This window comes from Legionella longbeachae, assembly GCF_004283175.1.
GTDB classification, from domain to species: domain Bacteria; phylum Pseudomonadota; class Gammaproteobacteria; order Legionellales; family Legionellaceae; genus Legionella; species Legionella longbeachae.
On record NZ_RXNW01000015.1, the window covers coordinates 1 to 57,671 of the forward strand.

Here is a 57,671-nt window from a genome sequence, read left to right on the forward strand (position 1 = left end):
GTGAAACACCTGTTTGCGTAAACTCTCGCTCGCTCTTTGGTATTTACCTATCCCCGGGAAACGCTGATTAAAATAACGGTTACATAAGGAACAATAATACTTATGGGCTTTAATACATAAATAACTATGACGTAAACCAATAGATTCATGACGAATACGCCTTATAAAACTGTCCTTTTTACGAAGCTTCTTATTACCACAATGAATGCATCGTACAACTCTACGATAACTAACTTCTATTAAAACAGGGTTCGCTCCACTCACCTTTTTAATAGAATATCCCGGTAAATTTAGGATACAATCTTTCTTAGGCATTTTAATCTTCCTTTTGACCGTCAAATCAAAGGGTTAGTCTAGACTAACTTGATTAAAATGCCCCTTTATTTGGGGTAGAGCCAAGTATGGACTTATCATAATCCTGGAGATTTTATCTATAAAGTATACTTTACAAATAAAAAAGTTTCTTCGGTTATAACTAAGGTTCCTGATTAAATAGACTTAAAGGAGTCCACTCTTGCCCTTTTCGGACAAAATAAATATGTATAGGGCCTGCACATCTAATACATTGATAGAATAAAAGGCTTCTTTTTCACCATTTAAATAGATTTGTTTAATATACTCCTCTATTCCATCGTTATGCCAGGTGGGTGTTGTGTCATTTATTTTTCAGGGGGCATTGCCCTTTAAGAGCCCATTATAATCACACGCAGAGGCCCTAACACGAACTTTATAATTTTTAATATATTCATTTCATTATATTAGTTTCATCTTATGATGGAATCCTTCTATTCTTCCTCTGAATTTACTAACCCCATGCCTTTTGCGGTATAACTAAAATAATTAGAAAGCCTGACAGCAAAAATTTGTAAAACACAAAGTGATCTTTTAATAATCACTTAATCTACTGATGATACAATTTAGAAATTAAAAATTAAAAAAAAGGTCATCATGAGAAATTTAACTTATTCTGAACGTGTTAAATTAACTAAACTCATTCAAGAAATAGTGTCAAAAAAATATGAGGGAGAGGCACTAGACAAATTACATGTTGAAGCGATAAAACTTGCTCATGGTAATCCCGATGAGATTAACCTTTGGTATAAAGAAAAAACTTTTGAAAATACCAAAAAACTTAATAAAGTTGTGGGCGATCTAAATATATTTGTTAATAATCAACTTGAAACAGAGAAAATGGTTATCTCTGCGGCAAGCAAATTACTTTCCGACTTTGAAGGCGCCGAACTGGATGCAAAGCAAGCAATTCGTCTTGCAAGTGGCGATCCTAAAAAATACGACACATATGAAAGAGAAGTGAAAGAGTACTTTGATTCTGAGTTAAGTAAAGAGATTAATCTGCGCAAAAAATCCGGTGAAAAAGTTGATCATCCTAAGGAAATTTTAGATAAACAACAATTTATCAAAGACGCAAAAAATATTGTAAATACAATTGCTAATACATTAATGGTGACATCACCTGAATTTAGAAAAAATCGTGTTGCTTACATTAAACATAGTCTAGAAAACTCAAAATATAATGCCAAATTCATTGACCGTGATGGTCAAATGCAATTTAGAACCATTCGCCCAGAAGGTGATTATGGGAAGCCAGAAGTGGCATTTAAAGAAGGTTTAGCACCACAATTCGTTAGCATGTGGGCTTTCCAATCAGGTGTCATTAGCAAACCCTATGTCAATGACGTATTTGAAACAGAAGGCGAAAAAATTGGCTGGTCTGGTGGTATTACATCAACTTCTGCTAACTTAAAATTTTGCGCAGCATTTGATTTTGCTGCCAGTTATGGTATGCAAGATGGTTATATCTACGTATATGCATGTGATGAAGCAGCATCCGTTGCCCGTCATATTAGCTTTGGTGTAGGCTATGATGGCAAAGTTGATAAAGGCATGGGAATAGAACGTAGTAATGCTGAGGCTGCAATGGAATACATGTTACCTTTTTTATCCCCTGAGCGAATTATAGGTGCTAGAGAAATCAAAAAAGATGGTTCTCTGGGTGAGTTTTTTTCAAATCCAAATGTGAAACACAGTGCCTATGGTGATACTGAGTTTCTAAAATTGGTCCTTTGTGAAAATGTTAACGAAATTAAGCTCATCGAATACCTAGAACGACGAAGTGTAGAAATTCTACATAAAGACAATGATGTCGAATATACCAATAAAATGATAAAACTCTTTAGTGAACTTTCTCCTGAACGGCAAGCTGTTGTATTAAAAATAGCCCATGCTTCTCATATAGCATTAACTCATCAACTTACAGACAATTTAGACCCAACACTCAAAGAAACAGATCCAGTTAAATGGGATATGTTACATGGATTAAAATTAAGTAAAGATCCTGAGCACCCGCTTGAGGTATTACCCGAAGTGATGAAACTGGAATTATCTTACGAACAACAATTAAGATTAGATTCACATTTGGAAAAACATTCCGAATTACACGTTAAATCACATTTTAGATTTGAGTTTGAAAGGGACAAACGTACAACAAAAGACAAATCACCTACAGATAAAATTCATTTCCCTAAACCACGGTTCTTTAGACAAGAACAAGAAAAGCCTTCAACTAAAGATGCTTTGGAAGATATAAGTAAAATTACCCCTGAAAAGCCCTACGGTTCTAAGTAATATTTCCAGTGCGATATAAAAAGCATGATGCTTTTTATATCGTCAAAATTAAAAGAAGATTATCATTTTATTGGTATTTAAGATTATATTAATTTACAATTGCTTCAAGTTTCATCAATTTTTGGTATCTTTATGCAACGAAAAGTAGAATTAACATATAATTTTCTCTCAAAATTACCCGCCGACCAGGATTATGACCACAAAATATTTTCTCCTGCTTTTAAATCGATTCTCCTCAATCTCCAAAATATTTACAACATCTACGGGGGTATTCCAAAAACATGTATTCGATTGTTAAATCAGCTTAAATTACCTTTTGATGATCGTGAATATCTGCAAAAAGTCTCAAATCCTATTCGATTTTTTGCTGTAAGAGATCAAAATGAATCTTTTTTCACTTTGGCTCAAAGTCTGGAAAATTTAAGAACACTACTCAGTCAAGATGAACATAAACTCAAGGATATGTTCGCAAAAGATATCGAGCTAATGCCTGGCGATGATAAAAGTAAAACCTTCGCAAGGATCGTAAGTGAAGCCTGTACAAAGGCAATTGATATGACTATTTCCGAACTACAAGCCCAAATGGACTGTCGATTCGAAGAAAAGCCCCCTTCTTCACCAATGATGTGGGTACATTGATAAGCATGCAATTTCAAGGGACAAATAAGAACAAAAATGTAAATATCATGCTCCCTCCTTAGGGAGTATTTTTATTAAATCACTCCAAGAACACCAATCTATATTGATAAATATTACTTACGATATCTGTATAGTTCAGGGGGATAATCAGCTTGTAATATCGTTTCTTGAATATTTCGTTAAAAAAACATAGAACTATGTATCTGGATTGATGTTTACCATTAGTATCCACAATTTCTTTATCTCTAATCTATAATTATTAAATAAGATATTGATTGAAGGATAATAAAACGCATTTTGGAGAAAATCACGGGATACATCATTGCATGGTTGTTAGGCTTTCCTGTTAGTTTATTAGTATTGATCTGGCTAATTTCTCACCTTTATTTAAATGAAGCTGGTATTAAATTTACACCAGCTTCATTTAATAAAATTACTCTTGTACTTCACAAGTAATTTTAGTGCAATCACGACAATTTTTGGCAGCAAAAGCGAAAGAATCGGCCGCTGAACCTTGCGTATTTGCCATCTTATCATCAGCAGCTTTATCTTCTGCAACATCACTACTACTTGCATTCGTAGTGCAAATCCATTTAGCATTTAAATCAGTTTTTGTTGCAGAAAAGGCCACAGAAGAAGCTATAACAAAAAAAACTATAATTAACTTTTTCATAACATCTCCTTGTTCAAATATCCATTAAATGTTTTATTTCCTCTATGAGGTCCTTTGACGACTTTTCAGTCTCATCTGAGTAATCGGAATATGTAGTGATAACTCCCAATGACTCTAAAGTCATCATTAGTTAATTTACCCAAATTTTTGTGCATTTTTCTTTTATGGGTTAACTATTAAACTATAGAGTATTGTTCAAAATATATCCAATTCAAATAATCCCCTGAGAAAATGATTTAAGCAAATTATTTTTATATTTATTGGAAATAGCGACGATTCTTAGCAAAATTATCTGGCAGGATTAAAATTACTTTCTTTATCTATAGAAATTGTTTCTTGTCTAATTTCCTTTGTTTGTTCTTTGATTTTGATTAAGAATGGGATAAAAAGCAAAGCAAATACAACAGAAAGTTGGTACAAAGCAACCCACCCAAGATTCATTTGAATCGTTGCCGCCACTGGACCTGAGATAATGCGAGGTAATGTAGATAATGCAACAAGTAATGAAAATTGAGTCCCAGTATACTGTTTATCTACCAAACGCATAAATAAAGCGACTAATGCTGTAGAACCCATCCCCGCTGCAAAATTATCAAAAAATACCGCTATTGATAATAAAATAACATTTTTGCCTATCATTGCTAACGCAACAAATAAAATATTCGTTAATGCCTGTAACAAACCAAAAACAAGTAATGAACGGTACAGTGAATAATGCATCAATAAAAACCCGGCAGATATTCCGCCTAGCAATATAGAGCCAACTCCTAGTATTTTATTTATATATCCAATAGTATCTAAAGAAAAACCAAGTCCTTGAATGAGAAATGGCATGACGATACCACTAGTAGTCGTTGTAAAAGCCTCTCCTAATTTATAACAAAAAACAAAACATAAAAGAGGAACGACTCCTTGCCGTGACAAAAATTCTTTCACAGGTGCTATAAATGATAATGTAAAATTATTCTTTTCTTTAAAGACAGCACTGGGTTCTTCACTACCAAAGACAGCAAACATCCCTACTATCATGAGACAACCCATAAAGCGATAAGTAAAAGCCCAACCTAATTTCTGTGCCATCACTAAAGCAAAACCACCAGACAACAACAGGGCAATTCGATAACCTAAAACCGCTAAAGAAGCGCCTAGAGCATGCCCCGTCACTGGTAAATATTCAGCTCGATGTGCATCAATTGCAATATCTTGTGTTGCAGAAAAACAGGCCAAGGCTAATGCGAGTAATGCCATTACATTAGGATGTTGCTCCGGGGTAAACCAGGCCATCAAGTTAAATCCTACAAGCAACAAACATTGCATTGCCAAGATCCAACTTCTCCTTTTACCCAGGTTAAATAACGAGTAACGATCGAGAATAGGCCCCCAGAAAATACGATAAGCGTAAGGCAAACTAATTAAACTTAATGTCCCAGTAACAAATACAGACATCCCGCTATAGGCAAACCATGCTTGCAAGGTACTACTGATTAACGCCATAGGCAAACCAGAAGAAAAACCCAAAATGAAAACAATAAAGAGACGCTTGTTCATCATTAAGATCACTCAAAGCGGTGAGGATTTGCAACTTAAGAAGAGCTCACTCCCAAAAATAGGAGTGAGTATGATGAGAAAGAAGATCTTCTCACGAGATTAGGCTGCTTTTTTTACAGAAATCAAATGAATTTTGAAAATCAAAGTTTCATTTGGACCTATTGGACCACCTACGCTACGTGGGCCATAAGCTAAATCTGCAGGAACAAAAACTTCCCATGTAGAACCAGCAGGCATTAATTGTAATGCTTCTGTCCAACCAGGGATTACTTGCGAAACTTGGAATGTAGCTGGTTTGCCTGCTTTTTCAGTACTATCAAATACAGTACCATCAATCAAGGTACCAGTATATTCAACAGTTACAGTATCTGATTTACCTGGTTTTGCGCCAGTGCCGGCATCAATAATCTTATACTGCAAACCACTTGGTAAAACTACTATCCCAGGTTTTGACTTATTAGCAGATAAGAAAGCGTCACCTTTTGCTTTGTTTTCTTCTGCTTTTTTATTAAACTCAGCACTACGCTTAGCCATCAGATCTTTCTGAAATTTACTAAGAACGTCTTTCATTTGTTCTTCAGTCAAAATCAATTGAGCACCAGACATCCCATCTTGCATTCCTTTAGCTAATACGTCTGGGTTAATGTCAATGCCTTGATTTTTAAAGTTTTTTCCTAAATCAGCACCAATACTATAAGATAATTTATCTTTGTCCGTAGTAAGCGATGTAGCATCAGTTGCAGCCATTGCTGTAGACATTGCCAAACCCATAATGGCCGCAGTGACCAATTTCATCTTCATAAAGAATCCCCTTGTAGTCTTTCTATTGTGCCTATCATCCTATTTTTTGAATAGTAAATAGGAAATTATAAAAATATCCATATAATTTTGCCTAAATTCACATGAAATTACTAGACCTTAAATCAGATTAATTGTAATTATATTATAAAGAGTATTACATTAAGCCTAGAATCTGTTTTTTATCTCTTTTTTGGCGAAAAGTACGGCATGATACCCACACACTTCACTATAATTAAAATAGACAAATAAAGAAGATCGCTCTACACTTTGCACTAATTATAACTAGAGATTTAAACCCCATGAACATCAGTGTATTTGATTTATTTTCGATTGGAATTGGTCCTTCAAGCTCGCATACAGTGGGTCCCATGCTCGCTGCCAATGCCTTCCTGAGATTGCTTGAAGACAAACAACTTATAGATCAATCCCAACGAATTAAAATTGAACTATATGGTTCCCTTGCCTTAACCGGAAAAGGTCATGGTACTGACAAAGCCATTTTAAATGGATTAGAAAATAAAGCCCCTGAAACGGTGGATCCGGCATCCATGGTACCGCGCATGCATGAAATCCTTAATTCACATACCCTTCATCTAGCAGGTAAAAAAAATATTCCCTTTAATGAACAAACTGACTTTCTATTCTTACAAAAAGAGCTGTTACCAAAGCACACTAATGGAATGCGCTTTTCCGCTTTTGATGAACTAAGTAACTTGTTAGTAGCACAAGTATACTATTCGATTGGTGGTGGCTTTATTACTACAGAAGAGGACTTTTCAAAATCTACTGAAGATACAAATCCTCCCCCCTATCCATTTTCAACCGCATCCCAGCTCCTGGAGCTTTGTCGTGAACATAATTTGACTATAGCTGAATTAATGATGGTGAATGAAAAAACTTGGCGTAGTACTGAGGAAATTCATCAAGGCATTTTGGACATTGCCAAAGTAATGGATGATTGCATCATCAATGGATGCAAACACGATGGTATCTTACCCGGTGGTTTAAATTTAAAAAGACGTGCCCCAGATTTATATAATAAGTTGATGCATCAAAAAGGAGTAAAAAGCATCTTCGAACAATCCGATATTATGAACTGGTTAAATCTTTACGCTATGGCAGTTAATGAAGAAAATGCTGCAGGAGGACGTATTGTTACTGCCCCAACGAATGGAGCTGCAGGAATTATTCCGGCTGTACTTAAATATTGTCAACAAGCACATGATAAAATGAGCAGTAAAGATATTTATACCTATTTCCTCACCGCAGCTGCTATCGGCATCCTCTATAAAAAGGGCGCTTCTATTTCTGGTGCTGAAGTTGGCTGCCAAGGTGAAGTTGGTGTAGCCTCTTCTATGGCTGCAGCAGGCCTTACTGCAGTCCTTGGAGGAACTGTTGCCCAAGTTGAAAATGCAGCAGAAATCGCAATGGAGCATCATTTAGGAATGACTTGTGATCCTGTTTTAGGCTTAGTACAAATACCATGTATCGAACGAAATGCAATGGGAGCTGTAAAAGCAGTAAATGCAACTCGAATGGCACTCATAGGGGATGGCCAACACCAAATTTCCCTGGATAAAGTAATTAAAACCATGAAGCAGACAGGGATGGACATGCAGAGTATTTATAAGGAAACCTCGATGGGAGGTTTAGCTGTTAATTTACCCGAGTGTTGAAGAAATACAATCTTCGCACTTAGAGTGAAAATGTTTCTCCACTAATACAGCAAGCCCTAACAGTCGATGCTTGTCTACCTTTTCGTTAAATAGGTGAATATCCTCTTCAGAGCTGAAAGAAGAGGATATCGTGTTTATTTTTTCGCCTAACTTTTCCATTTTTTTATTCACTCTCATATTCCTATGCTGTAGTAGTCCTGTGCGATCATCAACAAAGAACAAGTATTTTTCAATTGACTTCCATGCTCGATCCCCTTTATTGTTTACAACCTCAACACTAAGTTCCGTTGACTCAAGCACTTCCTTTTCCAAAGAAGAGACAGATTGTTTCGTGCGTAAAAGCCTAACGGGCAATGGACCAACTATTAGATTAAAGTTATACATGTCTTCAAGATCTTCCTTGGTATAACACATAGCGATAGCATCGCGATAGGTTTCTAAAGTATATTTAGCCACATGTTCTTTTTCTTTTTGCTGATGAGAGCGCATATAATCATAAATTGGGTTATATTTATTTTGATTAGATAACATCGCGATGCTATCTGTCGTAAAATAAGCACACCCACGGCCAGCATTTTGTAAGACATCTGTAGGTACATAAACGTGGAGATTGCAAAGTTTACTTAAACGACCAAGCGTCATCCGATTGGCTATTAAATTGGTTAAGACTAGTGATGGTACAAAACCCAGGGGATCACAGATTAAAATATCCAATGCAGGAAATTCTTTTGCTTTGAAATCAAACTCTAAAAAGGACCAATGATTTAAATGGGCACTCCCATCCCATTTTGAAATAGCAATTTGAAATCTTAAATCTTCATCACAATTTTCTATCATTTGCTCAATGACATAAGCTAATTCATCAAGTTCATCGCAACTCATTGCAAACGCATTAAAGCTATCTGCCTTTTTATGAACTCGCGAGTTTTCCTTTAAATGTAAGAAAAATGCCATAAGGTCTTCTGAAATTGTGCCTGGTTTATCCACTTGGGCTAAAAGTTCTTTAATCTCTGTAATGCTTTTCATAATAGAATTTAATTAGTTATAAGTTGGATTAATTATATAAAAATAAATAAATTTTATCAAAAATAGTACGATTGGATCTATATAAACCAACTTCTATTAATTTTTTATTTAACAGTGAGATAAATTTTATGCAGTCACTTGTTTAAAAATCCAAGCATTTGATGAATCTTGAGTAAAGAATAAATCGCTCATCGCATAACCCACAACCGCAGCCAGAGTATTATCAAAATAAACAAGAGGAGTTCTCTCTCTTAGCCAAGGAGGTATCCCCCACTCCTGGAAGAGTTTTTTTAAGCGTTTAGTCTGGCCATGCCAACAAAAATCTTCTCCTCCTTCCCTAAACCGAATAGATATTGACGCATTTTGAGGAATAATTAATCCTTGATTACTCTTTTGGGCCATTAACCTGATTTCCGAATTACCTATATTTAATGGCACAGGAAACTCGGTCCATTCGACATCAGAAGGTAAATTACACCTACTTATTTTATCCAGATAAAGATGATTATGATAACGACGAACCGAATTATTACCCCAACTTACAAGAGGAACAGCATCCTGACTGGAAAAAATGACTTCATGAATCAAGCGATGAAATGTAATCGTTGAAGGCAATTGAACTTGATTGCTTTTCAACCAAAACCTCAAGATATTTACTATTCGATCGAAATTTAAGCTCTTAAGTGACTCAATAGCTAGTGTGTTAGTTGTTAAAATATTTTCACCCAACTCTCTCTCATTTATATCCATTCCTAACCCTATAGAGAGAGTAGATTTAAGAACAGATTTATTTTTTACTCCTTTTACAGAAAGATCGCTTATTGCCAACGCATCCAAATTTCTTTTAGCTTGCTGGCAATGACTTGCCGTACGTGCGATATTTCCCACTAATCCAGGCCATTTATTTTTCAACAACGGTATAATTTCTTGACGCAAATAATTACGAGAATAAGTGATGTCACAATTACTCTCATCTTCTACCCAATCCAATTGATGCAAAAATGCATAATGCTCCAATTGTTCACGATAATAGTGCAAAAAAGGTCTAAAAAGGCGCCCGAATCCAAATTGGGCAAACTCAGGGATAGCCGCCAAACCATCAACTCCAGCACCCCGAAATAATTGCAAAAGAACCGTCTCAGCTTGGTCATCCAAATGATGACCTAAAATTAAGCAATCTTGCTCTTTAACTAAAGCAGAAAAAACAGAGTAACGTGCAATCCGAGCCCCCTCTTCAATATTGGCTGAGCGATCAAATTGTACGGATTGTGCCCTAAAAGAAACACCCAATTTCTGACAAAACTGCTTGCAATGTTCTTGCCAAAAATCGGCATTTGCATTGATACCATGATTTACATGTACTGCAACTATCTTATCCAATAAGATTGGGTGGGCAGCAAGGGCATGCAAAAGCACAGTCGAATCAAGCCCTCCGCTAAAGCCCACAATTAATTGATTAAACTGACTGAAACGCAAAATCCATTCTGGGCTTAATAATGCTTTAATCACATGCTCCCATAGCCATAAATTTTTGATATCTGCTTTCAACTAATTGATCTAAAGGCATTTTTCTTAAGCTTTGTAACTCATTAACCAATATATTTTTCAAGCGGATAGCCATTTCATCGACATTACGATGGGCACCACCTAATGGTTCAGGCACCACTATATCAATTAACTTATTTTCTAAAATTTTATCTGCAGTAATTCTCATTGCACGCGCAGCTTCACTTGCCTTAGATGCATCTTTCCAGAGAATCGAAGCACAACCTTCGGGCGAAATTACTGAATAAATTCCAAATTGAAGCATCAATATCCGATCTCCTACACCAATTGCCAATGCCCCTCCAGAACCAGCCTCCCCAGTTACCACACAGATTATGGGTGTTTCAAGGCGTGACATTACAAAAAGATTGCGGGCTATTGCTTCAGACTGATTTCGTTCTTCAGCCCCGATTCCAGGATAGGCTCCTGCTGTATCAATAAAAGTAAAAATAGGTAATTTGAATTTCTCGGCCATATTCATTAAGCGCAAAGCTTTTCGATATTCTTCTGGACGGGCCATTCCAAAATTTCGGTACACCTTTTCTTTGGTACGTTTTCCTTTTTGATGTCCAAGCACCATTACTGGCTCACCATTCAAACGCGCTAAGCCCCCAATAATTGCAGGAGCCGAAGAACAGCTTCTATCACCATGTAATTCTTGAAAATCAGTAAAAATACGTTCGATATAATCAGTAGTTTGTGGTCTAAGAGGATGTCTTGCCATTTGAGCAACTTGCCAAGGTTCTAAATTAGAGAAAACCTGGGCAGTCAGCTCAGAGCATTTGGTTTGAAGTCGAACTATTTCATCGCCCAAATTGACTTCGTTATCATTTCCAACCATTCGAAGTGCTTCAATTTTCTGATTTAACTCTTCGATAGGTTGCTCAAAATCCAAAAATTGTCGGCTCATTCAATACCTTTTGGTGAATTAAATATGATGGTATATGATAACCTTAACCGTTAATTGATGCCAGATTTTAACAAAATATGATCATCACAGAATTTGACCCTTTAAACACACAAAATTGTATTTTAAACGAAGCTCGTATTGATCTTTGGCAATTTTCATTAGCAAATGAGTTACAAAATACATATCAACTACTAAACTCAGAAGAGCAAGCTCGTGCTGATCGATATTATTTCAGCAGACACAAACGACGCTTCTCTATTGCTAGAACAGTGATGAGAGTTATTTTAGCGCGATATCTAAATGTCTATCCTGAATACATTAAGTTTACATATAATGCACATGGGAAACCAGAGGTTATCAATTCAGCGAGGCTGCAATTTAATCTTAGCCATAGTGGAGATTTGGCGCTTTTGGCCGTGGGAAAGGGCTTTCCCATGGGAGTTGACATAGAAAAATACTCTGCTCGACCTTATAAGGGAATAGCAAAAAGTTTATTTTCTGAACAAGAGTATGAGGAGTTTATTAAAGTACCTCAGGCGTTAAAACCCGCGGTTTTTTTTCATGTTTGGTCACAAAAAGAAGCGTTCATAAAAGCATGTGGATTAGGACTTTCTTATCCCACAAAGGAGTTTAGTGTCCCTACTTCAATGCCCACGAAGCAACTAGTTGATGATCCATTACATCATGTAACTTGGCAATTACGCTCATTTATGCCTGAAATAGCATGCAGTGGTGCCTTGTGCCATCATCCTACAGTACGAGAAATCAGGCATGGATTTATTGAATTGCAACATAATAATTTCATGATTTTTTAGGTATCAAATCTTATGCATTTTACTTCATCGCAACTTACTTTATTACAGTTACTTGGAGATGGTTGCTGCCATAGTGGTTCAGAGTTAGGGGCTGTTTTGGGTATTACAAGATCCGCTATATGGAAACAAATAAACCAGTTGATTGCATCAGGAATTCCCATAAAACGACTTCCCAATCAAGGATATCAATTGCCTAATCAATTAATTCTTTTAGACAAAAAACAAATTAACGAATATTTTTTATTGGAAAAATTAGCAACTCCATTTAATTTACATCTTTTTACATCTATTGATTCAACAAATCGTTATTTGAAAGAGTTACCTACTTCAAATGCTGTTGATATTTGTTGTGCCGAAATTCAAACACATGGTAGAGGTCGATTTGGTAGACAATGGCATTCTCCATTTGGAGAAAATATTTACTGTTCCAGTCGTTGGAACCTAAACTACGATCTCACAAAACTTTCGGGATTAAGCCTTGTAACGAGCCTGGCTGTTTTAGCTACTTTGGATGAACTTCAATTATCAACTAATATCAAGATTAAATGGCCAAATGATATTTTATGGAATGATAAAAAATTATGTGGTAGTTTGATTGAAATCATTACCGAATCCAATAGCACTATTCAAGTTATTATCGGTATTGGTTTGAACGTTAATTCGGATACGCAAAAACATCCTCTTCCTGATAAACCCTGGTGTTCTTTATATGAAATCACCCAGCAATATTTTGATAGGAATTTCTTAATTGCAAAGCTTATCGCCCATTTAGAACGCTATTTAATTCATTTCTTTCACAATGATTTGAGTTGCTTTATGCACGAATGGGATAAATCAGATTATTTGTTTGGGAAAACTATCAAAGTGACACAGTCCTTAAATACATTAACCGGCATCGCTTGTGGAATTAATCAACTAGGCCAATTAATATTGCAAGATGAGTCCGGTCAAAAACTGTACCTTTCCTCGGGAGACACATCGCTGCATAATCAACATTCCCTATAACTATATTAGTAATGAAATGTGCTTGAGAGAGTTTATTAATTTCAATGAACTCTATTTGTCCAAAAGCATTTTACTGCTTAATCTGAAACGAAAATCTTTTACGAAAATAATAACTTTAAAGCATGAATAAGCTCAGAAACTGGTGCATGATACTAGAATTAAGGTTTGTCCCAAGTCTATTTATGAACCCGGGACCGGATGAGCTGCGAGGAAATCGATTTATACTGTTTCTTCAGATTCATCTGATTGCTTTTCTTGTTGAATACGCAAATAAATTTCTTCACGGTGAACAGATACATCTTTTGGTGCATTGATACCTAAGCGAACTTGATTACCTTTTACGCCGAGTACGGTAATATTTACATCATCCCCGATGATTAAGGTTTCACCTATACGCCGAGTCAAAATTAACATAGAAAATCTCCCTAACAAAGCAGCTACCTATCCCTCCACAGAACTTCCATGGTATTCTTGATAGCTACGAAACTACTAAGAAACAAAGCAATACTTGTCGTACGAATTTAATTTTACACTGTGATTCTTAACAGAGTATTAAGAAACCTTTTAAAATCTTATTTTTTTGTCCTAATTTGAAATTTATTCAAATACATTCATGAAGAAGCAGAAGAATACATAGGTGATTTTTTTTCAATTAAAAAATAAATAAACAGCATAAAACCCAATTGTAATACTATTAAACTAAAATGAGCAATGTGCATTTGTATGCAGAAAACTATAATAAAAAAAGAAATATTCAGTATCAATTGCCCTAATAAAATTGTTGAAACCTTGACTCCTGATTGTCTTAATCTTTGATAGGCATGCTTTCGATGAGGAACAGACCAATTTTCTTTATGAAGTACTCTTCGTATCAAAGTAACACTCGCATCAAAAAGAAACAATCCATTTAGCATAAACCAATACAAGATGGGTACATTGAACTTTTGTTGTGCAATTAATGCGATGCAAAAAGTAATCAATCCCAGCGTAGCACTTCCAACGTCCCCCATAAACAAACGTGCTGGTGGAAAATTGAAAAATAAAAAGCCTATAAGGCTAAAGATAAGAATAAAACAGAAATCCTGGTAAAATGAAGCATCATTGATGCCAAAAAAAACAGCATAGGCACTTAATAAAAAAATGGCTTGAGCTGCGCAAAAACCATCAATTCCATCCATAAAATTAAAATGATTAATGGCCCAAATCACTGCAAAAAAGATAAATGGAATAATCAAAAAAGAGGATTGAATCATAATCCCCAAATCTAATTGTGCTGGCCTCATAAAAATAGCAATTAATAAAGCAATGCCACTTTGAGTAAAGAATCTAATTTTTACTGATAAATGATAGAGATCATCCAAAAAGCTTACTGCAGCAAGAAAAAAGGTGCAAGGCAGAAAAATGTATTGCTCTTCAAAAGAGCTCTCAGTTAGGTTATTGAGAATAGGCAACGAAATTAATGCCAGGCCAATAAAAATGAGCCCTCCTCCTCTAACTGTTGGCACTGAATGCATGGAACGGTGATTGGGTTTGTCCATAAGAAGTGTATCTTGTGCAACAATACAATATAACTTAGTTAGAGCTATTGAAAATACTAAAAAAAAGAAACTAAGAGTTAAATTCACTTTGATACCATGCAACAGTTTTTTTTAATCCTTCTACAGAATTCACAGGAGGGGTCCAACCCAATTGTGATTTTATCTTATTACTGTTAATTTCTAAAGATGAAAATAAGCGTGTATTAAGATTTCCCATACCAAGAAATTGAAAAATATACCTCATAAGCGAAACGGGAAAAGGGATTAACCAAACTCGAGTGTTCATCTCTTTCGCAATAAGGCGCATCAAATTTGGTACAGAAAAGGAATCCTCATCTGCTACTAAATAGGTTTGATTAACAGCTGCTGGATGAGTTACTACAACACACAAAGCAGAAACCAAGTTCTCTATATAGATAAAGTGACGCTTATTTTGGATACTCGCAAAAGGTAAGGGTATTCTTTTTTTGACAAGCTGCAACATTTTCAAAAAATTAGCTTTAACCCCTGGACCATAAATTAAAGGTGGCCTAACTATAACTACTTGCATGGGTGTATTTTGACTAATTTCGTTTAAATATTGTTCGGCATATAACTTACTTTGTCCATAAGGATCCTCAGGAGCAGCCTTAGTTTCTTCGGAAAAAGATTCTCCGTCCACTGTTAGCTCTCCATTGACTTTAATAGAACTTAAGAATATGAAACGTTTCACCCGATGTTTAGCTGCTTGCTCAGCAAGAGTTTTTGTAGCAATAGTATTGATTTTGTAATACTCATCAAGTGCTGATTTTGTCTTTTCTTTCATGATGTGTACTCTTGCTGCCAAATGGATGACGACGTCAATTCCTGCAAGAGCCTCACTCCAGTCAGTTTCGAATTCTAATCGCTGCATGATGACTTGCTCTGCCTCAAGCCAATCTACTTTTTTAGATAAGGCACAACGCACTTCATGGCCTAATTGAATAAGTGCAGGAACTAATTTTTTTCCTACAAATCCAGTAGCCCCAGTAATTAATATTTTTGACATAACCCATCCTGAAAACCAATTTATCGTTATGATAACAAAGATTTACAACAAATTAAGATAAATTTCCTAAATCATGTGTCGCCAATTTCCCTAATTTAGAGATATACTAACCAAACCCTTTTTTAAATTGGAATTTTGCATGTCCTTAAAGGCCATGTATAACGACATCGCTGAAAATTATTTAATAGCCAATCGCTTTGGAGCGATTAGCCAGAGCCATCAAACAGCAATAGAGCAAATGAAGCACTTTTGTTTGGGGATAAAACCTCATTATAAAGTCCTTGATTTAGGTGTTGGAGATGGTACATTTCTTAAAAAACTTCAGCTAATTATGCCGCAAGCAGAATTTACAGGAATTGATGTTTCTTCTGAAATGTTAAAGCGTGCTCGCGAGGCATTGTCTTTGATCACAATTGAAGGGAGCGCTGCACAAGCAAATAAGTTTTTACCACCCCACAGCCAGGACTTGATTTTAGCACACTTTATTAATGCCTATATTCCAATTAAAGTATTATTTAACGAAGCCAGGTTATTAACTCGAGCTAACGGGCATTTTTCAATGATCACAACAACTTATGATTCATTCCCCGTCGCTCAACAATGTTTAGCGGATTTCATTAGTAAAGGCTCCATTTTAAGCAGTGTTGTTGGGCACTACTACAAATCTATTGTAAAAAATACGACAGTTGCAGCCAATAATGACGAATTAATGCTTGCATTCAAGCAGAATCAATTTGAAGTGATTTCCCATCAGCGCCTGGAAATACCTATAACTCTAAATACAATTGATGAATTAGCGCATTTTGGTATCGAAGGAACATGGTTTCTCAATACATTATCTATTCGTATGCTGCCCAAAACATTTTTAATTCAACGGCTCAAACGATTATTTAGTAAAATTTTTACTTTTCCCTATCATGATACGCACATTATTGATGTTGTTCTTGCCAGAAAATGATAATCTGATAAATATCTTTTATAAGATGAGGTTCGAGCAATGATTTCTCAAGAAGTGAAAAATTACTTGCCTGAATTGGCCTTGCGCCAAAAACAAGCCAATAACATCATATTTATTACCTTTTGGAGCCAATTTTCTGTATATGCGCTTAATACCATATTAGTCTTATTTTTAACACGGCCTGTATGGTCCCAGGGTTTAGGTTACAGTCAAGCCAAAGCTTATGCTTTCATTGGTGTAGCTCATGCAATGGGATATTTGATGCCCATGCTGGGTGGATATATGGCAGATACTGTAGTAGGAATTAGACGCTCCATTCTACTTGGTAGCATCATGTTAGCTACCGCCTATCTACTTGTTATGCTCAGTGGTTATACTGTGAGTTCTCTTGGTGATACCTTGTTTATTGCCGCATATGCCTTTGTGCCTGCTACCAATTCACTTTTGATGGGAACATCTTCCAGTATGGTTTCTCATATTTATTCAGATGATGCGATTAAAGCAAAATCAGCGATGACTTATTATTACATTGCGATTAATGTGGGGGCATTATTGGCCACTTTAATTGCCCCACTACTTCTTGAAAGTCGTTATGGCCCCCTCTCAATCCTTACTATTGCTTTTATAGGTAAATCAATTGCAGCCCTAAACTTTGCCAAACGTTACTCCATTTATGAAAATGTCATTTGGGGTAAAGATCAATCTAAATTCACTAGAAAGGGTATATTGCATTTAACAGCTTATATAATCACTATCTATTTGCTGACTTTGTATGCCTACTCTCATGTTTATATAGCAAGTACCATTATTGGATTTGGTTGCATTATCGGAATTACATGGTTTATAACAAAAACATTATCGCTTAAAGGACTTGTACGCCATAAGCAATTAATTGCCATTCTACTAATTGTTGAAGCAGTAGTATTTTTTGTCATTTATAACCAAATGAATAGTACTCTAATTTTATTTGCTAAAAATAATTCCGATCATAATATGTTTGGTTTAACTGTTTCCCCTGCTCATTATCAAATACTTAACCCTTTACTTATTTTGGTAATTGGTAGCCAGCTTCCTCGCTTTTATAAATTATTTCCTCGGTTCACGATTTCTTACCAATTTGCCTCAGGGACATTGCTTGCAGGTATTGCTCTTTTGGTAATGGCTTTTGCTGCCTATGGATCACCTACCGGGATCATCAATGGTAATTATATTGCACTCACTTATATCCTTATCTCCATCGCAGAGCTTTGGGTCAGCGCTATTGGATTAAGCATGGTAGGATTATATTGTGATCAAAACTCCATCGCTTTTGCCATGGGAGTTTGGTATCTTGCAAGCTCTTTGGCTCATGCCATATCAGGTAGAATTGCTGCCTGGGTTGCGATACCCGATACCGTACATTCTGCTGTACAAAGCTTATCCTATTATAAAAGCTATTATCTGGTTTTAGGCCTCAGCGCAATGGGATTAGGACTAATAATGTATTTTTGCGCCTATTTCTTACAAAAGAAAATGAGAAACAAAGGAATTATTTTAAGTTGATCATAAATAGCATTACATAATCATCCAATTAAGAAAAAAAGAGATGGATGACGGCAACTGGAACTGGCCGTACCACTCAAACCCTTGCCAGGTTTCTTGAAAGTATCTAGAACTTCATCAGCACGAGCATTCTCAGAAGAGTTTGAAAGAAATTTTCAAACATATTATGAAGACATACAAGGGAATCAATAAACCCTAATTATCCAAACCTAAATTATCTTGTTTAAATATTCTATCAGCACGATAACTTGAACGAACCAGAGGGCCAGAAGCTACTTCAAAAAAGCCTTTTTTTAAGCCAATTTTTCTTAATTCTGCAAAAGTTTCAGGTGTAACATAACGAGCGATTGGTAAATGATTTTTTGTAGGTTGTAAATATTGTCCAAGTGTAAGAATATCTACATGATGCGCACGTAAATCATCCATCGTTTGTACTATTTCCTCATCACTTTCCCCCAGACCTAACATTAAACTTGTTTTAGTTAATACATCAGGTCGATACCGTTTAGCAAATGCAAGTACATTTAATGTTTGCATATAACCCGCTCTATTATCACGCACAGGGTGAGTTAATCGTTCTACTGTTTCTACATTTTGTGCAAATACATCGACACCACTATCCAATAATAAAGCAATATCTTGCTCTACTCCTTGAAAATCCGGAGTCAAGGCCTCTACCTTGGTTTTTGGGGAACGTTTTTTTATAGCGCGTATCGTTTGCGCGTAATGATTAGCACCACCATCAGGTAAGTCATCTCGGTTTACTGAGGTTAAAACTACATAGTCAAGATTCATTAAAGCAACGGTATTTGCCGTATTTTCAGGCTCATGTGGATCTAGCCAGCCATGCGGATTTCCGGTGTCTACAGAGCAAAAACGACATGCACGAGTACATATTGCCCCCATTAACATAATTGTTGCAGTTCCATGCGACCAACACTCAGCTATATTGGGGCACTTGGCTTCCTCACAAACAGTAGCCAAACGGTGTTTTTGAACCTGTTCTTTTACTTGGTTATAAGCAGGAGTAATTTGATTAACTACCCGTAACCATTTGGGCTTAGGGAGACGCTCATAAGATTGCCCGGTTGATTTAACACCATCTTTAATTGCTGTTACTCCATGAGATGTTTTATATTTTTGTCCACTTTCAACAACAACGGGAATATTAATGGGCTTACTCATGTTTCCACCTAAAGATAAGAGTGCAATTTAACACAATTTAACCAAGCTATATCGGATGCATTACTCCTGCATGCGAATATAACTTTCATAAAATTTTAAATTGTGGCAAATACGTACAAAACCAAGAATGTTGATAATCCCAAATCATCAAAACAAGATCAAGTCAAATTTATAAAGAAACCACAAACTACCAAGATAAACAAGGTCAATAAAGAGATGATAAAATCAGATAATATGAAAGGATATATAATCAAACACATGGCGATAATAATCAGAAAGAATAAACCCATGTTTGCAAATTTAGTCTTTAATACAGCAAAACGTTTTAACTTTAATAAAGCTAAATAAATAAATAAAATTAATATTAAAGGAAATATATATGTGCCTTGATAAAGCAACTGATATAAATTAATTTGCCAATTAGAAAAATGTTGATTGTTTAACCATTGCTCAAAAATTGTAGCCCAATTCATGATACAAGTTTGTTGATAAATCGTAATTATTAACCCTAAAAAAAACGCCAGTAAAAAATATAAGGGATCATTTGATTGTTTTTTATAATGTTGTATCACTAAATAAATCCCCAATAACCCTAATAATGCGGCAGGAATACGTAGCCAGGGAAGTAACGCAAAATACTCACTGGTGTATACTTGTTGAAAATAATGAACAAGAGCTACTGAAGTGATAAATAACAAACTGGCAATAATTTTTTTCTTTCGCTGTTCAGCGATTAAAAGAAAAGCGAGAAATCCCGAAAAACAAAAATAGGCGCACGGATTAAAAGAATCCATAAAAGCTATTGTGAGCGTATAACGTAATGCTGATGGCTTTTCTATCATTCCACTATTAAACTGGTTGGCATTAGACCAATGTCTCAAAGTATTCACTGTTGTTTTTGTTAAATTTCCTTTATTTTCAATTTGGTGTTTGCAATATTCAATCGCCTTAAGCAAATCTTTTCCGGTAGTAGTTGCGGAGTCAAACCCTACCCAACGCGAATCGCAAAAAAAGATTGCCGGAACTGCAAAATTATCTATTTGTTGCGAATTTAATAATTGACTAAAGCGAATTAGTGCATTTTTATCCTTATCAATAAAGTTATGCTGAATATGAAGATCGGGAGAGTTTTTTTCTAATTCACGGAAAAATTCATCTGCTTTTTGACAATGGGGGCAAGTAGATGAAAGAAACATTTCTACATTTATGACAACCTTGTTATCAGCGCCTTTAGAATACCATGAAGATGATAAATCAGCTGCCGAAGCATGAGCACAAATTATAAAGAAAGCGAACAACAATCTGAATAATGTTTTCATAAAGGTTGCATGCACTAAAATGAAATTACTATAACACTATTAAATAAGCTCTGTTAATAGGTATGAATATAATTTTCGAGTTGCTCTATAACCCTAGCCTTGTCTTCCAGCAAATGATAAAGCAAATCTCCAATTGACAAAATTGCAATAAATTCATTATTTTCATCGCGAATTAACACATGCCTTCTTTTTGTTGCAGTTATAACTTGCATCGCTTTTTCTATATGATCATTAGGACTTAGAATCATTACTTCTTTATATACTACGTCTGAAACTTTTGCTGTTTCCAAATTAACACATTTATGCAAGCAAGATCGGACTATATCTCTCTCACTCACGATGCCAATGAGTTGATTATCATTATCTACCACAACCAAAGCCCCTATATCCATTTCTGACATTAGATTAATACATTTTATTACTGAGTCTTCGGGATGAATATAAATGATCTTGCGTCTTGGCACAGGTAAGGCATTATGAATTAGGTCAGCCATTTTATTCTCCATTTGAACATACTTAACCTTTTTTAAATATAGTACAAATGGAGAAGATGAAACCTTATGGGCGAATAATAATATTATTTTCTACAGCACGGACACCAGGAACCTGACGAGCAATTTGCTCTGCTACATCACTTTGGCGAATTTTTTTAACATAACCGGATAAAACAACCACATCCTGTCGTGTTTGAACATGTACGCGAGCAATTGTCGGATCATCACTTCGCATTAAAGCCTCTTGTACTGTTTGATCCAGATTAGCGCTTGGGGTGACTAATGGTGCCAAGGGACTAAAGAAGGTATCAGTAGTCCGATTTGACTGACAACCAGCTAATGAAAATAGAAAAAAAACTACGAGTACATTTAGTAAATGTTTATGCATTATCTCTCCAACTCTCTTTATGAATTCAAGCAGTAAAGGAACTACTTATCTCTAACCAAGTATTCTAAACGAATAGTATGTACTTTAACTGATTAATATACAAATAAAAACCATATCACTGCTATACTATTTTTAAAAATAATATGGTAAGTCGAAAAGCCATGAAAAAAACAGATAAGCCAATTTCCTCAAAAAATAAATCAAAACCCAAAATAAACAATCATCAAAAAAACATACCGATACATCTGTATGATGAAGAGCCTCAAAGGAATGATATTTTTGATTTCATCAACAAATATTATCAGGCGAATTTAGGAAAGTTTACTGCAAGTATTAGCCCTGCTTCTACAGCAACTTCATATTTTTCATGGGGAGCACAATTGGCACAAGCTCCAGGTACATTTTTAAAACATAGTCTCTATCCTTTATTACATTTTTCTGATTTAATCCATAATCTTTGTAATTATGATACTCCTGGAAATAGTACAGATGTTCGATTTCATACAGAGAATTGGAGTATCTATCCTTGGCGGTTATGGGCTGAGCTTTTCCTGCAACTTGAAGATTGGAGTTTAAAAGCATCCAGTGAAATTCCTGGATTAAATGATCCTAATAGACGGATTGTTTCATTTAGAACCAAACAGTTCCTCGATGCATTATCACCCTCAAATTTCATTTTGACTAATCCTGACCTGTTCCAGGAAACACTGAATTCAAATGGAAAAAACTTAATCCGCGGAACACAGTTAGCAGTTCAAGACATCCTGGAAAAATTAACGGGAACTGCTCCGGATGGAATTGAAAACTTTACCCCAGGAAAACAAGTTGCCATCACCAAAGGTAAAGTAATCTATAAAAATCATTTAATCGAGCTGATTCAATACGAACCACAAACAAAAAAAGTGTATAAAGAACCTCTGCTGATACTGCCAGCATGGATCATGAAATATTACATTCTTGACCTTCTTCCAGAAAATTCATTAGTGAATTGGTTAACGCAACAAGGACATACTGTGTTTATCATTTCCTGGTTAAATCCAAAATCGGAAGATAGGGAGCTTGGAATTGATGAGTACTACCGACTTGGAGCTATGGCTGCAATCAATAAAATATCTACCCTATTTCCTAAAACAAAAATCCATTTAATGGGGTATTGCCTAGGTGGTACTTTAGCGATGATCACCGCGGCTGCGATGGCAAGAGATCATGATGATCGCCTTAAAAGTCTTTCCCTCCTTGCAGCACAAGGAGATTTCGTTGATGCAGGTGAGCTATTACTTTTCATTAACAATAGTCAAGTGTCATTTCTGGAAAATGTAATGTGGGAAAAAGGATACTTAGATACAAAACAAATGGCTGGTAGCTTTCAAATGCTTCGCTCTTACGATCTTATTTGGTCTAAGATGGTACAAGATTATATGCATGGTACACAAAGAGGGATGATTCCATTACTCGCCTGGAATGCTGACGCAACACGTATGCCCTATAAGATGCATAGCGAATATCTGGAAAAACTATTCCTTAATAATGACTTTGCCGAAGGACGATTTACTGTTGAAGGAAAAAATATAGCTGCAGAAAATATTAAACTCCCGACTTTTGCAGTCAGCACCGAAAAGGATCATGTGAGTCCTTGGGAGTCCGTCTACAAAATCCATTTAATGATCAAAGGAGACATCACATTTGTGCTCACTAATGGAGGGCACAATGCGGGGATTATTAGTGAACCTGGTCATAAAGGACGCAGCTATTTTATTCGGGAACAGAAAAAGGAAGAACCCTATATGTCTTCTAAAAATTGGCTGCACGCAGCAGAAAACAAAACAGGCTCATGGTGGTTAGCATGGCACGATTGGTTGATAAACCAATCCCACTTAGCTCAAGTTAAGCCCCCTAAACTTGATAAAAAACTACCAGATGCTCCAGGAACGTATGTATTACAAAAGTAAGATTCTTGCATGACGATTTAATGCTCTATCTGCTAGAATGAACATTGGTAAGTTTCACAATTTCGGCATGTTGAGTTCCCCAACAATGCCCATATGAGAAGATAAAACATGGACAAGGATTATTATAAAATAATGGGTGTTAACGAAGATGCCTCAGAAAAGGACATCAAAATGGCTTATAGGAAACTTGCCCGTAAATACCATCCAGATATAAGTAAAGAGCCCGATGCTGAAGAGCGTTTTAAAGAAATGGGGGAAGCGTACGAAGTACTAAAAGATCCTGCAAAAAGAGCACAATACGATAAATTCCGAAAAAATAAAGACTTTAATCAGCAAGCACAATATACTTATTGGCGCCCCGAAGAAACGGAGCAGTATTACACTAGTCATATAAACGAAGATTTATTCGAAACATTATTTGGCCATTCTCGCTATCGCCAACAACCTATGACAGGACAAGACTACCACGGAAAAATTAACCTTACCCTGGAAGAGGCATTTACAGGTACAGTAAAAAGCATACAGATTCCTGTGCTACACGATTCACAAACTAATATGCACTCTTTAAAAGTAAAAATTCCTGCTGGGGTAAAATCAGGCCAACAAATCCGATTAGCAGGACAAGGAGCGCCAGGGGCACATGGAGGATCTCGCGGCGACATATACCTCACTGTGTACGTTGAAAAGCACTCTTTTTTTGATGTGATAGATAGTGACATCTACCTCACACTTCCAATTACCCCTTGGGAAGCCGCTTTAGGAACAACTATTGTCGTTCCAACTCTAGGAGGAAAAATTGACTTAAAAATTCCACCAGGTTCGCAAGGAGGACAAAAGCTAAGACTCAAAAATCGTGGTTTGCCTGGCCCAACACCAGGGCATCAATACGTACTTTTAAAAATCATTACTCCGCCAGCAATCACCGAAGCTGCAACTGAATTTTACAAAAAAATGGCCGAGGTGATGCCTTTTAATCCACGAACTAAGATGGGAGTATAAGCATGAAGCAAAATAATACTATAGTAGGTGTACTTATTGAAGAAACAACTACTATTTCATTTAACGAAGTCTGTCTAAAGTACCAAATCCCTAAAGAACTATTACTTGAAATGGTTGAATATGGTATATTTTCGAGCCAAACCTGCGCATCAGAGCAACCCCAATTAAATCAAAAAGATTTACGAAAAATTGAATCTGCATTTCGTCTCCATAATGATTTAGGGGTTAATCTTCCCGGAGTAGCTCTTGTATTGGAGTTATTAGAAAAAATAGATCAATTAACTGATGAACTCAGTGTTTTACGCAAACACATTTGATTTTTTTCAATCAAAGCAAGCCTCAATTCTTACAAATCCCAAAGATAAATATCAATGGATGATTAAGGCGTGTTGACCATTCATGCCACGTATCATAAGAAATCGCTCTCGCGACAGTTTTAAGTCGCAGCACGTGGGTAGTGGGGATGAATGGTCAACTCGCCTTAGTTTATTTAAGTAAGTCCATCATCTTATAAATTCCTATTCCTTGCTAAACAGATATGTATTGAATTAACAAAAGATTAACTTTATCAAAAGGAACTTAATAAATTCTTTCAAGCAGATATTGCTCCACATTGCCATATAGTAATACAATGCGTAAAGGATACTATTAATTAATCGAAACTTATGCGCCCATTGTTTATTATTTTGATTGTTTCGTTGGTTATTTTACAGCATAAATTATGGCTGGGCGATGGTAATTTGATTCAATGGCGTGAACTTCAAAAAAAGCTTGCTGCTCATGAACAAGAAAACAATAAGTTAGCAACACGTAATCGTTCACTTGAAGCAGATATAAAAGAACTTAAAAATGGAGATCAAGCCCTGGAAGAGCAAGCACGATATGAACTAGGAATGATCAAAGAAAATGAGGTATATTATCATTTTATTGATTAAGGGCAGCCTCTCTTACTAACAAGAAAAAAAGGAAAATGTATCTCTTTTTTTGATTTTAAATAAGAAGTACTGGTGTATATTAAGCGCTGAGCAATTCCAGAAAATCAGGTGGTTGTTGATCCCAAAGACTCAATACATACCCCCCTCCTCCTGAACCCGTGGGTTTGACAGCTAATGCACCCTCGGCCATTAGTCGGTTCATATGTTGCTGAAGGCTCTCACTTACCAGCCCCCATTGAAAAAAACAATCTCCTGCTTTTTTAATCGCTTTAGCTAATGAAACTATTGCCTCTACATTACTATCTTCTAAAGCATTTCTAGCTTCCTCTACAGCTTCAACCATTTGATGATCAATTTGTTCAGCTAATTTAGCATTTTTATCCCATAAACTTTGTACCTGATTAATGCAATGAGAAGTAATTCCAATTTGCTTACATGAAGATAAAAAAAACTTTGGATAAATTTTTTGTTGAACAGGTACTGTATTACCTGATTTAAAATAGATCCCCCCTTCCGCAGCAACTCCTGCAATATCTAATCCACTACTTTTTCCATGAAATAAATGTTCTAATTCTTTGGCAAAAACATTGCATTGGCTTAAATCTATCATGTTTTGGGCACAAAACCAGCGACTCATCGCCACACAAAGAGCAGCAGAGGCCCCCATTCCTGCACCAACAGGTATATTGCTCCCTAAATGAAAATATCCACCTAGTTGATTTATGGAGCGACCCAATATTTGCAATCCATGTTCCAAAACACTCCAAAATAAAAGATGCATATCTGCACCACTACTCCCCTCATAATCGGCACCTAGAGATAAGGCTGAAGCAGAATATCTTAAAGTTAATTTTTTCTCCTTAATTGGAAATACCAGTGCAGGATGGCCTCTTACCACTGCATGTTCGCCCGCCAAAATCCATTTACCATATGTTGTAGTCTCAAAATCAAAGAACATCATAATTACCCACTAGATAATCTCGTTTGAATTCACGTGCTAAATCTTGTTGATCTGACCGATACAATAGGTGAATATTGGGTCCCGCATCCATTGTAACTATAGGACCATCACCTTTTTTATCCCAAAAGTCTTCTAAATGATGCAATAAATCGGTGCTATTTTCCGTCATATAAGAAAAAGGCTGCTCACAAGTATGAAATAGACGATGCATACTTTGAAATTCATACCAGCAAATTTGATAAGCCGAAGCCCAATCTTTGGAAATCAGTGCATTTAGTAAAAGCTTTAAATTATCTTCAGCTTCTTGTGCACGAGTTGCATAGAATGAGCTTGTCTTTACTCGCTTATGTGCCTCACTAGAGGGCACTTCTTTCTTTTTATTACTTACTATAATACCTTGATAAATCAACTGCTGATAAGGTAATTCTACAGCTTTTACTTTGTCGTCTTGCCATAAAGCCCAGGGAGAATAAAAAGATCTACACGACGATCCTGAGCCTAACCGGCTTAATTGGGCTTGCTCATCTATAGACGGCATAGGCTTTTGAGTGAGTTCACTTAAAGCGATTGATGCACAACGCGTCAATGCTGCAAAACTTGAAGCTGAACTTGCCATACCACTGCTATGTGGAAAATTATTACATGACTGAACTAAAAATCCAGCTTCATAATCAAAATGACTTTTTATGCGTGCTAAATGATCAAGGAACCTTTTTTGCCCCTCTGGAGATATGACCAATTCATCAATGCCTCCAGGCACAATCAATGGCTCCCAAATGTCTTTTTTCGAACTTAATTTTTCAAGCCTTACAGTACTGATAAGATTATCTAAAGTATAAGATAACGAAGAGTTATCTGGAGCATTTGAACTCTCATCTTTTTTTCCCATGTATTTGATTAAAGCAATATTAGCTGGAGCATGAGCAAGCCAATACATAATATTTCTCCTTGGGTATTAGGGTCTGTAGACAATTGCTTTCCACTACCGGGGTGTTACGCTACCGGTTCTTTATCTTTCTCACCCACTTACACACATACAGCCTTTCAACAAACATGAGTGTCTTGTGCAAATATATAATCGTCTGTTTATGCAAAAAAATTAGATTCAGCTGGATAACCTGAGTTCCTTTTCACATAATCCAGGCTGAATTCAAACTAAAAACTAAATTCTTATATTCATATTGTACGTAATTTTGAGCTCGCCAGTTGGGCCGTAGGTGTATTTGGATAGGCCCTAACTACCTGTTGCAGGAATTTCTTTGCTTCTTGCTTGTTGCCCTGTTCTGCATAGGCATAGCCAACCTTTAGCATACTTGCGGCAGACTTACTTGAGGTAGGAAATTGTTGTAAGACTGTATTAAAATGCTCAATGGATTTTGAATAATCCTTTTTAACCAAATAAAGTTCCCCTAACCAATACTGAGCATTAGCGGTGTAACCACCTTTGGGATACTTTTGTACAAAAACATTCATTGCAGTGATAGCATCATCGTAACGTTTATTTTTTATTAATTCATAAGCAGCTAAATAACTAATTTGTTCATCAGCTGGATTTGCACGAGAAACAGGAGCAGAAACTGGAGTCGTCACCATTGCATTCGCATCATTTTTTTTTGCGGGTGTACTGATCTTGTCCTTGGAACCAACATCAAGATCTATTGGTGGTTTACTCGATGCTAACTTAGAGGAGGAATTTCCACTTAAACGCGCATCTAAATCTTTATAAAAAGCCACTTGTTGCTGCTGTAACAACTTTAAATCATGGGCCTGTACTTCTAATTGCCCCCTCAATTCTTGAATTTCTTGTTGCAAACTTTGAATTTTATCAATCAATTTCGCATTGTCAGTGAGATTATTCTCTGAATCACTTGGATGATCATCTTTAGCAAGTGCAGGACCATCCTCATCTTGAGAATTATCGATAGTGTAATTGTCATTCTGCGCTAAATCAAATTGTCCGCTTTCAATTTGGGGATCATCATATTTAGAACCAACGACAGGCGCTTCTTGCGCCTGCCCCTCAATAATCGCAAAATTTTCACTATCATCAACTACAGGTGCCTCTGACCAACCAGTCAAAGGGAGCATTAGCATAAAGCCTGCAGCGATAATGTGTCTTTTGCAATAAATCATCTTGTTGCCTCATAAGTAAATTCTACGCGTCGATTTTGTGCATGTGATGCGTCATCGTGTCCTAGGTTAATTGGACGCTCTTTACCATAACTTACAACACGTATTTGTTGTCGGTTAACACCTGCCATACGTAAAATATCAGCTACTGTATTTGCACGACGCTCTCCAAGAGCTACGTTATATTCACGACTTCCACGCTCATCAGTATGTCCAGCTAATAATACACGAGCACCAGGATGTGTTTTCAAATATTCAGCTTGAGCATTTACAGACGGCAAATATTTTGGAGCCAGATTACTATCATCGTAAGAGAATAAATATAATTGATTATGAGGTGCCTGAGTTGTGTAGGACTCTCCTGGTTCTTGGCCAGCAAAATGAGTGAATTGCCCTAAACCTTGAGCAGATGCCTCCCCTTCAGCCAAAGCGGCTCCGTCAGCACTACCAGGCGCTTTAGAACAAGCAGCCACTAATATAACGCTCGCTACAAGCAGACCTAATTTACATAATGATCTGGCTTTCATCCTCAATCTCCTCTTTTTTTTATTAGTTAGATTCCCATAAAGGGCTTATGGAGGCACATTGTACAATCCTTTTTATTTTTTGGCTACAGTAATTCCCAGGCACTTTATGCAGAATCTATCCTTCTTAATGCTCTATGTAGGACACCACAAAATGAGCCAGTTCTGCGGTAAATATTTGTGTTGCTTTATTGGCTGCAATTACACCACCATAAGGGGTATCACTTGGACATGGAACACTTAAGTTAATAATGCGTGAGCCTAATATTTTATTGTCACTAACATGAGTTAAAACTATCTTCACCGAAAACTCGATAACACTGGGCTTTTTGAGAAAGTTTTGATTTAGATAAAGAAGTTGGCTATCTAATCGATAATCTGCACCCAAAGCATACGCATTAGAAGTAACTGCTTCAAAAAGATTTGTCTTTTGTAGGCTTTGCAAGATTAATGGATAAAGCATATCAGCGGGAGGATTTACCCAGGCATTTTTTGCAAAAGCCTCAAGCTCGTAAGGTCTTTTTATATAGAGCATCTGTTCTGTTTGATAACCACCAGCAGCATCAGGGGCAGTAACCAATAAAGTAATAGGCATAGGTTTTTTGGCCAACTGCTTTGCACTAAAGGCACTTAATTGGTATTGATCTTTTACAGAAATTCTAACAGGTGAGCATGCGCTAAGTATTACAGCACTTAAACCCAAAAGACAAACAGCCAATTTTTTCATTATTTATTCTCCAGGCCCTGGTTGTGGAGGTTTACTTCCACGAATTACTACCGCAGGATTTTGTCGCATTTCACTACTTACTTTTTCAAGGTTTGCCGAAATTGCATTCAATCGACGCAGCAAAATGGTTGCTGGTGGAAGTGATTCCTGGGAGATTTTATCGAGTGTATTTTTTCCGGAATTCATCGTTTTTGATACGCTATTTCCAGCTTTACTCAAACTTTCTGCCATAAGATTAAACTTTGAAATACCCACTTTAAGCTCTTCAATTACATGTGGGAAATCCCGGCTGGTTTTCGCTAGATTTTCCATAAAGACATTCACATTTTTACCATTATCGGCAATATCTTTAGAAAAACTATCAATATTCGAAAGTATATGTTTTATATGTTTTGCATTTTCTTCATTAAATATACGTTGTGCTTCGGTGGTCACTATACCCATATCTTCAGATACTTTTTTCAAAATACTATCCAATTGATTAAAAACAGACGGTTTAGAAGGAATAACTGGATACGGTTCACCAGGCATTTTTGTTATAGGGGTCAAATTAGAAGTACTTGCACTCAAACCAATATAACTTACCCCGGTAATCCCCTGGGAATTAAGAGTAGCAAAAGTACTCGTCGTGACTGGAGTCCCTTCCTCTATATCCAACAAAATTTCAACTTGCCTGGGATCATTTTGATTTAATCTAATTTCTTTAACATAGCCTACTTGCACTCCATTATATTTCACTGGGGCATCCTGAGTAAGGCCTGAAGCGGCCTCATGCATGTAAACTGTGTAAGTAGTATATTTTTTCTGATTAAAACCAATGGATAACCACAACATTGTAGTTATAAGTCCCACAAGCAATATGAGTACGACCACGCCCACTATGGTATAATTGGTTTTCGCTTCCAAAAATATTATCTCCGGTTACACTTTGCTAAAATAGTCTGCGATTATTTTATGCTTATTTTTCATTAATTCTTTAATGGGTTCAATACTTAAAACTTTTCCATCACCAATAAAAGCTACACGATCTGTGGTTCTTTTCAAGGACTCTATATCATGACTCACCATAACTATAGTAAGCTTTAACGAGTCCCTTAAAAAAACAATTAAATCATCAAAACGTCTTGCGCTCAGCGGATCTAAACCCGTGGTAGGTTCATCCAAAAATAATAATTCTGGATCCATGGCGATAGCACGCGCCGCAGCTGCTCTTCTTTGCATACCCCCACTCAACTCAGAAGGCAATTTTCCTGCTGCCTCTGTTGGAAGACCCACTAAAGCTATTTTTAATAAAGCCAATTCATGCATAAACTCAGGTTCAAGGCTAGTAAACTCTTGCATAGGAAACATCACATTTTCCAATACGGTCATTGACGAAAATAACGCACTATGTTGAAAAAGCATCCCCCAACGACGACGAAGAGAAAGTGCCTCTTGAGCATCAAGATGACTAATATTCTGACCAAAGACTCTAATGTCTCCAGCTGTCGGCTTCATTAACATCAGCACACTACGTAATATTGTTGTTTTTCCGCTTCCAGAGCCACCAATGATGGCTAAAATTTCTCCTTTTTGCACGGTTAAATCGACACCAGAGTGTACCCATTGACCACCAAGGTAATTCTTCAGGCCTTTGATTTCAATAATGGATTCACTCATTTACCAATGCATCCGGCTGTAAATCACTGAATAAATTGCATCAGCAATGATAATCAGAAATAGTGCTTGTACTACACTTTTAGTTGTTTGACTTCCAATATTTTTTTCTGTCCCTGCTTCAACTTTAAACCCTTGAAAACATCCCACCAAAGCAATTAATAATGCAAAAGCAGGTGCTTTATAAAGTCCTAAATTCAGCTGAGAAAGTCCAACGGTATCTCTTAGTCGTTGCAAAAAGTCAGTAAAGTTAATGCCTAACATGTTATTGGACATAATCATTGAGCCTAAAATACTAAAAAGATCGGACCAAAAAATCAATAAAGGAAATGCGATCAATAATCCAATAACTTTAGGCAGAACTAATAACTCTGTAGGGGAAAGTCCCATAGTGAGTAGAGCATCCACTTCTTCATTCAATTTCATACTGCCAATTTGCGCTGTAAAAGCGGAGCTAGTTCGTCCAGCAACAATAATAGCAGTAATTAACGGTGCAAACTCACGGAAAATAGCCATCCCTGACAGATAAGCAATAAAGCTATTGGCGCCGTATGTTTGGAGTTGCAATCCCATCTGATAAGCTAGAACAACTCCAATTAAAAAAGAAAGTAAAGCAAGGATAGGTAAAGCGGTTACTCCAGTGGTATAGATATTAGAAATAATACTCGGCAATTGAAATCGTCGCCAATTACCGAATGCCTCAATTATTTTTGTAGTTAAATCACCAACTAAAACAAGAAGGCCATCTACTTGGCGAAATTTATTCTCTGATTCTTTACCTAATTGGTAAAAGAGGTTCTCTTTTGGGGCAGAAGGAATATGATAATCCAAAATATCCTTCTTTGATTTAATGAGCTCCAAAAGTTGTTGCTGTGTTTCGGTAAAGTCAGTTAATTCAACTTGGTTTTCTCGTTGCTCCAACTTATCAATACACTTGATTAATGCTAAAGCGCCGGCGCTATCAAAGTGACTAATCCCTTCCCCACTGATTGTTACTTTTTTTGTTTCAGGTAACTCATCGGCACTAAATCGCTTCACCAAGCTGTCAATTTGTAAAACAGACCAAATACCAGTACAGTGATATCTGATACGTTCTTTATCAAAAGTGATTTGCGCGCTATTTTGTACCATAGTTATCTATTTTGAAAAATAATCCCAAGAATAATATGAATATTCTAGAAGAGCAAAAACTAAGGACTATAGTATCATAATACTTGATCATTCTGATAGTTTATAACGTTCTATGCCATATTATTAAATTAAGCATCGCGTGCACACTGACTTTTACTGCAGCGGAGCGATGCCAACTATTAAAGATTGGGTTTCTTAAACAGTCACAGCAATTGCATTAATTGATGTACATAGATTTTCAACCTTTTTACCCGTATCAGTTGCAGGTTTAAGCCAGGAAAGTTGTCCTTTATAGATTGAATATCCTGCTTGAGCAAATCCAGCAGTAAAGATTAGTGCGGCTAAATTTGCCAAGAAAGATTTCCATCCTCGATGTTCCTGTAATATTTTTACATTATCATTATCTTCTTTAAGAGTAGTTTGGCTGTTGATTTTAAAAGCATCCAAATTTCCATCGATGATGTATTGGTTGGCTAAACGAGAAATTTCGCTATAAATACTTTTAGCAGCCTCAGAAGCTTTTTGGTATTTATTCGCTTGAGCTTGATTTCCTTTATTACGATTTTCTTCATATTTAGCCTCAAGCTCTTCCTGCTTCAGCTTGAAAGCTCTTAACTGGACGTTAACTTGTAATAGATGAGCTTCTCGTTCCCTTATAGTTCGGGGATCTAAAGAGTTTTCTTGTATCGCTTTTTCTGAACTCAAAGTAGTACCATGAGCATCTTTTTGCTGACTTCCTTGATTACCACTTTCAACAAGTCCCATATTTGGTACTATTTCTTTAACTACTATATTATCGACATCTAAATTAAGTGACTCACTTATTAAATGCTCTTGTGTTTGCTGTAATTTTACTTGTTCGGAAGGAGAAGGAAATTGTTTTTTGAGATCTAATTTTAATTGAGTTATCTCCTCATCCAATTTTCTCAGCCGTTGTATGTGGTATTCAGTTAGTTTAGAAGAAATAATAAAAAAATTTTTTCCCTTTTTTTCTTCATATTTTTTTTGACTCTTGGAAAATTCCTCATAGGATTTACAGTTTTTGAATTGTTCGATAACTTCCAATCGTCTTTTTTCAGCCAATAGAAAAGATTTCATTTCAGCTTGAGCACGTTTTCCCATTTCATCTCCCTTAATCCAACACACAAAGAGCGATTAATTTACACTGAACACAAAATAAATACCATAAATTTAAAATAAAAACATTTTACGTATTGTAATTTATTGTATTAAATGAATTTTTTTGATCCTTAAAAACAAAAATATATTGATAATATATTTATCGGATCTTTTTTGATTATCTGCATTTTGAAATTATCAAAATTTAGCGCTAATGCCGATTCTTATTGAGACCAGGTCTTTAAAATCGCTTTAGGAAAAATAAATTTGCTATAGCTTATGTATTACACAAACAACATAAACAAAATCTAGGCTATAATACAACTAAATCATATAAGCGATAAGTTTTAAGTAGTTTGCTTCCCTATTTTATGATAAAATAACCTCATTTATTCGCAAAAACGTAAAAATTTAGGTATGCAAGACAACTACAGCCACTTTGAACAATGCAAAAACGACCTTATTAAACTTGGCGTTAATGCCGGCTAACCAAGGAGAAAGCATGCCTCTAGCTTCTAATACTGATGAATTATTCCGCGGATTCTCAAAACTTTCACGTGAAGAACGATTTAAACGGTTGTTAGCCTTGGGGGCAATCAATGCAGAAGACATCGCATTTCTTAAAAATGGAGGTATAAAAGATTTAAACTTGGCGGATAAACTTATTGAGAATGTTATAGGCTACTTTCAGCTTCCTCTAGGTGTAGCAACCAACTTTAATATTAATGGACAAGATTATGTTATTCCCATGGCTGTTGAAGAAACTTCAATTATTGCTGCTTTGTCAAAATCAGCCAAATGGATTAGGCAATGTGGTGATATAAAAACATGGGTACAAGGTGAATGCATTTTAGGTCAAATTCAATTAGCCAAAGTTAAAGATTTCAATAAATTTTCTCAAATTTTTGATGAAAATCGTGCCTACCTGATTAGCAAAGCAAATAAAGATGTAGCAGAGAATATGGTAAAGCGTGGTGGTGGTGTTATTGATCTGCAACTACGTCTTCTCAAAAGAGAAGACGGCCAAGAAATGGTTGTTATCCATTTAACGATGAATAGCTGTGATGCGATGGGTGCTAATATCATTAATCAAGTACTTGAATACTTAAAGTCACCTATAGAGCAATTAACAGGTGAAGAAGTCACCATGTGTATTTTATCAAACTTAAACGACCAAAAGTTAACTACATCCCAAGTAACCATCCATAAAATTGATCCCGTTCTAGGCCAAAAACTTCAAGAGGCTTCTCTTTTTGCTGAAATGGATCCTTATAGAGCAGCAACACATAATAAAGGGGTAATGAATGGAATCGATCCGGTCTTAATTGCAACTGGCAATGATTGGCGAGCAGTAGAAGCAGGAGTTCATGCTTATGCAGCGCGTAATGGTCAATATCAAGCGATCACGCGTTGGCGTTATGAAGATGATACCCTCACTGGCCAACTTACAGCGCCTATTATAGTAGGTACTATAGGTGGAGTTACTTCGCTCCATCCTACTGCTCAAATGTGCCTACGAATGATGAATATTTCTTCTGCAAACCAACTATCTCAAGTTATCGCTGCAGTAGGACTTGTACAAAATTTAGGTGCAATTAAAGCGTTATGCACAGAGGGAATTATTCAAGGTCATATGAAACTTCATATTGACAATTTACTCCTCGCAGCAGGAGCGAACGAAAGTGAGATGCCTCTTCTTAAAGAGCATTTACAAAAATGGCTCGCTTTACATAAACGTATCAGCTTGAATAATGCTCATGATTTATTGGCAAAAATTAGACAAACTCCAATTGCAGTATGAAATGGTTAGTTCCTGCAAAAACATTTCTATTAGGTGAATATGCTGCAATAGCTGGGGCATCAGCAATTCTTATAACCACGTCCCCTTGTTTTCAGCTTATCCTAACGTATAAAAGCAATAAAATGTCAGAAATTCACCCCCAATCTCCGGCAGGAGTTTGGTGGCAACAACAAAACTTAGATCAAGGATTAATCTGGAACGATCCCTATGCAAAACGAGGAGGCTTGGGGGCATCCAGTGCACAATTTTTAGCAAGTTATTTAGCAAGCTGCTTTCTCAAAGAAAAGGAACCTAATTTAGATGACATGCTCAATGCTTATTATAAAGTATCATGGACAGGGTCTGGGCTAAAGCCTAGTGGGTATGATGTTATAGCACAGGCTCAACACGGTTGTGTATTTGTTAATAGACATAAAAAAATGATTCAATCTTATGGATGGCCATTCCAGGATCTATCTTTCTTCCTAATTCATACAGGAGTAAAACTAGCAACACATCATCATTTGCAAACTACCACCTTACCTGATGAAATTGACTATTTATCTTCTTTAGTTGATGAGGCTAAGCTGGCATTTGAGCAAACTGACTCTGCAAAACTAATTGCAACTATTAACAATTATCATAAAAAACTAGTTGAATTGAATTTAGTTGCAGAACACAGTTTAAATTTGATAAATCGACTTAAAGAATATACTGAAATACTTGCAATCAAAGGTTGCGGTGCTTTAGGTTCAGACGTTATCTTACTCGTTACTGCAAGTCATAAAGCCCAAACTCTAGAGAGTCGCTTAAAATTGAACCATTGCACAATTTTAGCTTCTGAAAAAAACATCTATTTTATAAGTCAAAATTTAATGTCTTTATCCCAATTTTGTTAATCCTTTGCTCCTCAATACCAAAAAATAACAAAAAAATGATAAAAATAAGAGAAACATGATAAAAAGACTTGAAATTCTATGCTAATCCGGTATTATTCGAGCCTCTTCAGGGCCGTTAGCTCAGGTGGTAGAGCAGGAGGCTTTTAACCTCTGTGTCATAGGTTCGAATCCTATACGGCCCACCAGTTTTATAGTATAGTTATAAATGTTTAGCTCTTTAGGGCCGTTAGCTCAGGTGGTAGAGCAGGAGGCTTTTAACCTCTGTGTCATAGGTTCGAATCCTATACGGCCCACCAATTTGGTTTCCAGAAATCAACCAAAAGAACAGTTGTAAGAAAAATGAATAAGATCCTATTGCGCTCGTAGCTCAGCTGGATAGAGTACTTGGCTTCGAACCAAGGTGTCGGGGGTTCGAGTCCCTCCGAGCGCGCCATTTAAAATCAAGCACTTAGCTTCAAAATTTGACCTAGAAACCAAGTTGCGGTGACGAAAACGTGCCCGAAACTCTTGAAGCTGCCTTTTGTAGATGATCACTTGATAAGTGTGCATAACGCAAAACTGTATCATAATCTGACCATCCTCCTAATTGCTGTAACTCGTGCAATGAAGTGCCATTTTGAACATGCCAGCTTGCCCAGGTATGCCGTAAATCATGCCATCGAAAATCTTTAATTTTTGCTCGCTTCAAAGCATTATGCCAGGCACGCGTACTACATTTTCCAACGGTCTTTCCATTGTATGTAAAAACATAAGTGGGATGTTCGCCCTTCTGTCGCTCCAGTATCTCAATTGCTTGAGAATTTAAGGGAACAGGAATGGCTTTTTTTGTTTTGGATTCGTCAGGATGGATTAATGCATGTTTCCTTTCTAAATCCACTTCTCTCCATTGCAACTTAGTTACATTAGACTGTCTTAAACCAGTTGCTAATGTGAATGCTGCCATTACTTTTAAATGCGGTGGCAGCTCATCTAGCAACCGATTAGCTTCTTTCGATGTTAACCATCGGATACGTTTATTCTCAAACTTACGCATTCTGATACATGGAACTGAATCTAGCCATTTCCATTCTTTATGTGCTTTGTTTAAGATTGCTCGAACTATTTCCAATACACGGTTAACCGAAGAAAGTCTAACACCAGTCTTTTCCTTTTCATGGGCAATATGCTCGATTAGATCATCATCGATGTCTTTCAAAAGTTTGTTTCTTAGATATGGATCTAACCATGCCAAATGAAACTTATCCGTTTCCAGACTTCTCTTATGCCCTGATTCCTCAAGCCATCTAATCACTGCATCTATCCATGTTTTTTTAGGTACGGACTTTAGTTTTTTATTTTTCCAAAGTTCTTCCATAATCTGGTCATGGAAAAGTTGAGCTTCACCTTTTACCTTAGTTTTAGTGCTTTTTCGTACACGTTCTCCAAGGTAGGTGATATCAACCCACCAGTAACCATTTTTTCTTTTGAGGGCCATAGTTGATTACTCCTATAACTAACACCCTCCGATGCGTCAGGTGTAGCATACTTGGATCGGATATACATCACAAGATCTTGTTCAATGAATATCCAACTCCTTCCTATTTTTACAGCAGGCAATTCACCTTTCGCAGCTTTTCTACGCAGTGTTTCTTTATGAGTTCCGAGGAAGATTGATGCTTCATTGATGTTTAGGGTGCGGTTATAGGTTTGGTGAATAGTATTAAAATGCTTCATTTATCTATCCCTATTTAAAATGCTCGAAACGTGCATTTATTACATCATAATGAGCATTTCATTGCAATAACGATAAATAATAAATAAACAATGTTTATAAAAATTGTTAATGATGGTGTCTAGCGTAGTCGATAAGGTATAATTAATTCTTAAGAAGATGTTCAAATTATTTATATTAAAATGGAAGAAAATGCTTGCAACTTCTCCGATGAAATGGGTAATCACAAATAATATTTTAATGCTTGATATCAACGAAAATAATTATGTTTCTGTTGGAGCCAAGAGTATTTATTTATCGTATTTTTCAGGTGAACCAATATCTATTGCAGGTAAAATTGCTCCCCCTCTTTTGCAGGATTTACCAAAATTAACTCTTTCCAAATACCCGGCTCCACCATGTATATATTTATCACAAAACGATAATAACTATATTGAACTGTCTATTTGTGTTGAAGTTGAAAATAATTGTATTGCTATTTCTAATGATCAAGATCAAATAGTGATAAATGATAAGTGGTATCCTATCGATATAGAATCAACAAATTATATCAGGCGTTTACTAAAAGATAATTCAATTAATCCAGACTCTTTTCTTAATCTTGGCGAACTAATAGTTTTAAGGAGTCTGGCAAAAGAAATAAAAATAATAGAATCATCGAATATAAATTTTGATAATCCATCCTTTAAATCAATAAAAGACAATAATGAAATTCCCGGATTAAATGCGAATTTATATCCATATCAAAAAAATGGTACGGCGTTTTTAAATCTTATATCAGAACAAAATATTGGGTGTATCCTTGCAGATGAAATGGGACTTGGAAAAACTCTGCAAATCATTGCTCTGTTACAATTAGAAAAAGTATCAGGGAGAAGTCAGTCATTAGTAGTAGCACCTGCAACCTTACTGGAAAACTGGCGCAGAGAAATAAGCCAATTCGCCCCCGGTTTATCGATATTTGTTCATGCGGGTGCTAATAGACCAGGAGTTAATGAAAAACTACAAGGATACGATGTAATCTTAATTTCATATGAAACAATGATTCGCGATGAGCCATTACTATCAACAATCAAGTGGAATATTTTGGTTTTAGATGAAGCGCAAAATATTAAAAATCCAATGGCTCAAAGAACAGTAAGTGTTAAAAATCTCACAAGAAGAGTCTCTATTGCAGTAACTGGCACACCTGTAGAAAATAAACTGGAAGATTTATGGTCTCTTTCTGATTTTGCACTGCCAAAACTTTTAGGTAGTTTAAATGAATTTCAATCTCAGTATACAGACAATAATGATGATGCCAGCCAACTGGCTCCAATAGTCGCGCCGATTATATTGAGAAGACGAGTAACTGAAGTAGCAAAAGATCTACCTGAAAAAATTGAGATTTCGCAACCAATAATAATGACTAAAGCACTTGCTGAAGCATATGAAAGGTTACGTCTTGAAACTATAAGAGAATATGGAAAAGCTGCAAATATGGTAGCAACAACAAAACTCCGAATTCTCTGTACGCACCCCGCACTTATAGGCGACTGGTCAAATAACCCCCTCACTGAAATGCCCAAGTATCAACGTACTTTAGAAATATTTGAAGAAATATTTGAATCAGGAGACAAAGTATTACTTTTTACAACATATCAGGGAATGGTCGATATTTTTCTATCTGACATGAAAAAACATTGGCCAGCAGCTTATTTCAATTTTATTGATGGTCGTGTTCCGGTTATGAGTCGTCAAACAGTAATTGATGAATTTTTTAATCACAAGGGTTATGGCGCCTTGTTTTTAAATCCTAAAGCTGCTGGTGCAGGACTGAATATTACCGCAGCTAATCATGTGATCCATTATAACCCTGAATGGAATCCGGCTCTTACAGAACAAGCATCTCGCAGAGCGTTCAGAAGAAAGCAGGAAAAGCCCGTAACTATTCATCATTTATATTATGCCAATACAGTTGAAGAAATAATTATGGAGCGTGCAAGTTTTAAACGGGATTTGGCAGAAAAAGCCGTAACGGGCCATAGCGGAGAATTGGATGCATCATTAATAGCAAAAGCATTAGAAATCTCACCTCTAAATACCAGTTATCTGGAGTATGAATGATAAAGAAAATATCCAAAAAATTAAGCGCAAATGATATAGGAATTACAGGGGGCCATCAGGCAGGTATTCTTGTTCCTAAAGATCCTGCCATCTTGGGATTTTTTCCCAAACTGGATTCAACAATTAAAAACCCTCGAATTTTGCTTGTAGTTAGAGAGCTACATGATAACTCAAGATGGGAATTTAATTTTATATATTATAATAATAAGTTCTTTGACGGCACTCGCAATGAATATAGACTTACTTGTATGACAAAATATCTTAAAGCAGCATCTGCAAAAGTTGGTGACAATCTTATCTTCCAATTAGATGAGAATGGTTCCATATATGTTGACTGTGAAAGGTGTGACAATATCAATTCTGATATTAACGAAGAAGGTGTTCTGGTCTTGGGAAGTGGCTGGAAGGTTATTAACTCTTAACTTATGAGGTACTTTGCATGACTTACATTGAAACTATTAATGTGCCACCAGACGTTGCACGCGTAAGTGAAGGTCTTCGCGATACAGGATATGAATTCAATACCGCAATAGCAGACATTATCGATAACTCTATTGCTGCTGGAGCTACGATAGTTGATGTTAGAATTGGCATCGACTATATGGGAGACATAGCCATATCTATTGGAGATAATGGCTGTGGGATGAATAAGGATGACCTTATAAATGCAATGAAATATGGTTCCAAAAAAAGAGAGGATCCTTCAAGTCTTGGGAAATTCGGACTTGGATTAAAAACAGCATCTACTGCATTTTGTAAAAGATTGTCACTTGTCTCACGTTCTGATTCTCTTGAGGTTATGAGAGCGACATGGGATTTGGATTCTATGGGACAATCAAATAGCTGGGGTCTAGAGCTTGCCTCTCCTGAATCGCACGAAATTGCTTTATTAGATGAAGTTGCAAAGAACCATTCTGGAACTCTCGTCATATGGGAAAAAATTGATCGTCTCATGCAAGATTACACCAAAGCAAATGGTCAACCCCAAAAAAAAGCTATGGGTCGTTTGATGAACTCTTTAAAAGAGCACATAGCAATGGTTTACCAACGATTTTTAGATGCTTCTGATACTAGGGCAAGAAACATCCAGATTAAATTAAATGATGAATTCGTATCAGCTTGGGATCCTTTTTGTTTGCTGGAAACAAAAAAACCGGTTTTGGAAAAAAACATTCCTGTTGAACTACCAAGTAGCATGAAAACATCGTTTTCGGTAAGAGCTTTTATTCTTCCAAGAAAAGAAGAGTTTTCTTCCGATGAAAATAGAATATCAGCAAAAATCTCTAATGAAAAACAAGGTGTCTATGTTTACCGAGAAAACAGGCTAATTCATGGACCTGATTGGTTGGGTATGTATAAATCAGAACCTCACTTTTCGTTATTGAGAGTAGAGCTGTCATTTAGCCATGAACTTGATGAGGCATTCCAGGTTGATATTAAAAAATCCAGAATATTGCTAAACGAACATTTATATGAATTTCTCAGAGAAAAATTACTCTCTTCTCCAAGAAGAGAAGCAGAAACCCGATATAGACAAGGTGTAGCCGCAACGGCCAAAGGAGCCGCTACTTTACTACATACCAACTCGGGTAATGCAATTCATCAAAAATCAGGTGTGATGAAAATAGCTAAAATTACTTCTGTGAATGAAGAAAAAGAAGAAATCACAATACAAAATAATAGTGGTGAAAATACATCAAAATTCAGGATTATTACCTCTGATAACCCGGGAGAAATGCATATTACTACTGCTCCAACGCTTGATAATGCAGTATTATGGGAAGCCGCTCTGGTAAATGGCAATCCGGGTGTTGTTCTTAATACTGGTCATCCATATTATCCAAAAGCTTATCTTCCGAATATACAAAACAGTGTAGTTATTCAAGCACTGGATTTTTTACTATGGTCTTTAGCTCAAGCTGAATTAAATAATATCAATGATGAGAATAGAGATGCCTTTGAAGAATTTAGAATCGAGGTATCAAGAAATTTGAAAAAGTTAGTTGCTGATTTACCTGATCCAGAAAGTGGTGAGGGTTGAAATGTCAGGGCTTAATTCAGATTTAATTGCTGAACACTTATCAAAACAATTCGGCCTTTCCTTTTCAGGATCAATGGAAGATATTGATGGGGGTAGATATGTAGTGATTCGCCCTGATGATCTACCCAAACCGAATGGTTTCTGTATAACCATAGCAAGAACACCCAAAATAATTGAAGCCAGCTTTTATCCTGACAGTTTTTCAGGAAGTCTTATTAGAAAAATGGGTGAATTAGATGATGATTCAATAAATTTATTTCAGAATTTATTATCATCATCTGAAGCGAAGGGAATTCGCATATCAATACTTATTAATGGAGAACCCAAGGTATCAATTAGCAAAGATGATCAAAAAGAGTTATGGAGAAAATTTGAGCTGGATTGTGATTGGAGGCTTCCACTTAATCATAAGTACAAAGTTGAACAAATCAATCAGTTTGCTGTCCAAATTGCGTCTATCTGCATGAGTCTGATTTTATCCCTCTTGCCCTTGGAAGAAATTACTGAATCAATTACGTTACAAGAACAAGGCCTTCCAGAAGGATCAAAAATCAAGGTTGAGATAAATAAATATGAACGAAACCCAATAAATAGAGCCGCTTGTATTTCGTACTATGGTCCAATCTGCAAGGCTTGTGGTTTTGACTTTGGCAAAATTTATGGGTTATTGGGAATAGATTTTATCGAAGTACATCATATTGTACCTGTTTCACAGATGGGTGGTACATATCGAATTGATCCCACCAAAGATTTGGTTCCACTTTGCAGTAATTGTCATGCCATGGTTCACAGAAAAAATCCTCCAATCTCTGTCGAGGAACTCAAGAAAATCATAAATCAAAATAAAGAATAATACCTATAAGATATTATTAGGTATTTCTATATATTGATTAGAACTATGTAACCAAAACTCAAGTTCTTTAACCAAAATCGGGATATCCAGTTTCGTCTTGCCCTTTAAAGCACATTCCCATACTACCGCTACCCGCCAACCCTCTTTTTCAAGCAGAGCTCTATTATTTATATCTCGTTGTTTATTAGACAAAATTTTATTATGCCAAAAATCTTGCCTGGTTTGAGGCCATTTAAATAAATGGCAATCATGACAATGCCAAAAGCATCCATGAATAAATATCACAGCCTTATATTTCTTAAAAATAATATCGGGCTTACCTGGAATATTTTTAAGATGCAATCTATATCTTAGACCCTTTGCAAATAACTCCTTCCTGACAATTAATTCAGGCTTGGTATTCTTGCTCCGAATCCCGGACATCATCTCACTACGCTTTGCTTTTTCAACGATATCAGGCATTTTGCTCTAGTGGTCTGTTATCTACTAGTTCCTTATTCAAACCAGCGCGTATATAAGGAATCATATAATTAGCAACACTATGAACGACAGGAACTACAACAGCATTTCCAAATTGTCTATAGGCTTGGGTATCTGAAACAGGAATCTTGAATTTCGATTCTCCAAAATTATCAAAACCCATTAATCTCGCACATTCTCGTGGAGTTAACCGTCGAGGATTTTTATCCTTTTGGTATATCAAAATTTCTGAACCATCTTTGTGATATCTTGCAGATAAAGTTCGGGAGATATTATCAGCAGTATTTATACCAAATCCAAAACCGTTCCCCTGTTCCCTGTGTTTCGCAGCATAGGCTTGCAGATATTTCCATAGTTTATCAGAAAGAGTATATTTATCAGAAACTACAGCATTTTTTCCTTCTGTATACGGATTCTCTTCTTTCTCGGTCCCATTTTGAGGATGTAATATCTTGGCTAAAGTTGGATGGTAACTTTGTTCAGGAAAAACAAAATTTTTGAAACTAAAGTTATTTTCCTCAAGAAATCCTGCTATAAAGATACGCTCACGATGCTGAGGCACCCAATGACGCGCATCAAGAACTTTCCAATCAATGTGATATCCTAAATCATTAGTTAATACTTTTTTGATTGTTTGAAAAGTCTTTCCTTTATCATGGCTAATTAAATTTTTTACATTTTCAAGTAAAAATGCTTTTGGGCGATGGAAATCAATAATTCTGGCGACATCAAAAAATAAAGTACCTTGAGTTTCACAAGCAAAACCGTGTTGACGACCTAAACTATTCTTCTTACTTACGCCTGCCAAACTAAAGGGTTGGCAAGGAAATCCAGCAAGTAACACATCATGTTTGGGTATATCATGTGCTTCTATTTTAGTAATGTCTCCAACAACTTCATGATCGCAGTTATAATTTGCTTTATAAGTTAATTGGGAGTATTTATCCCACTCACTTGTGAAAACACATTTCCCTCCTACTTGATCAAAAGCTTTACGAAACCCTCCTATTCCGGCAAAAAGATCAATGAAAGTAAAATCACTACTATGATTTATAGAATTTTTATCTTCTATTTTAGAAATCATTAATTCAATGATCCCCTTCTTTGGAAATATCTCACCTCGTTCCCAGCGATAGACTGTACTTTCAGATATCCCTAAAAATTCAATAACTTCAGGGATAGTTAATCCTGTTCTGGTTCTTAGTTCCGAAAAACTATTATATTCTTTGTGGATTTCCATACCTTTCCTCTTAAAGGGAATTTAATTGTCATTATGGCATATATTTTCCCGAAACATGAACTGATTTTATTTTCACAAAATGATATAAAAAGCCCCAAAGGGGGCTTAGTAATTTGAAAACACATAGATAATTCCATTGACCTCTACCGAACAATAATCATTAATAAATAGATCGCGAGCAAAAGCCTCACAATCAAAATAGCACATCAAATTGTCAGGTATCGTATTACTATAGCATTCTTCAAATAAATACCAGGCAAAATCAACTTCTGAGTCATAACTACCATGATATCTATCTCTTATCATGATTTCTGCTTCTTCAAAATCATAGTCAACTAGTAATGCAGCTCCTAATTCCTCATGTTCACTAATAAAATCAGCGTAAGCTACTATTGTAGAAATTGAGTCGTATTCCTCAAGCCTGACATCACCAAATCCTTCAAAATCATGAATTGCAAATTCCTCAGCTCCTTCTACAGGGCTATGAGCAAGCATTTCATGGATTTCATCGATAATATCACTCTCACTTTGTGTAGCATCAATCCATTTACCATATAAAATGCCATTGTTATAAGAAGCAAGGCAGGCTACATAAATTTGAGGTTTTTCCATAAAGTTATCTCCATTAATATTAATTTATGGAGCAGCCCCTTCGGGAGCATGCTCCCGAAGGGGGTTAACGAAGGGATAAATTTCCTTCATTTTTTATTTTTAATACTTAAAAACAAAACTGGAATTGAAAGTATTAAGATTCTTTAGTTAAAGAAATTAAAGACTCTAATTGTCTCACATTCAGTTTAATGTTTTTGGCATCATCGATTGATAAGGTAGATTGAAAACTTTGAAGGTCGTTAACACAACGTGATAACTCAAACAAAATATATTCAACCTCCATTGAAACAGAATTACACTCTTGCATAGATACCTCCATGAATTGCAGGAATATCTATCCCAAAGGAATAAAAATCCCTGTTGGGTCGTAGAATGGTCAACACATTAGGTTGATTTGCCTGATTGTTAATGAAGTTATGCTATGAAGCATTCCTAGGCTAAAGCCATGAACTTAATCCGTGAAATGAACCATCATACTTTTTGGTTCATATTTTCCCGACTAAACGTTCCGCCATTAAATTAGGGAAGAAGATGGCGTATTCACAAGACCTGTTGGTTTCGTCTGAATTCCGCAGACTCATCAGTTGTGTTAATTGATTATTAGGCAATGAAATTAAAAAATCAATACCACAATTACTGGAACTTAATAAAGATTATAACTTAAATTTCTTTTTAATTTTTAAACGAAATACCCTGTAAGAATTAAGAAGCTCTTTAGAGTATCTTGTACTATTATTTATCAATTCAAACTCTTCCGGGTTCCCATCTTTATGAGCAACTAATTTATATTTATTTCCTATGAGTTCGCATCTTCCGCACATTGAATAAAGTTGGGCAATTTGATGAAGGTCATATATTAAATCTGATAATAATTTATTAATTTTGTTATCTAAAAATTTATTTTTTGGGAGCTGTATAAACTCAACCAAAGTGTCAACTCTGCCGTATGTATGTTCAGGTAAATATCCTTCCTGAGTATCTTTTATAATAGTAACTATTTGATTGTCATTTAAAATAGCATTGAATTTTCGATATATTTTTAAGTCATGTTTTGTTCTTTTATATAGACACTTTTTAATTTCTTTGTAAAAAAATATTGCGACTCCCGAAGAGATTAGAACTGTTAGTAACTCTATCATTTTTTTCTTTACCTTTAGTCATGCCATGCTATTGATATTAGCAGCCTAAATAGATATTTGTTATAGCGATACGAGAATGGCCAAGTTCACGGCTTATTATTTCTCTTGCCCTGCGATCCCATTCCCGTTCCATGCCTTTAAGTTGTCTTGAAGGCTGTCCGCCATCAATTGGACAAACCATCCCTCTACCATTACTATCAAATTGCTGTGTTAACTCAAGGTATCTTCTTTGCGCATAAGCATGCCGTAAGCCATGGCATTTGCTTAATTCCATCAGTTTTATCTGCTTTTGATAATGACCGAGATGTTGTTTATAAGTTTTGTTCTTGGGAATTAATGATTGGCCTGCCGGTATTTGTTGTATCGCTTTTGTGAGCCATTGGCGTTGTTCTTCATTTGTAATATTTAATATTCTGCCTATTCCTCCTTTAGTCCAGCTTGGCTGTATTCTCAGACAATTACCTTGCCATGCTTCGCTAATTATTAATTTAATGGATTCTTCCCTGCGCAAACCAAACAGGAATTGTGACTCAAGCGACAGACGAATCAATGGATCAGAGCAGTTACTAAAATCAGTTTGATGAATTGCTTTGTTATAAGTTGGCACATAGCTACGCCTGTTTATTTGATAGTTATCGTTTCCAGACTTAACAAGCTGAGGCTTATCCAGCAGCACACCGACTTTGCGTAGTTTTGCCATGTAGTTTTTAATTGTGGCAGTACTTTTACCCTGAGTTTTCCATAGATCAACCAGAGTATGAATATGTTTTGGCTTGAGTCCATTAAGATGACCCAATTTATATCCCTGTTCATGCAAGTCCTTGATACATCGGTTTAGCATATGGCGCATATCCGCTTTGCTGGCAAAAGAATATCCTTTGATGTTTTTAACCAGTTCATTGATAGAGTATTGAGCGCTTTTCAGTTTTGATTTACTCATGAAGGTACACCCATAAAGTATTACGGGATTTTATTCCCATCTCATCCCGAATAAGCCAATCAGTCTGGTAATTTCCAAGGACAGGCAATAGTTCTTTCTTTAATTGCCTGGCATAAAGATAGCGGTAGGTTTTATTCGCTGATAAATTCATCGCTTTTAATGCCATGCGCCATTGCGAGAGAATATCGTCATAATCATGCAATTGAAGCAGAGATTGATCGCCCTGAGCGTAATGACTTAATTCAGAAAGAATGATTGTTTGATTTTCATTACGAAAAGGAATGGTTCTGTCTGCTGAATTAAAAGCAATTTCCCGGGTAATCCAAAGCTTATCGTCTTTGATATGAACGCCCGGTATTATCTGAATTGTCTCACTGAAGGTTAAACCGAACAGGGCTTGCATCCCCATAATAATTTTGGCAATTGGTTGGCTGATTTCAACCCAGACATCAGGAGACATTTTCTTTGTTTTTCGAGCATTACGCTGTCGGGATAATCCAAGGCTTTTATTGTCTATCTTAGGCAAAAGACAATCAATGCCCTGTAAAAATCTTCTGATGGTTGTCATATAGTCCATGACAGTTGCAGGTCTAATTTTATTTTTATGCCAAAACTCAATCAGCTTTATTATGTGGTGTCTTTTTAGAACATGCCATGATGGCGGAACATCACCAATTAAAAACAAATCATCAATCATTTTATGAATGACAAAAGCACAATGTTTTTTATCCTTGAAGCTGCCCCGATTGTCCATTTGTAAGTATCGGTTGGCAGTCTGTCTCAAAGACTGTTTACGCATTTCTTCTACTCTAAAAAGTACTTGCCCTGATTTTGGTTTAGTGTTGATCGAGCGGTTCACTCAAAAGTGATACCAGGCTTGCGCCACTAGGCTCTGGTTGGGGGCAAATCAATCGTTATAAGGCAAACGATAGTGCCGGTTTAAAACAGGTTTTTGTTGGTGGTTTTCTCCTTTTAGTTTTAACAGATTAATGAATTGACAAAGCAAGGCTTTGTCCTGATTCCTGGTCATTACAGAAGTGTTGATGACAGTAAGTGTTTAATAAACTTACCCTGCTGAAAAGCAGATTATCCATGAAGGGTTTCCCGACTTGAACGTCCAACCACTGGGTTAGGGAACTGGGTGGCTTAGCGTAAGACCATTTAGGTTTCGCCTGAACTTCCCAGGCTCATCAGTTACGCTTGATTAAAAACTATCAAAATGGTGCTTGCCTGGCAAGCGGTTTAGAAAGAATATTTTGTCCTGTCGGATACTGCCCGACAGGACAAAATTGTTTAATATGTTGATTTTACTATATAAAACCAATGCTAGTGTTCTGCGTCACTGCAATTTATTAGCAGTGACGCAGAACACTAAAGATTTCTTCTATACTTAATGAACCTGTTATGTGATAGATGGGAAAACAAGATGAAAAGCCAAACAAGGAATCCATTTGAGTTGGTTATTGCGCTCGTTGGAGGGGTTGGAACTGATTTTCAAAAAGTAATTCATGAGCTTCAATCATCTTTTAAATTAGCAGGGTGCCATATAGAAAAAGTCAAAATAACTCACTTTTTGAAGCGAGAAAAAAAGACAGAATTTTTATCAGACTTAGACGAAAAAATTCATAAAATGAATGAGGCAAGAGAAAATGGTAATAAGGGTATTGCCGCATTTCTTTCAATGATGTTTATTTTTAACAAAAGAATAGAGCTTCTTGGTAATAAATTATTATGTCCAACAGTGTACGTAATTGATTCATTAAAAAGCCCTTATGAATGTGATGTATTGCGTAATGTGTATGGGAGAAATTTTATATTGTTATCAATTTATGATGCAAAAGACGCAAGAAAAAACAATTTATTATCGCTTCAATTAAATTCTCTCCAATCTTGTGAAAACTTAACTGATCCAGAAATAAAGCACATAGATGATATAATGGATACCGATGAAAATGAGGGTAAAAGTCATGGGCGAGATACAAAGGGAACGTATCATAAAGCTCACTATTTCATTAATATGCTTTCGTTGCAAGATGAGGTTAGAAGACTGATTAACTTACTGTTTAATGAGCCTTTTGCTACTCCGACTAAAGATGAAACGGGCATGTTATATGCCTATTTTTCTTCTTTACGCTCTAGCGATCCTTCACGACAAGTAGGCGCTGTCATTACGGACGATGATGGCAACATTCTTTCATCAGGATGTAATGAAATTCCGAAATTTGGTGGTGGTCTTCATTGGCATGATACACAGCCAGATCTGCGAGAGTATAAAACAATTGATGAAAATCGCGTTCCACTTAGTGAGCGAGTAAAAATTGCTCGGATAGAGGAAGAGAAAATCAATAATTTGGATGACTCTTTAGAGTTTATCCGTGCTGTGCATGCAGAGGAGGCAGCAATTTGTGATGCTGCTAGACGAGGAATTGCTACGCAAAATACAATTCTATATTGTACGACTTTTCCTTGCCATCTATGTATTAAACATATTATTGCTTCGGGGATAAAAGAAGTTGTTTATATCGAACCCTATGTTAAAAGCATGACAAAAAAGTTATTTGATGGTCTTGTAAAGGATAAGGCTAATTCTGATGATTCAAAAGTAGTCAAATTAAGGCCATATACAGGTGTATCACCAAAAAGGTATAGATATGTTTTTGCTAAATCAAAGCAGGATAGAAAAGACAAAAAATGTAAATCAAGGATAATTAACTGGTGTTTACAAAACGCATCACCAGTTTATCTGAGCCATTCAACACCAATTTCATATTTCTGGACTGAATTTTATATTTTTGAAAAATTTAAAAATTCTTTGGCACAATATTTCCATCTGGAAGTGTTTGATAATATCACTGATGATCTAGATAAAAATAATGAGTATTTTTCTAAAATTGTTGAAAAATACAAGAGTTCTTTGATCAATGATGAGTGATTTCTCTCATTATAATGAAGTGAATTCAAACTATGTGTTCCTCGTCACTTCGAATCATCATCAAGGATGCAAAATACTCTAATCAAGCGCAAACAAACTCTTGAGTAGCCCCTATATTCGAAGAATCTTCAAATATAGCTTTTTCATCTATTGAATTAATGATTATACAAAATAAAAGCCACCAAGCATAAATTGAATGGGCCGAAAAAAACTCTTGCTCCTCCATGAGTCCGTGACTCATATCATTTCTGATATTAAACCCTGCTCTTTCAATTAATAAGCATTTTAAATTAAAACAAGTGTCTTCCCCCAAAAGTTCAATAGATTTGGGTAAAGTTAATAATTGTTTTAATAACATTTCTGAGTCAACCCCATTATCATCTTTATTCCAGACTATTTCACCATGTAACTCTAAAGTCTTTCTTAAGCCACCTTCAAACTGAGGGATTAATATATGCAATGCGATATCAAAATCACCATTGAATCCAGCCATAAAACCCTTTATCCAAAGACTTCTCCTTGCTTTAGGAATAAATGTTGCATGCTCAACAATGGTTGATAATAGCTTTTTAGTAACGTCATGATTATTTTTGAATAGCTCTAATGCCGGTAAAATCATACTTGCTGTATAGATATGATAATATACTCCAGCAAGTTCATAACATCCGGCTGTTGTAGCAGAATCATGTTTCTCAGCATCAGAATTATGTAATGCAGGAATAATTGCTTCGACTCGACCTTCCTTATTGATATAAGGTTTTTCTGCTGTGCTACTTAATGGACAATTTTTTTGACGCTCTAATACAGCTTCTTTTAAAGTAGCGAAAGATATCACTGGTATTGTTTTTGCGAAAAGAAATAGAGCCTCATTAAGTGTTTTATCCTTCATTGTATTGTCGATATGAGTACGTAAAGGACTCAAATCAACGGTTGTGCTATAGCGTGTCATCTCAGTTAAAGCTAATTTATTATGATCCATATGTAGCCGTTTCAGTATCTCAATATATTCTTTTTGATCCTTACAGTCTTTCAGTACAGTTATTGCACTACCAAGAAAACTTGCAGCAACAATATGACTACTGGCGATTGCAGCTTTCTTTTCATAAATTTTTGCAATATTGAGCTTCATCTCTTTTGATAGTTTATGATTATTGTTTTTTCTATATACTTTGTCAGCCAGATCATATAGCGAGTTTGCAAAATCAAAGGCTATCAGATTGTTATGAGACTCCATAATTTGGGTAGCAAAAAACAAAGCCTTTTCTACTACTATATCCCTTTCAATACAATTCAAATCCATTAAAACTGTTAGCACTGTACATACGCCTCTCAAATCAAATAAATCATCATCAGAATCTATGTGTCTCAGCAACAATTTAGTAATACTATCTTTAGACGAGTCTTTAATTTTTGTAGCAATCCTAATGGCTCTTTCAAGGCGTTTTATTCGTGATGACCAACTACCTTTACAATATACACTGTTACTTGATTCCACATATTTGTTTATAGCAATTTTTGCTGCTTTAAAATTCTTCGTTGTTATCCATGAAAGGTCAGCTACCCTTGCGGCTAGTTCGGGATTGCTGATATGCGAGCAAATCTCACCTAATGTTTCACACTGATTCTGAGTGAAATCTGATGGCATGACAGTCTTTACTGAGCCAAAAATAGCATATGGTTCAAAAGGGTAATCAGCGTTAGATGATCTCAATATCAAAGAACACACTAAACTTAACAATTGATAGACATGGCTTTTTTCTATCTCACAGTTTTCCTTGGCTTTTAAATAGGCTTGGGTGAACTGTTGGCAATAGTCCTGACATGTTTCATTACAGCCATCTATCACCGCCTCAATATCGCTATTTATTATGGATTCACGAGTTACTTTAATCTCATCCATTATTAACATAAGGACTAACCTTGAAAAATAAAAACATATCACATGGTAATAAAATTACTCAAAAAATAAAATACAAAATAAGCCTTTCAATCATTGTTTAACTAAAGCTTGCTAGCCGAAATTACTTTCTTGAAGGTATTCATTTATCAAGTGAATGAATAATGCTTTTAATATCCATGGTTATTATTTTGTCACTCACAGGCAAAGGTATTCTTACCTTAAAAAGCTCCCCACCGCTCGCTAAAACAAAAGCCTGTCCTTTGGGCAAAGAAATAACATCATTGACATCAATCATAGGCACAGAAGATGTTTGAACTCGATCTTCATTAGTCGTATTAAAGTAAACACCATCTTCGCCATGAGGGGTATCATTAACCATAGAAACCTGAGTGTGATCAACTACACCAACTTGGGGTAACATTTTAACTAACAAATTAGCGGTTTCTTCATTTTTTACCCGTAGCATGATCAGAGTATTAAAATTACCTTCTGTAACCTCTGCTCTTGCCTTTGAACCGAGCGCTACTTCCATGTCCTGAATTGTTTGAGCATAGGCCGTGACCTGAAAGCCTGCACCGCCGGCTTTGTTGAGGATTTTCACAAATGAATCCTGAATAATCTCTGATAGCTCGTCACAGTGCAGGTTCAAACGGTAATTCGCGTTACTTTCCTTATAGATTTTACCGGCGGTAGATACCAAATCTGATAGAAAAGCCTTGCCGACTGCTTGTGCTATATTGGGGTTAGTCAAACTATCAAGACCCATGTAAATCACTTTCTTTTGTTTGATCGCGGTCATCAGTTCAATCTCATTTGGGCTTTGATTGAAGGAAAAGATACCCGTGGCATTACTTTTATTAATTTCAGACAGGACAGGACCAACACTGGCTGTTATTTTGTCATAGTAATGCTTGTCCATAATGGCTGCATCATAGAGATCAATCAGAATCTGATCATGAAGGCTTTCAACATTGCCAGCAGTGATGGTCTTGTTGATATGCTCTTTTATATACTCAATAACTGCTTTGGTTCTGTCCATTGGTGCTGTATTTTTATTTTTACGGCTCTGGCGTTCTTCATGATGCGTCAGTATTGCATCAATTTGTGTATGGTAATCCTGATAGTGAGCAGGCATGATGGTATCCGCATAGGTCATGAGTAGTTGATCAAGGCGGCTGATATAAAATGCTATGGATTTATAAGTAATGGGTTGTTTCATTTCTTCTAGGCAAATGGCAACGATATTGACGTATTTCCATGCAAAGGCTGCGAATTGTTTGCCTTCGCCTTCCGCAGCAATAGCGTCAGTAATGCGAGTAGCAACTTCACTAACCTGATCATAGTTTTTTAATGGGTTATAGTGGGCTGACAGATCTGGAAACCCAAGATGAACAATACGAAAGTCATTCAAACGACCGGATGCTTCACAGGCTGAATACATATCGCGAACTAAATCCAGGTCACCTTTGGGGTCAACAACAATGACTGCATCACCATTTCTTATATCTTGATTAATAAGGATACTGGCTAATCTTGTTTTACCCACGCGAGTAGTGCCTACTACAAACGTATGGCCAACCCTTACGTCCTGTGGAATATAAACCGGATCGTCTTTTTCACCTAAACCATGCAGGTAGGGACTACCACCTACTGGTGGATCAGGTCTAAAGGGATTTAGTTTTGAAGAACAGCCGAGTAATTTTGCCAAATAGGAGGCTTCGTGATTTTGACAAAACTTCCTTACCGCTTGATACCATTTTCCCCGTTGCATAAAGGCTTCATTTTTTATTTGCTTGATTTGATGCAATCGTTGCGTATGGTGTGGCAACCAGCGAAAACCTTTACCCAGAAATAGCCATTTCTGAGAAACAGGTACTTGAGTCGTAGACAGAGCATAGAAAGGCATAGCTATTAAACGCCTGTGATAGCGTTTTATTTTAAAAGCCTGATATCCTCGAACCACACTCAAAGCCATTAAACTTAAGGCTGCGTTATAGCCCATGCCTTGTGTTAATAAAAATAGATGGGGCTGGGATGCAGCGAGCAGTGCCAGTGCAGTACAGGTCATACTGGTATAAATTTCGGTTGGTTCGCGGAGCAAGTTTTCAACGGGATAATGACTCATGATTATCTCCACCAAAAAAGCAGCTCAAAAAAGACTAAGGCTGTCAATAAATACCATTTTGCGTTTAAAGCAAAATTGATTTGCTCTTGTGTTATTTCATGAGGGCTGCGATTCACCAGCCTATGGATAATACGCGGCCATAACCAATAAAGAGCAAGATACAAAAGGCTGTGCATGAAAAGAAATACGCCTTGGTGTAAATGAAAGAACTGATTGGCTTGTGTTAACTGCTGACTAAATTGTACAAGTAGAGGCCCTAACAACAAAAGAAGGACTACTGGCAGAATATACTTTGTTATGGCTATAATGGTTGTACGAATAGTTTTATTTAACATGGACAAATCCTCATGATTGGGAATATCAAAAATCGTAAATCCATGGCCTTTATGGCATTGAGAGTCCTTGGGAAAGTTGCTGTTGTTGCTTTACAAGTGATTACCTCCTTTGCTTCGGATGAGCGAAAAAGACCTCGTTACTCCGCCGCAAAAGCCAAACAGCTTTATGATGATGGGCTGATCTCTGGTTCTGAATATGCACGGCATATCCACGGCGATTAAAATTAATTGAGTCATATTTTTCCTGCACTGGCAATTTTCGCACTCTGCCTTATGGTATCGGATGCAGAATTAGCAACCTTGTCACTCTGTTGACCTGCTTCATTAACTAAAGCCCCTAATGCAGCACCAGCTTCACCACCAAAATGGCTGGAAAGTTTTAGTAGTAACATCGGTACAATAAAATAAAACAAGACTGCCATATTCCTCATGGCTGAAACCGCATCGTTTTGCCCCAGCGGATCAAGTACACTTCGTTCAACAAATCCAACAAGGTGCCAGAGGTATTGTAGAAAAATCGCCATAATGAACAGTCCGCAGATGCTGCCTAAAGCCTTGGGATTATAACCACTCAAAGCCAAAATAACCGGTGTCATGATAATAATAAAGAAATACAAAAAAGCTTGCATGACAGGTAATGTTTGCATGATAGCTTCTCGTTTTAAAGGTGTCGAAGTCCATGACTTTGTCCATTGACCAATGTTGACCAGCCCATGCGAAATTGCGCCACCGAAAGCGCCATTAGTATTATCCATCATGTTTTTAACGCTATTGGCCTGCATGTCACGGCTGTCATTTAAAAGCATCTTGGCAATATAATCCTCTGAGCTTAATTGTGAGCCCCATGCTTTAGGATGATTATTTTTGAAAGTACGCACTCTGTCCAATACAGCGTAATAATTAAGATGGCTATCAAACACACTGGCATTATTAGCGACTTGAACCAAATCAGTTTTCAATGTTGTCCACCATTGATTACAGCTTGGATAGCCTTGTTCTGGAAGATGTTTTGCATCAATATCACCTCGCTCGGCTGCATTTTCCAGATTTTTGTTAGGCGCTTCCTTGAAACTGAATCCTGGCACTGGTTGGCGAGCATATATTTTATTGTAATACAGGGTTTGAAACACTTTTGAACCCACCCATTTCAAATCTTCCTCACCACCGTATTTCTTTAAAATATCATCTACTTTAGCCTTGTCATGCTTCTCATTGTAATAACTGCTTCGTGCTTCAAGGAAGCATTGACGATGGAATTTAAGTGCTTGTTCTCGCACATCGGCAGGTAGATAAGTAGAAATCAAATCACCTTCAATAGCTTGCAAGCTATCCGTGCATCCGGTCACTTTCATCAAACCATACGTTAAACCGGACATATAGTTTTGCAAAATCGCAAAACCTATTGGCATTTTGACATTAGGCGTTAATACATCAGCAAAGGCTTCGTCATAAGTCGTACCGGTATCTTTTAACGTGGATGATTTAGCATCCGAGCCTTTCTTGATGCCGCACATGGGTTTAAAACTCATGGCTTTTTCTTCTAGCGGTACGCAAGGATAGACAAAGAGTCCGCAAATTAAGAAGGTCACCGCCAGTTCATAAAGAAAGCTATTCAGGGCATGTTCGGCTGCATGATGAGTGGAACCACTCGGAGCCAGGACATTTTTCAAAAAGCGGTATCCCACCATTAGAAAGCCAAGGTATAAAAGCCCTGTTTGCCACAGAGCGTTAAATAAGACTTCATATTGCTGCCAGCCTAAATAGGTTGTGTAAAGCGATAAAGGACTAAAAACTATCATATCAGGCACCTCTGGAAGCTTGTTTTACATAGACCGCACCGTTTTTCACTTGGGATTGTTCATGATCATCACCTGGTAAACCTTTAGCAATATCATTGCTGCGAATGTCCATTAAAAGGCCTAAAGTTTCTGTCATCATCTTTTTACGCACATCATTTTCAAATGCCAATGAATGAATATCATCATCCAGCTTTTTCAAGGCAAATTTCACCATATCCAAGGCAGGTTTTAGATTTTGTACTTCTTGAACTTGCAACCCTGATTGCAAAATTCGGCGCATCATCATAGCCTTATCCAGCATATTTTGAACGGCAATTTCTTCTGCCAGTTTCGATACAGTCAGGATTTGTTCTTCGCGTGGCATTCTTTGAATAGTGATAATGATTTCATCGGTGATCATTAAATTGGACGCACTGACCAGTTTGAGTTTTTCCTCAGTTAATGGCCATTGTTTATCCACCAGTTGCCAAAGTGCTTTCGATACATTGGAGGTACATGTATTAGAGCTATCACAGCTTTGTAATAATGCGGATAAACCAATACCAGCTTTTGCATCATGCTTGGTTTTATCTGCTGTATCTTCCGAGCTGCTGACATGAATATCACCTAAAACTTTAACAGCCCAATTGGCTGCTTCCACCGGTGTTTTCCAGTTTTGTGTCATGGGCGTTACAGTATTTGATTTTTGCTCATTATTAAGTGGCTTGCGGTTTAGCAGAATATTGTATCCAGCAATAACTACATCATTAATCACTTTGATGGGGCGTTGATATTTACCACCAGCATTACCACTTTCCTTGCCTATCCATGGTAATCCGTATTCATCCCTTTTTTTGGCAATATTTTTAGCTGTTGCCGTTACATCAACATTTTCAGTTTTGGCACGTTTGGCAGCATCAAGCCAACCCTGACT

At 36.4% G+C, this 57,671-nt stretch carries 56 protein-coding genes and 3 tRNA genes (1 of these 59 running past the window's edge); 22 read left to right on the plus strand and 37 right to left on the minus strand.

From position 1 onward, the window contains the following. A partial coding sequence (locus EKG34_RS14430; protein ID WP_130560094.1) for a transposase family protein occupies positions 1–315 on the minus strand: 315 nt, incomplete at its 3' end. Positions 316–948: 633 nt separating this feature from the next. On the opposite strand from EKG34_RS14430, the gene EKG34_RS14435 reads away from it, so the two are divergent. Further along, the gene (locus EKG34_RS14435) at positions 949–2,646 is read left to right on the plus strand and encodes a hypothetical protein (protein WP_003636673.1); all 1,698 of its coding nucleotides are present in this window, start codon (positions 949–951) and stop codon (positions 2,644–2,646) included. Between the two features lie 132 nt (positions 2,647–2,778). After that, on the plus strand, positions 2,779–3,285 hold the full coding sequence (locus EKG34_RS14440; protein ID WP_003636671.1) for a hypothetical protein: 507 nt from the start codon (positions 2,779–2,781) through the stop codon (positions 3,283–3,285). Positions 3,286–3,718: 433 nt separating this feature from the next. Here EKG34_RS14440 and EKG34_RS14445 read toward each other — a convergent pair whose 3' ends face one another. The 3 genes from EKG34_RS14445 to bamJ all read right to left on the minus strand — a co-directional run bounded on the left by EKG34_RS14445 (position 3,719) and on the right by bamJ (position 6,307). Next, positions 3,719–3,958, minus strand: a complete 240-nt coding sequence (locus EKG34_RS14445) for a hypothetical protein (RefSeq protein ID WP_003636668.1) — start codon at positions 3,956–3,958, stop codon at positions 3,719–3,721. 288 nt (positions 3,959–4,246) lie between these two features. Beyond that, entirely contained in the window at positions 4,247–5,506 is a 1,260-nt protein-coding gene (locus EKG34_RS14450) for an AmpG family muropeptide MFS transporter (RefSeq protein ID WP_012979238.1), read from the minus strand. A 99-nt stretch (positions 5,507–5,605) separates the two neighbouring features. Continuing rightward, a complete protein-coding gene (bamJ, locus tag EKG34_RS14455) occupies positions 5,606–6,307 on the minus strand; it encodes a BamJ family beta-barrel-assembly machinery protein (protein WP_003636663.1) in 702 nt (233 codons plus the stop codon). Between the two features lie 299 nt (positions 6,308–6,606). Here bamJ and EKG34_RS14460 point away from each other — a divergent pair, with 299 nt between their 5' ends. Continuing rightward, positions 6,607–7,983: an L-serine ammonia-lyase gene (locus tag EKG34_RS14460; protein ID WP_003636658.1), complete on the plus strand. Its 1,377-nt coding sequence runs from the start codon at positions 6,607–6,609 to the stop codon at positions 7,981–7,983. Here EKG34_RS14460 and EKG34_RS14465 read toward each other — a convergent pair. The 3 genes from EKG34_RS14465 to EKG34_RS14475 all read right to left on the minus strand — a co-directional run bounded on the left by EKG34_RS14465 (position 7,969) and on the right by EKG34_RS14475 (position 11,464). After that, positions 7,969–9,009 carry a hypothetical protein gene (locus tag EKG34_RS14465; protein ID WP_003636656.1) on the minus strand — a complete coding sequence of 347 codons (1,041 nt, stop codon included), beginning with the start codon at positions 9,007–9,009 and terminating at the stop codon, positions 7,969–7,971. The genes EKG34_RS14460 and EKG34_RS14465 overlap by 15 nt on opposite strands. A gap of 126 nt (positions 9,010–9,135) precedes the next feature. Continuing rightward, on the minus strand, positions 9,136–10,518 hold the full coding sequence (gene tilS, locus EKG34_RS14470) for a tRNA lysidine(34) synthetase TilS (protein ID WP_003636655.1): 1,383 nt from the start codon (positions 10,516–10,518) through the stop codon (positions 9,136–9,138). Further along, positions 10,511–11,464 (minus strand): acetyl-CoA carboxylase carboxyltransferase subunit alpha, encoded by a 954-nt coding sequence (locus EKG34_RS14475; RefSeq protein ID WP_003636653.1) that lies wholly within the window; start codon positions 11,462–11,464, stop codon positions 10,511–10,513. Before EKG34_RS14475 ends, tilS begins: the two co-directional genes overlap by 8 nt. 77 nt (positions 11,465–11,541) lie before the next feature. Here EKG34_RS14475 and EKG34_RS14480 point away from each other — a divergent pair, with 77 nt between their 5' ends. Both EKG34_RS14480 and EKG34_RS14485 read left to right on the plus strand, forming a co-directional pair. Then, positions 11,542–12,279, plus strand: coding sequence for a 4'-phosphopantetheinyl transferase family protein (locus tag EKG34_RS14480; protein WP_003636651.1), 738 nt, complete (start codon positions 11,542–11,544; stop codon positions 12,277–12,279). 12 nt (positions 12,280–12,291) lie between these two features. Next, on the plus strand, positions 12,292–13,284 hold the full coding sequence (locus EKG34_RS14485) for a biotin--[acetyl-CoA-carboxylase] ligase (protein WP_003636649.1): 993 nt from the start codon (positions 12,292–12,294) through the stop codon (positions 13,282–13,284). Between the two features lie 219 nt (positions 13,285–13,503). On the opposite strand, the gene csrA is transcribed toward EKG34_RS14485, so the two are convergent. The 3 genes from csrA to EKG34_RS14500 form a co-directional block, all read right to left on the minus strand. Further along, the gene (csrA, locus tag EKG34_RS14490; RefSeq protein WP_003636647.1) at positions 13,504–13,698 is read right to left on the minus strand and encodes a carbon storage regulator CsrA; all 195 of its coding nucleotides are present in this window, start codon (positions 13,696–13,698) and stop codon (positions 13,504–13,506) included. A 197-nt stretch (positions 13,699–13,895) separates the two neighbouring features. Then, positions 13,896–14,909, minus strand: a complete 1,014-nt coding sequence (locus tag EKG34_RS14495) for an MraY family glycosyltransferase (protein ID WP_012979239.1) — start codon at positions 14,907–14,909, stop codon at positions 13,896–13,898. Next, a complete protein-coding gene (locus tag EKG34_RS14500; protein ID WP_003636643.1) occupies positions 14,893–15,849 on the minus strand; it encodes an NAD-dependent epimerase/dehydratase family protein in 957 nt (318 codons plus the stop codon). The genes EKG34_RS14495 and EKG34_RS14500 overlap by 17 nt, the downstream gene beginning before the upstream one ends. Positions 15,850–15,988: 139 nt before the next feature. On the opposite strand from EKG34_RS14500, the gene EKG34_RS14505 reads away from it, so the two are divergent. Both EKG34_RS14505 and EKG34_RS14510 read left to right on the plus strand, forming a co-directional pair. Further along, positions 15,989–16,807, plus strand: coding sequence for a class I SAM-dependent methyltransferase (locus tag EKG34_RS14505; RefSeq protein ID WP_003636642.1), 819 nt, complete (start codon positions 15,989–15,991; stop codon positions 16,805–16,807). Between the two features lie 39 nt (positions 16,808–16,846). After that, positions 16,847–18,349, plus strand: a complete 1,503-nt coding sequence (locus tag EKG34_RS14510) for a peptide MFS transporter (protein WP_003636639.1) — start codon at positions 16,847–16,849, stop codon at positions 18,347–18,349. A gap of 195 nt (positions 18,350–18,544) precedes the next feature. On the opposite strand, the gene lipA is transcribed toward EKG34_RS14510, so the two are convergent. The 4 genes from lipA to EKG34_RS14530 all read right to left on the minus strand — a co-directional run bounded on the left by lipA (position 18,545) and on the right by EKG34_RS14530 (position 21,735). Next, entirely contained in the window at positions 18,545–19,534 is a 990-nt protein-coding gene (gene lipA / locus EKG34_RS14515; protein WP_003636638.1) for a lipoyl synthase, read from the minus strand. A gap of 158 nt (positions 19,535–19,692) precedes the next feature. Beyond that, positions 19,693–20,853, minus strand: a complete 1,161-nt coding sequence (locus EKG34_RS14520) for a glutaredoxin family protein (protein WP_003636636.1) — start codon at positions 20,851–20,853, stop codon at positions 19,693–19,695. Positions 20,854–20,906: 53 nt separating this feature from the next. Beyond that, a complete protein-coding gene (locus EKG34_RS14525) occupies positions 20,907–21,347 on the minus strand; it encodes a CBS domain-containing protein (RefSeq protein WP_003636635.1) in 441 nt (146 codons plus the stop codon). 64 nt (positions 21,348–21,411) lie between these two features. Beyond that, a complete protein-coding gene (locus tag EKG34_RS14530; protein ID WP_003636633.1) occupies positions 21,412–21,735 on the minus strand; it encodes a BON domain-containing protein in 324 nt (107 codons plus the stop codon). A gap of 161 nt (positions 21,736–21,896) precedes the next feature. Between EKG34_RS14530 and EKG34_RS14535 the strand changes: the two genes are divergently transcribed. From EKG34_RS14535 to ftsB, 4 genes are all read left to right on the plus strand, one after another. Beyond that, on the plus strand, positions 21,897–23,684 hold the full coding sequence (locus EKG34_RS14535; protein WP_003636631.1) for a PHA/PHB synthase family protein: 1,788 nt from the start codon (positions 21,897–21,899) through the stop codon (positions 23,682–23,684). A gap of 108 nt (positions 23,685–23,792) precedes the next feature. Further along, complete coding sequence (locus EKG34_RS14540; protein WP_003636629.1) at positions 23,793–24,683, plus strand: DnaJ C-terminal domain-containing protein; 891 nt, start codon at positions 23,793–23,795, stop codon at positions 24,681–24,683. Between the two features lie 2 nt (positions 24,684–24,685). Next, positions 24,686–25,000: a chaperone modulator CbpM gene (locus EKG34_RS14545; RefSeq protein ID WP_003636627.1), complete on the plus strand. Its 315-nt coding sequence runs from the start codon at positions 24,686–24,688 to the stop codon at positions 24,998–25,000. A gap of 348 nt (positions 25,001–25,348) precedes the next feature. Then, the gene (gene ftsB / locus EKG34_RS14550; RefSeq protein WP_003636624.1) at positions 25,349–25,618 is read left to right on the plus strand and encodes a cell division protein FtsB; all 270 of its coding nucleotides are present in this window, start codon (positions 25,349–25,351) and stop codon (positions 25,616–25,618) included. A gap of 79 nt (positions 25,619–25,697) precedes the next feature. Here ftsB and EKG34_RS14555 read toward each other — a convergent pair whose 3' ends face one another. The 9 genes from EKG34_RS14555 to EKG34_RS14595 form a co-directional block, all read right to left on the minus strand. Further along, positions 25,698–26,576 carry a mevalonate kinase family protein gene (locus tag EKG34_RS14555; RefSeq protein ID WP_003636623.1) on the minus strand — a complete coding sequence of 293 codons (879 nt, stop codon included), beginning with the start codon at positions 26,574–26,576 and terminating at the stop codon, positions 25,698–25,700. Continuing rightward, on the minus strand, positions 26,566–27,516 hold the full coding sequence (locus EKG34_RS14560; RefSeq protein ID WP_003636621.1) for a diphosphomevalonate decarboxylase: 951 nt from the start codon (positions 27,514–27,516) through the stop codon (positions 26,566–26,568). Before EKG34_RS14560 ends, EKG34_RS14555 begins: the two co-directional genes overlap by 11 nt. Positions 27,517–27,755: 239 nt before the next feature. Further along, positions 27,756–28,712: a tol-pal system protein YbgF gene (gene ybgF, locus EKG34_RS14565; protein ID WP_003636619.1), complete on the minus strand. Its 957-nt coding sequence runs from the start codon at positions 28,710–28,712 to the stop codon at positions 27,756–27,758. Next, positions 28,709–29,236, minus strand: coding sequence for a peptidoglycan-associated lipoprotein Pal (pal, locus tag EKG34_RS14570; protein WP_003636618.1), 528 nt, complete (start codon positions 29,234–29,236; stop codon positions 28,709–28,711). Before pal ends, ybgF begins: the two co-directional genes overlap by 4 nt. Positions 29,237–29,360: 124 nt before the next feature. Beyond that, positions 29,361–29,960: an ABC-type transport auxiliary lipoprotein family protein gene (locus EKG34_RS14575; protein WP_003636616.1), complete on the minus strand. Its 600-nt coding sequence runs from the start codon at positions 29,958–29,960 to the stop codon at positions 29,361–29,363. Between the two features lie 3 nt (positions 29,961–29,963). Next, positions 29,964–30,866 (minus strand): MlaD family protein, encoded by a 903-nt coding sequence (locus EKG34_RS14580; RefSeq protein WP_012979242.1) that lies wholly within the window; start codon positions 30,864–30,866, stop codon positions 29,964–29,966. A gap of 15 nt (positions 30,867–30,881) precedes the next feature. Then, positions 30,882–31,619 carry an ABC transporter ATP-binding protein gene (locus tag EKG34_RS14585; protein ID WP_003636608.1) on the minus strand — a complete coding sequence of 246 codons (738 nt, stop codon included), beginning with the start codon at positions 31,617–31,619 and terminating at the stop codon, positions 30,882–30,884. Continuing rightward, positions 31,620–32,747 carry an MlaE family ABC transporter permease gene (locus EKG34_RS14590; RefSeq protein ID WP_003636607.1) on the minus strand — a complete coding sequence of 376 codons (1,128 nt, stop codon included), beginning with the start codon at positions 32,745–32,747 and terminating at the stop codon, positions 31,620–31,622. 195 nt (positions 32,748–32,942) lie between these two features. After that, the gene (locus EKG34_RS14595) at positions 32,943–33,869 is read right to left on the minus strand and encodes a hypothetical protein (RefSeq protein WP_003636605.1); all 927 of its coding nucleotides are present in this window, start codon (positions 33,867–33,869) and stop codon (positions 32,943–32,945) included. Between the two features lie 499 nt (positions 33,870–34,368). Between EKG34_RS14595 and EKG34_RS14600 the strand changes: the two genes are divergently transcribed. The 5 genes from EKG34_RS14600 (at position 34,369) to EKG34_RS14620 (ending at position 36,978) form a co-directional block, all read left to right on the plus strand. Next, complete coding sequence (locus EKG34_RS14600) at positions 34,369–35,667, plus strand: hydroxymethylglutaryl-CoA reductase, degradative (RefSeq protein WP_003636603.1); 1,299 nt, start codon at positions 34,369–34,371, stop codon at positions 35,665–35,667. Then, positions 35,664–36,545, plus strand: a complete 882-nt coding sequence (locus tag EKG34_RS14605) for a mevalonate kinase family protein (protein WP_003636602.1) — start codon at positions 35,664–35,666, stop codon at positions 36,543–36,545. Before EKG34_RS14600 ends, EKG34_RS14605 begins: the two co-directional genes overlap by 4 nt. Positions 36,546–36,654: 109 nt before the next feature. Next, positions 36,655–36,730 (plus strand) — tRNA-Lys (locus tag EKG34_RS14610). Positions 36,731–36,765: 35 nt separating this feature from the next. Then, positions 36,766–36,841: transfer RNA gene (locus EKG34_RS14615), tRNA-Lys, on the plus strand. 60 nt (positions 36,842–36,901) lie between these two features. Then, positions 36,902–36,978, plus strand: a tRNA-Arg gene (locus tag EKG34_RS14620). Positions 36,979–37,011: 33 nt separating this feature from the next. On the opposite strand, the gene EKG34_RS14625 is transcribed toward EKG34_RS14620, so the two are convergent. Continuing rightward, entirely contained in the window at positions 37,012–38,019 is a 1,008-nt protein-coding gene (locus EKG34_RS14625; RefSeq protein WP_040186139.1) for a tyrosine-type recombinase/integrase, read from the minus strand. Next, entirely contained in the window at positions 37,932–38,258 is a 327-nt protein-coding gene (locus EKG34_RS14630; protein WP_042637550.1) for a helix-turn-helix domain-containing protein, read from the minus strand. The genes EKG34_RS14625 and EKG34_RS14630 overlap by 88 nt, the downstream gene beginning before the upstream one ends. Before the next feature lie 157 nt (positions 38,259–38,415). Here EKG34_RS14630 and EKG34_RS14635 point away from each other — a divergent pair, with 157 nt between their 5' ends. From EKG34_RS14635 to EKG34_RS18420, 4 genes are read left to right on the plus strand one after another with little or no spacing between them, the layout of a single operon-like run. Continuing rightward, entirely contained in the window at positions 38,416–40,362 is a 1,947-nt protein-coding gene (locus tag EKG34_RS14635) for a DEAD/DEAH box helicase (protein ID WP_080308427.1), read from the plus strand. Next, entirely contained in the window at positions 40,359–40,784 is a 426-nt protein-coding gene (locus tag EKG34_RS14640) for an EcoRII N-terminal effector-binding domain-containing protein (protein WP_040186137.1), read from the plus strand. Before EKG34_RS14635 ends, EKG34_RS14640 begins: the two co-directional genes overlap by 4 nt. A 17-nt stretch (positions 40,785–40,801) precedes the next feature. Next, positions 40,802–42,403 carry an ATP-binding protein gene (locus EKG34_RS14645; protein ID WP_080619712.1) on the plus strand — a complete coding sequence of 534 codons (1,602 nt, stop codon included), beginning with the start codon at positions 40,802–40,804 and terminating at the stop codon, positions 42,401–42,403. Between the two features lies 1 nt (position 42,404). Continuing rightward, entirely contained in the window at positions 42,405–43,256 is an 852-nt protein-coding gene (locus EKG34_RS18420) for an HNH endonuclease (protein WP_207222379.1), read from the plus strand. Between the two features lie 3 nt (positions 43,257–43,259). On the opposite strand, the gene EKG34_RS14655 is transcribed toward EKG34_RS18420, so the two are convergent. The 7 genes from EKG34_RS14655 to EKG34_RS14680 form a co-directional block, all read right to left on the minus strand. After that, positions 43,260–43,718: a very short patch repair endonuclease gene (locus tag EKG34_RS14655; protein ID WP_040186133.1), complete on the minus strand. Its 459-nt coding sequence runs from the start codon at positions 43,716–43,718 to the stop codon at positions 43,260–43,262. After that, the gene (dcm, locus tag EKG34_RS14660; protein ID WP_080619711.1) at positions 43,711–44,976 is read right to left on the minus strand and encodes a DNA (cytosine-5-)-methyltransferase; all 1,266 of its coding nucleotides are present in this window, start codon (positions 44,974–44,976) and stop codon (positions 43,711–43,713) included. The genes EKG34_RS14655 and dcm overlap by 8 nt, the downstream gene beginning before the upstream one ends. Positions 44,977–45,081: 105 nt before the next feature. Further along, complete coding sequence (locus EKG34_RS14665) at positions 45,082–45,588, minus strand: antirestriction protein ArdA (RefSeq protein WP_080619710.1); 507 nt, start codon at positions 45,586–45,588, stop codon at positions 45,082–45,084. Between the two features lie 133 nt (positions 45,589–45,721). Next, positions 45,722–45,895, minus strand: a complete 174-nt coding sequence (locus EKG34_RS18285; RefSeq protein WP_165391550.1) for a hypothetical protein — start codon at positions 45,893–45,895, stop codon at positions 45,722–45,724. 346 nt (positions 45,896–46,241) lie between these two features. Then, positions 46,242–46,727 carry a hypothetical protein gene (locus EKG34_RS14670; RefSeq protein WP_080619709.1) on the minus strand — a complete coding sequence of 162 codons (486 nt, stop codon included), beginning with the start codon at positions 46,725–46,727 and terminating at the stop codon, positions 46,242–46,244. A gap of 37 nt (positions 46,728–46,764) precedes the next feature. Continuing rightward, on the minus strand, positions 46,765–47,667 hold the full coding sequence (locus EKG34_RS14675) for a phage integrase N-terminal domain-containing protein (protein WP_080619708.1): 903 nt from the start codon (positions 47,665–47,667) through the stop codon (positions 46,765–46,767). Continuing rightward, positions 47,660–48,466 (minus strand): integrase, encoded by an 807-nt coding sequence (locus tag EKG34_RS14680; protein ID WP_080619707.1) that lies wholly within the window; start codon positions 48,464–48,466, stop codon positions 47,660–47,662. Before EKG34_RS14680 ends, EKG34_RS14675 begins: the two co-directional genes overlap by 8 nt. A 774-nt stretch (positions 48,467–49,240) precedes the next feature. Here EKG34_RS14680 and EKG34_RS14685 point away from each other — a divergent pair. Then, positions 49,241–50,599: a deaminase gene (locus EKG34_RS14685; RefSeq protein ID WP_223800037.1), complete on the plus strand. Its 1,359-nt coding sequence runs from the start codon at positions 49,241–49,243 to the stop codon at positions 50,597–50,599. Positions 50,600–50,681: 82 nt separating this feature from the next. On the opposite strand, the gene EKG34_RS14690 is transcribed toward EKG34_RS14685, so the two are convergent. The 3 genes from EKG34_RS14690 to EKG34_RS14700 form a co-directional block, all read right to left on the minus strand. Further along, positions 50,682–52,508, minus strand: a complete 1,827-nt coding sequence (locus EKG34_RS14690) for a DUF4209 domain-containing protein (RefSeq protein WP_080619705.1) — start codon at positions 52,506–52,508, stop codon at positions 50,682–50,684. Between the two features lie 130 nt (positions 52,509–52,638). Further along, a complete protein-coding gene (traD, locus tag EKG34_RS14695) occupies positions 52,639–54,624 on the minus strand; it encodes a type IV conjugative transfer system coupling protein TraD (protein ID WP_080619704.1) in 1,986 nt (661 codons plus the stop codon). Between the two features lie 2 nt (positions 54,625–54,626). Next, positions 54,627–54,959, minus strand: a complete 333-nt coding sequence (locus EKG34_RS14700; protein WP_080619703.1) for a hypothetical protein — start codon at positions 54,957–54,959, stop codon at positions 54,627–54,629. Positions 54,960–54,971: 12 nt separating this feature from the next. Here EKG34_RS14700 and EKG34_RS14705 point away from each other — a divergent pair, with 12 nt between their 5' ends. Then, the gene (locus EKG34_RS14705) at positions 54,972–55,181 is read left to right on the plus strand and encodes a hypothetical protein (protein ID WP_080619702.1); all 210 of its coding nucleotides are present in this window, start codon (positions 54,972–54,974) and stop codon (positions 55,179–55,181) included. Positions 55,182–55,192: 11 nt separating this feature from the next. On the opposite strand, the gene EKG34_RS14710 is transcribed toward EKG34_RS14705, so the two are convergent. Together EKG34_RS14710 and EKG34_RS14715 are read right to left on the minus strand one after the other, a co-directional pair. After that, positions 55,193–56,758: a conjugal transfer protein TraG N-terminal domain-containing protein gene (locus EKG34_RS14710; RefSeq protein ID WP_080619701.1), complete on the minus strand. Its 1,566-nt coding sequence runs from the start codon at positions 56,756–56,758 to the stop codon at positions 55,193–55,195. 1 nt (position 56,759) lies between these two features. After that, positions 56,760–57,671, minus strand: the 3' portion of a protein-coding gene (locus EKG34_RS14715) for an integrating conjugative element protein (RefSeq protein ID WP_080619700.1). It continues 474 nt past the right edge of the window; only the last 912 of its 1,386 coding nucleotides appear in the window; its start codon lies beyond the right edge, outside the window; its stop codon occupies positions 56,760–56,762.

Bases quoted from the DNA above. Each gene is read 5' to 3' on its own strand.
- EKG34_RS14445 (WP_003636668.1), bottom strand. From the start codon at position 3,958: ATGAAAAAGTTAATTATAGTTTTTTTTGTTATAGCTTCTTCTGTGGCC.
- EKG34_RS14440 (WP_003636671.1), top strand. From the start codon at position 2,779: ATGCAACGAAAAGTAGAATTAACATATAATTTTCTCTCAAAATTACCC.
- EKG34_RS14605 (WP_003636602.1), top strand. From the start codon at position 35,664: ATGAAATGGTTAGTTCCTGCAAAAACATTTCTATTAGGTGAATATGCT.
- EKG34_RS14665 (WP_080619710.1), bottom strand. From the start codon at position 45,588: ATGGAAAAACCTCAAATTTATGTAGCCTGCCTTGCTTCTTATAACAAT.
- EKG34_RS14435 (WP_003636673.1), top strand. From the start codon at position 949: ATGAGAAATTTAACTTATTCTGAACGTGTTAAATTAACTAAACTCATT.
- ftsB (WP_003636624.1), top strand. From the start codon at position 25,349: ATGCGCCCATTGTTTATTATTTTGATTGTTTCGTTGGTTATTTTACAG.
- EKG34_RS14575 (WP_003636616.1), bottom strand. From the start codon at position 29,960: ATGAAAAAATTGGCTGTTTGTCTTTTGGGTTTAAGTGCTGTAATACTT.
- ybgF (WP_003636619.1), bottom strand. From the start codon at position 28,712: ATGATTTATTGCAAAAGACACATTATCGCTGCAGGCTTTATGCTAATG.
- EKG34_RS14635 (WP_080308427.1), top strand. From the start codon at position 38,416: ATGTTCAAATTATTTATATTAAAATGGAAGAAAATGCTTGCAACTTCT.
- EKG34_RS14520 (WP_003636636.1), bottom strand. From the start codon at position 20,853: ATGAAAACATTATTCAGATTGTTGTTCGCTTTCTTTATAATTTGTGCT.
- EKG34_RS14655 (WP_040186133.1), bottom strand. From the start codon at position 43,718: ATGCCTGATATCGTTGAAAAAGCAAAGCGTAGTGAGATGATGTCCGGG.
- EKG34_RS14530 (WP_003636633.1), bottom strand. From the start codon at position 21,735: ATGCATAAACATTTACTAAATGTACTCGTAGTTTTTTTTCTATTTTCA.
- EKG34_RS14480 (WP_003636651.1), top strand. From the start codon at position 11,542: ATGATCATCACAGAATTTGACCCTTTAAACACACAAAATTGTATTTTA.
- bamJ (WP_003636663.1), bottom strand. From the start codon at position 6,307: ATGAAGATGAAATTGGTCACTGCGGCCATTATGGGTTTGGCAATGTCT.
- EKG34_RS14690 (WP_080619705.1), bottom strand. From the start codon at position 52,508: ATGTTAATAATGGATGAGATTAAAGTAACTCGTGAATCCATAATAAAT.
- dcm (WP_080619711.1), bottom strand. From the start codon at position 44,976: ATGGAAATCCACAAAGAATATAATAGTTTTTCGGAACTAAGAACCAGA.
- EKG34_RS14450 (WP_012979238.1), bottom strand. From the start codon at position 5,506: ATGAACAAGCGTCTCTTTATTGTTTTCATTTTGGGTTTTTCTTCTGGT.
- EKG34_RS14705 (WP_080619702.1), top strand. From the start codon at position 54,972: ATGATTGGGAATATCAAAAATCGTAAATCCATGGCCTTTATGGCATTG.
- EKG34_RS14595 (WP_003636605.1), bottom strand. From the start codon at position 33,869: ATGGGAAAACGTGCTCAAGCTGAAATGAAATCTTTTCTATTGGCTGAA.
- EKG34_RS14485 (WP_003636649.1), top strand. From the start codon at position 12,292: ATGCATTTTACTTCATCGCAACTTACTTTATTACAGTTACTTGGAGAT.
- EKG34_RS14510 (WP_003636639.1), top strand. From the start codon at position 16,847: ATGATTTCTCAAGAAGTGAAAAATTACTTGCCTGAATTGGCCTTGCGC.
- traD (WP_080619704.1), bottom strand. From the start codon at position 54,624: ATGAGTCATTATCCCGTTGAAAACTTGCTCCGCGAACCAACCGAAATT.
- EKG34_RS14670 (WP_080619709.1), bottom strand. From the start codon at position 46,727: ATGATAGAGTTACTAACAGTTCTAATCTCTTCGGGAGTCGCAATATTT.
- EKG34_RS14540 (WP_003636629.1), top strand. From the start codon at position 23,793: ATGGACAAGGATTATTATAAAATAATGGGTGTTAACGAAGATGCCTCA.
- EKG34_RS14460 (WP_003636658.1), top strand. From the start codon at position 6,607: ATGAACATCAGTGTATTTGATTTATTTTCGATTGGAATTGGTCCTTCA.
- EKG34_RS14590 (WP_003636607.1), bottom strand. From the start codon at position 32,747: ATGGTACAAAATAGCGCGCAAATCACTTTTGATAAAGAACGTATCAGA.
- EKG34_RS14465 (WP_003636656.1), bottom strand. From the start codon at position 9,009: ATGAAAAGCATTACAGAGATTAAAGAACTTTTAGCCCAAGTGGATAAA.
- EKG34_RS14710 (WP_080619701.1), bottom strand. From the start codon at position 56,758: ATGATAGTTTTTAGTCCTTTATCGCTTTACACAACCTATTTAGGCTGG.
- EKG34_RS14505 (WP_003636642.1), top strand. From the start codon at position 15,989: ATGTCCTTAAAGGCCATGTATAACGACATCGCTGAAAATTATTTAATA.
- EKG34_RS18420 (WP_207222379.1), top strand. From the start codon at position 42,405: ATGTCAGGGCTTAATTCAGATTTAATTGCTGAACACTTATCAAAACAA.
- EKG34_RS14640 (WP_040186137.1), top strand. From the start codon at position 40,359: ATGATAAAGAAAATATCCAAAAAATTAAGCGCAAATGATATAGGAATT.
- EKG34_RS14630 (WP_042637550.1), bottom strand. From the start codon at position 38,258: ATGAAGCATTTTAATACTATTCACCAAACCTATAACCGCACCCTAAAC.
- EKG34_RS14680 (WP_080619707.1), bottom strand. From the start codon at position 48,466: ATGCGTAAACAGTCTTTGAGACAGACTGCCAACCGATACTTACAAATG.
- EKG34_RS14555 (WP_003636623.1), bottom strand. From the start codon at position 26,576: ATGTTCTTTGATTTTGAGACTACAACATATGGTAAATGGATTTTGGCG.
- EKG34_RS14560 (WP_003636621.1), bottom strand. From the start codon at position 27,516: ATGTATTGGCTTGCTCATGCTCCAGCTAATATTGCTTTAATCAAATAC.
- EKG34_RS14625 (WP_040186139.1), bottom strand. From the start codon at position 38,019: ATGGCCCTCAAAAGAAAAAATGGTTACTGGTGGGTTGATATCACCTAC.
- EKG34_RS14600 (WP_003636603.1), top strand. From the start codon at position 34,369: ATGCCTCTAGCTTCTAATACTGATGAATTATTCCGCGGATTCTCAAAA.
- EKG34_RS14585 (WP_003636608.1), bottom strand. From the start codon at position 31,619: ATGAGTGAATCCATTATTGAAATCAAAGGCCTGAAGAATTACCTTGGT.
- csrA (WP_003636647.1), bottom strand. From the start codon at position 13,698: ATGTTAATTTTGACTCGGCGTATAGGTGAAACCTTAATCATCGGGGAT.
- EKG34_RS14645 (WP_080619712.1), top strand. From the start codon at position 40,802: ATGACTTACATTGAAACTATTAATGTGCCACCAGACGTTGCACGCGTA.
- EKG34_RS14535 (WP_003636631.1), top strand. From the start codon at position 21,897: ATGAAAAAAACAGATAAGCCAATTTCCTCAAAAAATAAATCAAAACCC.
- EKG34_RS14500 (WP_003636643.1), bottom strand. From the start codon at position 15,849: ATGTCAAAAATATTAATTACTGGGGCTACTGGATTTGTAGGAAAAAAA.
- pal (WP_003636618.1), bottom strand. From the start codon at position 29,236: ATGAAAGCCAGATCATTATGTAAATTAGGTCTGCTTGTAGCGAGCGTT.
- EKG34_RS14545 (WP_003636627.1), top strand. From the start codon at position 24,686: ATGAAGCAAAATAATACTATAGTAGGTGTACTTATTGAAGAAACAACT.
- EKG34_RS18285 (WP_165391550.1), bottom strand. From the start codon at position 45,895: ATGCAAGAGTGTAATTCTGTTTCAATGGAGGTTGAATATATTTTGTTT.
- EKG34_RS14525 (WP_003636635.1), bottom strand. From the start codon at position 21,347: ATGGCTGACCTAATTCATAATGCCTTACCTGTGCCAAGACGCAAGATC.
- EKG34_RS14675 (WP_080619708.1), bottom strand. From the start codon at position 47,667: ATGAGTAAATCAAAACTGAAAAGCGCTCAATACTCTATCAATGAACTG.
- EKG34_RS14700 (WP_080619703.1), bottom strand. From the start codon at position 54,959: ATGTTAAATAAAACTATTCGTACAACCATTATAGCCATAACAAAGTAT.
- lipA (WP_003636638.1), bottom strand. From the start codon at position 19,534: ATGAGTAAGCCCATTAATATTCCCGTTGTTGTTGAAAGTGGACAAAAA.
- EKG34_RS14475 (WP_003636653.1), bottom strand. From the start codon at position 11,464: ATGAGCCGACAATTTTTGGATTTTGAGCAACCTATCGAAGAGTTAAAT.